We start from the raw sequence: 47071 nt of genomic DNA on the forward strand, positions 1-47071 counted from the left end.
GAAATGCAAAACGCCCGATGCGGTGCATCGGGCGTTTTGAGGGTGAAACAGGTGTAAACCTATTTCAGGACTAGACATGTTTGATTAATGCGGTGCTCTTCAGGCCCTCTTCGCGGGCAAGCCTCGCTCCTACAGGTCTTGTGTCGTTCACATAATCGGCGAATTACACAAAGCCTGTAGGAGCGAGCGGTGCGGCGATCCGACTTGCCCGCGAAGAGGCCAGCAAGCTCAACACACCTTAATGGCTGGAAACCCGATACACACGCTCCTCAAGCCGCGTGACACCGGCCTCGAGAAACTTCCAGCTCTCACCCAGGACATCCTGGTCTTCCAGGATCTTCAGCTCCCACGAAGCCCCCAGCAGCCGTTGCACTTCGTCATCAAGCACAGCAAATGGCGGTCCGGCCATTTGCGTCTGGTCGTAATCCAGCGTAATCAAAATCCCTAAAGAATCCTTCGGCAGAATCCGGATCAGATGAGCCGCGTATTGTTCACGCATCGCTGGCGGCAACGCGATCAGCGCCGCGCGGTCGTACAGTGCGCTGCAATCGGCAACATCGCCTGCCGTCAACTCGAAGAAATCGCCGCACCACAACTCGATCGACCCGGCCCGATAGACGTTGAAAGGTCCCTGCTCGCTGATTGCCGGGTCCAGTTGATGCTCATTGAAAAAGTCCTCGATGGCCTTTTCCGACAACTCGATACCCAGCACCTCATGACCGCAGTGCGCCAGCCACAACAGGTCCAGGCTCTTGCCACACAACGGCACCAGTACGCGAGAACCTTCATCAAGGCCCAGTTGCGGCCAGAACCGTTGCAGATAGGGATTTACTTCCGGCAGATGAAAGCCGATCTGATTCGACGCCCACCGTTTGTGCCAAAACTCCGGCTGCATAATTAACCCCGAAAAATTCGATCAAAAGACTCTAAAACTTATATTAGATTTAGATCAATGATCTGACTGAAGATGCTGCCATCTTACTCTCCGGAGCTCAATTATGTTCCCCAGCCTGTATATCTCTCATGGCTCCCCCATGCTGGCCCTGGAACCTGGCGCCAGTGGGCCGGCCCTTGCGAATCTGGCCGCGACAATGCCCAAGCCCAAAGCCATCGTGATCGTTTCCGCGCACTGGGAAAGCAGCGAATTGCTGGTCGGCGGCAACCCCCAACCCGAAACCTGGCACGACTTCGGCGGTTTTCCGCGGGCCTTGTTCGAGGTGCAGTACCCGGCACCCGGCAGCCCGCAACTGGCGACAGAGGTTGTCGAGCTGCTGAAGACCGATGGCCTGCCTGCGCGCATCGACGCCAAGCGCCCCTTCGACCACGGCGTTTGGGTACCCTTGTCGTTGATGTACCCGCAGGCCGATGTCCCGGTGGTGCAGGTCTCGCTGCCCACCCGTGGCGGCCCGGCGCTACAAACCCGCGTCGGACATGCCCTGGCCAGCCTGCGTGAGCGCGGCGTGCTGTTGATCGGCTCTGGCAGCATCACCCACAACCTGCGCGAACTGGACTGGCACGCCGGCCCGGAAAGCGTCGAACCCTGGGCCAAGGCGTTCCGCGACTGGATGATCGAAAAACTCGAAGCGAACGATGAAGCCGCGCTACACGACTATCGCCAGCAAGCACCGAACGCGGTGCGCAACCACCCGAGTGACGAACATCTGTTACCGCTGTACTTCGCCCGCGCGGCCGGGGGCGAGTTCAGCATTGTGCACCAAGGGTTCACCATGGGGGCGCTGGGGATGGATATCTATCGTTTCGACTAATAAGTCGACCGCCGCCCCCGCTCAAACGCCGGACACAAAACAGCAGGCAAAAAAAATCCCCGAACCAGTCGGGGATTTTTTATGTGCGATCAATCAGCCCGGGGGCAGATCAATCTTCGCGGTAGCGACGCAGCTTCAACTGCTTACCGGCAACGCGAGTGTCCTTCAGTTTGGTCAGCAGACGCTCCAGACCATCTTCCGGCAGCTCGACGAGGCTGAAGCTGTCACGCACCTGAATGCGACCGATGGCTTCACGCGCCAGACCACCTTCGTTGAGGATGGCGCCCAGCAGGTTCTTGGCAGCGATACCATCACGCGCGCCCAGCGCGGTACGGCAACGAGCACGGCCTTCAGCCAGCGGGATCGGAGCACGACGCTCGCGGTCACCACGGTCCGGACGATCACCGGAACGCTCTGGACGATCGCCACGCGGTGCATTGTTCGGCACCAGCGGACGTTCTTTCTCGATCGCGGCCAGGGTCAGCGCTTGACCGTTGGTAGCCTTGCGCAGCAGAGCTGCGGCCAGGGCACGCGGGCTGCAACCGATGTCGGCAGTCAGACGATCCAGCAGATCACCGTGAGTCGACTCGGCATCACCTACCAGCGGCGACAGGCTGTTGGTCAGTTTCTTGATGCGGGCATCGAGAACAGCTTGAGCGTCCGGCAGGCGAACTTCGGCAACTTTCTGACCGGTAACACGCTCGATCACTTGCAGCATGCGGCGCTCACGAGGAGTGACCAGCAGCAGCGCGCGACCTTCGCGACCGGCACGGCCGGTACGGCCGATACGGTGAACGTAGGATTCCGGGTCGTACGGCATATCAACGTTGAACACGTGAGTGATACGCGGAACGTCCAGGCCACGAGCGGCAACGTCGGTCGCCACAACGATGTCCAGACGGCCATCCTTGAGGGATTCGATGACGCGCTCACGCTGGTTCTGAGCAATGTCACCGTTCAGCGCAGCGGCTTTGTAGCCTTTGGCTTCCAGGGCACTGGCCAGGTCCAGGGTCGCTTGCTTGGTGCGCACGAACATGATCAGGGCGTCGAAATCTTCCACTTCCAGCAAGCTGAGAACGGCAGAAGTCTTCTGGTCAGCGTGAACCAACAGGTGAGCCTGTTCGATCGCGGTAACGGTCTGAGTCTTGCTCTGGATCTTCACATGCTTCGGATCGCGCAGGTGGCGTTCGGCGATGGCACGGATCGATTGCGGCAGGGTGGCCGAGAACAATACGGTCTGACGGGTTTCCGGCATGGCCTTGAAGATAACTTCCAGGTCGTCCATGAAGCCCAGTTTGAGCATTTCGTCCGCTTCGTCGAGAACCAGGTGGTTCACGGTAGCCAGGACTTTTTCGTCGCGACGCAGGTGGTCGCACAGACGACCCGGAGTGGCGACAACAATCTGTGCGCCATTACGGATTGCTTTCAATTGTGGGCCCATCGGCGCGCCGCCGTAGACAGCCACAACAGTTACGCCCGGCATTTGCTTGGCGTAGGTTTCGAAAGCGGTTGCAACTTGTAGCGCCAACTCACGAGTTGGGGCCAGGATCAGAGCTTGCGGCTCGCGCTTGGACGGATCAATGCGGTGCAGGATCGGCAGGGCAAAGGCAGCGGTTTTACCGGTACCGGTTTGCGCCTGGCCAATCATATCGTGACCGGCGAGAATGATCGGGATCGACTGCTGCTGAATGGCCGAAGGCTCTTCATAGCCGGTAGCGACTACTGCAGCGACAATATTAGGGTGAAGTTCAAGAGCGGCGAAGCCGCCGATTTCCTGGGTCATGGGTCTGCCTCTAAGTGCATCCGCAAAGACCCATGCTCCAAAGCTGCGCATGCCGTGTTGAGACTCAAGAGTCGCCCTGGCAGCTTTGTCGGCGGGGATTTGCGAAAACGAATGAATGAAAAGAATCGTCAAGGAAGAGTCCGCGGGGCGGACGTGCAGCCGAAGCTGGCTTCGGGGAATTGCGCTACCTAAACGCGGCCCGGTTAAAGGCCGGCGCGCACTATACCGGAATTCGGCAAAAAAGGGAGCTTTTTTTATCGGAAAAAACCGGCATACGCCGTTGTGTCACGGGCTTTGCGGATAATCGTACAACCGTCTATTTTGCAAAGGCCCGGCCCTGCTGACGATGGCGCTAAAACGGTTCACCCTTGCGACGCAGACCTTTGGTCTGACGCCCCCTTCCCGCCCGAGGAAATGCTCCATGAATCAGCCCAGCCCCAGTCGTGTCACCCGTGAAAGACACGGTCATGTCCTGATGATCGGCCTGGATCGGGTAGCCAAGCGCAATGCCTTCGACCTCGACCTGCTCAATGCGCTCAGCCTGGCCTATGGCGAATTCGAAGCCGACAGTGAGGCGCGGGTCGCGGTGGTGTTCGGCCATGGCGAGCATTTCACTGCCGGGCTCGACCTGGTGAGCGCCGGCGCAGCCCTGGCCGAAGGCTGGCAGGCACCGCCCGGCGGCTGCGATCCCTGGGGCGTGTTCGGCGGCCCCCGGGTCAACAAACCGGTGATTGTCGCGGCGCAAGGCTACTGCCTGACCGCGGGCATCGAACTGATGCTGGCCGCCGACATCAACCTGTGCGCCAGCAATACCCGTTTTGCCCAAAAGGAAGTGCAGCGCGGACTCCTCCCGTTCGGTGGCGCCACCTTGCGCCTGCATCAGGTCGCCGGTTGGGGCAACGCCATGCGCTGGCTGCTCACCGGCGATGAATTCGATGCACATGACGCCTTGCATCTGGGCCTGGTGCAGGAAGTTATGGCCAGCGAGGACTTGCTGCCACGGGCGATCGAGTTGGCTGAGAGGATTGCGAGGCAGGCACCGCTGGGGGTTCAGGCGACGTTGATGTCTGCGCGACAGGCGCGCTACGAGGGTGAAATTGCTGCGACCCAGGCATTGCCGGCACTGGTGAAGAAACTGCTCAACAGCGAGGACGCCAAGGAGGGTGTGCGGTCGATGATCGAGAAGCGGCCAGGCGTCTTCAAAGGCTGCTGACAGATCGGCTTTTGTGGCAAGGGAGCAAGCTCCCTCGCCACAGATGACCTCATCGCATTAAGTCGCCGGCCGAATATCCTTGATCAACGATTGCAACGAATACCCCAACCGCGGCGCCAGGCCTTCCGCGCGGGCGATCAGCCCTTCCATGTCCAGCTCCTGATCCAGCTCCGATGGCACGATCAGAATCACGTTGCCCTCCTTCACCGGCAGTTCCCAGTAATGCCGGTGATAGAGACCGCGCAACAACGCTGCACCCAACGGCTTGCCGTCGTCGGTGGCCCACTGGTTGATCACCAGCCAGCCCCCCGGATTCAAGCGTTTCTGACAGTTTTCCAGAAAGCTCCAGGCCAGGTGCCCGACACCCGGCCCGACATCGGTATACAGGTCGACGAAAATCAGATCGGCCGGTTCAGCCGTATCGAGCAACTCCAGCGCATCGCCGACGCGGATGTACAGCCGCGGATCGTCATCCAGCCCCAGGTATTCGATGGCCAGGCGCGGTACGTCAGGGCGTAGCTCGATGGCTTCGACATCTTCCAGTGGCAGGAACTTCAAGCAAGCCTGGGTCAGTGTCCCGGCGCCAAGGCCGAGGAACAGCGCGCTTTCCGGCTGCTCGTGGCACAGCGCACCAATCAGCATCGCGCGGGTGTAATCGTACTCGAGCCAGCTAGGGTCGGCGGTGAACACGCAGCTCTGTTCGATGGCGTCACCGAACTCCAGAAAACGGTAATCGGCCACTTCCAGCACGCGAATCACGCCGAACTCATCCTGCACCTCGGCGAGCAGATGCTCGACGCGCTCCTCAGTCATTTCGTCTCCTGATCGTTACCGGCCCCGGCAACACGATAAACCGCAACATAAAGCGGCAAAGGCGCGATTGTCGGCGAAGCGACGGGAGCAGGTCACGCACTAATTGCTGATAACATAACCGTCCGAGCGTAAAACACTAGAGACTGCGATGAGCCAACCCTGGAGCCCTGACAGCTGGCGCGCCCTGCCGATCCAGCAACAACCTCAATACCCCGACGCGGCGCATTTGCTGCACGTCGAGCAAACCCTGGCGAGCTATCCGCCACTGGTGTTTGCCGGTGAAGCGCGGGAGTTGCGCCGTCAGTTTGCCGAAGTCACCCAGGGCCGGGCATTTCTGTTGCAGGGCGGCGACTGCGCCGAAAGCTTCGCCGAATTCTCCGCCGCGAAAATTCGCGACACCTTTAAAGTGTTGCTGCAAATGGCGATCGTCATGACCTTCGCGGCCGGTTGCCCGGTGGTCAAAGTCGGACGCATGGCCGGTCAGTTCGCCAAACCCCGTTCGGCCAATGATGAAACCATCAACGGCGTGACGCTGCCGGCCTACCGTGGCGACATCGTCAACGGCATCGGTTTCGACGAAAAAAGCCGCGTACCGGACCCGGATCGCCTGCTGCAGTCCTACCACCAGTCCACTGCGACCCTGAATCTGCTGCGCGCCTTTGCCCAGGGCGGCTTTGCCGATCTGCATCAGGTACACAAATGGAACCTGGACTTCATCGCCAACTCGGCACTGGCCGAGAAATACAGCCACCTGGCCGATCGCATCGATGAAACCCTGGCCTTCATGCGCGCCTGCGGCATGGACAGCTCGCCGCAACTGCGCGAAACCAGTTTCTTCACCGCCCACGAAGCGCTGCTGCTGAACTACGAAGAAGCCTTCGTGCGTCGCGACAGCCTGACCAACGACTACTACGACTGCTCGGCCCACATGCTGTGGATCGGTGACCGTACACGTCAACTGGACGGTGCTCACGTCGAATTCCTGCGCGGGGTGCATAACCCGATCGGGGTCAAGGTCGGCCCGAGCATGAACCCTGAAGACCTGATTCGCCTGATCGATGTGCTCAACCCGGACAACGACCCGGGTCGCCTGAACCTGATTGCGCGGATGGGCGCGAACAAGGTCGGCGATCACCTGCCGCAGCTGATTCGCGCGGTGCAGCGCGAAGGCAAGCAAGTGCTTTGGAGCTCCGACCCGATGCACGGCAACACCATCAAGGCCAGCAGCGGCTACAAGACCCGCGACTTCGCGCAGATCCTTGGCGAGGTGAAGCAGTTCTTCCAGGTTCACGAAGCGGAAGGCAGTTATGCCGGCGGCATACACATCGAAATGACCGGGCAGAACGTCACCGAATGCATCGGCGGCGCGCGGCCGATTACCGAAGATGGGTTGTCGGATCGTTATCACACCCATTGCGACCCGCGGATGAATGCCGATCAGTCGCTGGAACTGGCGTTTTTGATTGCAGAGACCCTGAAGCAAGTCCGCCGTTAAATCCGGTTGAGCCCTTTGCGGGGATCCGACTTGCCCGCAAAGGCGCCATTTCAATCACTGCCACTTTGAACCAACGCCCCCCGCAACCTCGCCGCACTCGCCCGCGGACAATTCAGCTGAACCCGCTCGAGCCCCAACCAGTCCGCCATCCGCCGCAGATTGACCGCCAACGCCAGCATCCCTTCATCATCCAGCCCCGGCTCTTCCTCATGCACGGCATGCACCGCCAACTGGCCCGACGCTCGTTCGGCTCGCAAGTCGACCCGCGCAGCAATCCGCTCATTGTGCAAAAACGGCAAGACGTAATAGCCGTAGACGCGTTTATGCTGCGGCGTATAAATCTCCAGCCGATAACGGAAATCGAACAATCGCTCGGTACGGCTGCGCTCCCAAATCAGCGAATCGAATGGTGAAAGCAGCGCACTGGCCTCGACCTTACGCGGCACTTTCGGCTCAGCCAGGCAATAAGCCGGTTGCCGCCAGCCTTCAACTCCACAGACCAGCAGCTTTCCGCCCTCGACCAGTTCCGCCAGACGCGGTCGGCTGTCTGCCGGGCTCAAGCGAAAATAGTCCCGCAGGTCCTTTTCCGTGCCGACGCCCAACGCCGTTGCCGCATGCAGCAATAACCCGCGCTGGGCTTCGGCTTCACGGAGCAAGGGTTGCTGCAGAAGCGCCGAAGGAATCACCCGTTCCGGCAAATCATAAAGCCGTTCGAACCCGCGCCGGCTGGCCACGGTCACTTCACCGGCGGCGAACAACCATTCAAGCGCGTGCTTTTCAGCGCTCCAGTCCCACCACGGCCCTGCCCGTTCCTGACGGGTCGACAGGCTGCCCGCCCCCAGCGCACCGAGTTCCTGGACCGACGCTAAAACACGGCGAATCGTGTCCTGCTGCTCACGACCGAAACGCGCCAATTGCTGGTAGATATCTTCGCCACGGGAAGCGCGCTGCATGCGCCAGCGCATCAAGGGGTACATCGACAACGGTAATAACGAAGCTTCGTGGCCCCAATACTCGAACAACGTGCGCCGACGGCCCTGACTCCAGGCAGCCTGATCGAGCAAGTCGGTTGAATAATTGCCAAGACGGGAAAACACGGGAAGGTAGTGCGAACGCACCAATGCATTGACCGAATCGATCTGCAGAATGCCGAGCCGTTCGATCAGCCGGTTGAGCTGAACCGGTTTGATCGCCGCCGGCGGCTGGCGCCCGTTGAACCCTTGGGCAGCCAGCGCCAGACGCCGAGCCTGTTTGAGGGAAAAGGACAGTGTGGCGGGCATGAGCATCTCCTTGTCTGCTCGCAACCTACCTCACCCGAAAGTGGTTTGTGTAGCGATGGCATCATCATTTGTGCATCGGATCATCCCAGAACGGTCTTACTGCCTCATGCTCCACATCTGCGCGGCTCACGCCGATATCCTTCAGTGCTTCGTCGCTCAAGCTCGCCAGTAATTCACGTTCACGGTGAAGTTCGTACCAGCGACTAAACTTGTGCAGCAGATCGGATACCGCGTGGATTGAGAATTTTTGTTCCGTTACATGCTCGTTGTGACCTTTCATCGTGTAGCCCTCCTTTAGGGATGGATCCAGTCTCGCCGCAGCGCTAAGATCAATCCAGCGAATGTTTCTTATGGCATACATCTCGGAGATTGATGAATGTCCGCCTACCCCAGTATCGACACCGATGTACTGCGCACCTTCGTCGCGATCGCTGATCAGGGCGGCTTTACCCGCGCCGGGGAAATGGTCAACCGCACCCAGTCGGCGGTGAGCATGCAGATGAAACGTCTGGAAGAAGACGTGTTGCAGCGCCAGCTGTTCGAACGCGACGGGCGCCAGGTCAAGCTGACCGCCGAAGGCCAGGTGTTGCTCGGCTATGCGCGGCGCATCCTCAAACTCCACAGCGAAGTCTTCAATACCCTGCGCGAGCCGCACATGGTCGGCACGGTGCGCATCGGCACACCCGACGATTACGTGATGCGCTTTTTGCCGGGCATCCTGTCGCGCTTCGCGCAGTTCTACCCGCTGATCCAGATCGAGGTTCATTGCGAATCGACCCGGCAACTGTTGCAGCGCCAGGACCTGGACCTGTCCATCGTCACCCGCGAGCCGGGTAACGAGATCGGCCAGTTGTTGCGCAAGGAGCGCTTTGTCTGGGCCGAGGCCCAATGCTTCAACGCCCACGAGCAGACGCCGCTGCCGCTGGCGATGTTCAATAGCGATTGTTTCTGCCGTGCCTGGGCGTGTAATGCGCTGGAAGCCATGGGTCGCGATTATCGCATTGCCTACAACAGCTCCAGCCTGTCGGCGTTGATGGCCGTGGTCAGCGCGGGGCTTGCGATCACCGCGCAACTGGAAAGCCTGATCACGCCAGACATGCGCATCCTTGGCGCCGACGAAGACCTGCCGCTGTTGCCGGAAGCCAGCATCATGCTGATCCGCAACCTGAACAACCCTTCACCGATCACCGAATGCCTGGCCGAGCACATCGTCGAAGGCTTCAAACTTTAAAGGCGAGCATCACCGCGCAGCACACCAGAAACCCACAGAACAGCCCGCGCAACAGCCGCTCCGGCAGTGCGTGGGCGATTCTCACGCCCCAACTGATGCTCATCAATCCACCGACCGCCAATGGAATACCGATCGCCCAGTGCACCTGATGGTGCACCGCATAAGTCGCCAACGTGACGCCCGTGCTCGGCAATGCCAGTGCCAGCGACAAGCCCTGGGCAACCACTTGGCTGGTACCGAACAGACTGGTCAACACCGGCGTGGCCACCACCGCCCCACCCACGCCAAACAACCCGCCCATGGTCCCGGAAGCCGCGCCGAGCACACCCAGCCACGGCCATGAATAATGCATCTGTGAAGACGCCGGCGCAGTGGCGGTGAACATTCGCACCAGGTTGTAGGCCGACAGCGCGACCAGGAACGCGACAAACCCCACGCGCATGGTTTGCGCATCGATGCCCACCGCCCAGATCGAACCGATCCAGGCGAAGCAGAATCCCATCGAAGCCAATGGCAGCGCATGACGCAATTCGATGCGATTGCGCTGGTGATAACGCCATAGCGCCAGCATCACGTTCGGCACCACCATCACCAGCGCCGTGCCTTGGGCGACCTGCTGATCGAGACCGCACCACACGCCCAGCAGCGGAATCGCCACCAACCCGCCACCAATGCCGAAGAGCCCGCCGAGGGTGCCCATGGCGGCGCCAAAAACCAGGTACATCACGAACTCAATCACAGGCGGTTTCCTCTTGTCAGGCCGCTCATCCTACGCAGTCGGCTCTGGCAGGGAAACGCATAGCAACGCACAATGGCTGTGCCAAATTCGCACAAGCGTTGACGAAGCCATGAACCCCAATCAATTGACCGAACAACTCGGACTGTTTCTGGATGTGCTGGAGACCGGCAGTTTTTCCGCTGCATCCCGCCGTCATCCCCTGACGCCATCGGCGGTGGCGCGACGTATCGATAGCCTGGAAAGCGCCGTCGGCAGTCAGCTGTTCATTCGCAGCACCCACGCGGTGCGGGCTACCCCGGCAGGTTTGGCCTTTGCCGAGCGCGCGCGGAGGATCGTCGCGGAACTGCGGCTGGCGCGGGCGGAAGCGGTGTCCCTGAGCAACGCGCCGGAAGGCTTGATCCGGGTCGATGCGCCGGCAGCGTTCGGACGACGCCATCTGGCACCGGTGATTGCCGACTTCCTGACCCTTTACCCCGGCCTCGACGTGCAATTGCACCTGATCGACAGCTTTGTCGACATGCAGGGTTCGAACCTGGGCAAGGTCGACCTGGTACTGCGTGCCGGGCAAATGGCCGATACCCGGCTGGTGGCCACGCCGCTGGCGAGCATGGTGCGCATCGCCTGCGCCAGCCCCGATTACCTGCAACGCCGTGGCGTGCCGACCGAGCCGGCGCAATTGGTCGACCACGACGGTCTGGATTGGGACGGCCTAGCTCCGCCGTTCGCCTGGCGCTTCGAGCGGGATGGGCAGATGCATTTGCACCGGCCTGCGCGAATCCGCATGAGCGCCAATAACGCCGAGGCGCTGGTCTGCGGCGCACTGGCCGGGCTGGGTGTCGCGCATCTGCCGACCTGGTTGGCCAGTGAATATTTATTGCGCGGCGAACTGCTACCGCTGTTCTGCGAAAAAGGTCTGCCAAAACCGGAAAGCACCGGTATTTATGCGTTACGCCTGGAGCAGCAGCCCAGTTCGCGTAGCCGCTTGCTGCTGGAATACCTGAAGACCCGTTTCAGCCCCATCCCCCCGTGGGATCTGGCGCTGCAAACCAACCTGGACCGCCACTAGTCCATAATTATCTGGCGCATTAAAGATTCGCCCGCTAGATTCATGACGATCACTGATCAAGGCTTTGAAATGAACACCGAGCGCGACACCCCGGACAACTGCGATAACCTGCTGCTGGATAATCAGGTCTGCTTCGCCCTGCATTCCACTTCATTGCTGATGACCAAGGTTTACAAGCCGCTGTTGCAAGCGCTGGGCCTGACGTATCCGCAGTACCTGGCAATGATGGTGTTGTGGGAAAAGGACGGATTGACGGTCGGCGAAATCAGCAGCCGACTACTGACCGACCCCGGCTCCCTCACCCCGCTGCTCAAACGCCTGGAAGCCGAAGGCCTGCTGAGCCGCACCCGCAGCCGCGAAGATGAACGGGTGGTGATTGTCGAACTCACCGAGCAAGGCCATGCGCTGCGAGACAAAGCGCGCGATATTCCGCAGTGCATCCTCGGCGCCAGCGGGCAGACGCTGGAGCAGTTGAAGAAGCTGCAAGCGGATCTCCAGGAGCTGCGCAGCCACCTGCAAGACAGCCTTTAGACCGCGTTATCGTTCTTCGCGGGCAAGTCGGATCGCCCGCGAAGGCGTCCTCCCCCGTCGCAAAAAAATTCACTTCGCATAAATCCCGCACGAAAGCCTCTATCTCAAGCATCTCCCGCCTGATCGAATCTCCAGGTGATGGGCAGGGTCAGTTTTTTTCAAAAATTTATCTTGCGCGCTAAATATTAGCGAGCTACATTCACTTCGCACTTACTTAGCGCGCAAATATTTAGCGCGAAACACCCAATCCGAAACGAGGCTCACACCATGCAAACTCTCTACACCGCAATCGCAACCTCCACCGGCGGCCGTGACGGTCGTTCGATCTCCAGCGACAACGTCCTCGACGTCAAACTCGCGACCCCGAAAGAACTCGGTGGCGCCGGCGGTGCGGCAACCAACCCTGAACAACTGTTCGCCGCCGGCTATTCCGCCTGCTTCATCGGCGCGCTGAAATTCGTCGCCAGCCAGACCAAACGCAAAATCCCCGACGACGCCTCGATCACTGCCCATGTCGGCATCGGCCAGATCCCTGGTGGTTTCGGCCTGGACATCGACCTGCACATCAGCCTGCCGGGCCTTGAACAAGCCGATGCACAAAGCCTGGTCGACGCCGCCCACCAGGTCTGCCCGTACTCCAACGCCACGCGTGGCAACGTCGATGTGCGCCTGCACGTTGCCGTTTAATCACTGATCTTGATCATTCGCCCACAAAAAAGCCCGACTCAATGGTCGGGCTTTTTCATTCCTCAAGCGGTGCTTATTTAGCACGGCCTTTGTAGGAACCGCCTTCGCGGGTATCGATCTCGATCATGTCGCCGATTTCGATGAAGTCAGCAACCGACAGCTCGGTACCGTTCTTCAGTTTGGCAGGCTTCATCACCTTGCCGGAAGTATCACCGCGAGCGGAGCCTTCGGTGTAGTCAACCTGACGCACGATAGTGGTCGGCAGTTCTACGGAAACCAGACGCTCTTCGAAGAAGATCGCTTCGCAAACATCGGTCATGCCTTCTTCAACGAAAGGCAGAACGGCTTCGATGTCTTCAGCGTTCAGCTCGTACATGGTGTAGTCAGTGGTGTCCATGAACGTGTAGGAGTCGCCGCTGATGAAGGACAGGGTCGCTTCTTTGCGGTCGAGGATCACGTCGTCCAGTTTGTCGTCGGCGCTGTAAACGGTCTCGGTCTTGTAACCGGTCAACAGGTTTTTCAGCTTGGTCTTCATGATCGCGCTGTTACGACCCGACTTGGTGAATTCAGCTTTCTGAACCAGCCAAGGATCGTTGTCGATACGGATCACCATACCGGGTTTCAGTTCTTTACCAGTTTTCATTGCGAATATCCGAATTTGGATGGGATTTACAAAAATCTAGGCCGCGTATCATATCCAATTTAGGTAAAACTGTACCAGCGCTGCGGCAAGATCTGCCTGCAAGGCTTGTTCCAGACACCACGCCTCGGCATGTTTTTCCAGTTCCGGCCAATGTTTGCGGGTTGATTTCCAGTACTCGCCCATTGTCTCACCTGCATTCCATGCCCGCCATAGACCGCTGATCGCCTCGCCAGCAGGTTTGGACAGGCCTTGGGTGTACAGGGTCAGGAAGGCGTCGAGCTTGTCCAGGTGGATATCTTCGTCCTGCCGATAGATGTGCCAGAGCATTGGCCGGCCTGCCCATTGCGCGCGAACAAAGGAATCTTCGCCGCGCACGGCGTTGAAATCGCAGCTCCACAGCAGCAGGTCATATTGATCCTGCCGGACGAACGGCAGCACTTGCACGGTCAGGGCATCGCGCACATGCACCGCGCCGGCCGTCAGCCCGTCCACTGCGAGCCAGCGTTCGACGTCGCCGAGAATCCGCCCCTCGGGCACCAACAGATGAGTGGGCGTCGAGTCGGCAGCCATGGCGTCGAGCCAACTGGCCAGCCCGTTATTCTCGTAGGCGAACAGCGAGATCAGCTGTGCATTCGGGGCGCGTTCAACCCCCAGGCCTTGCAGGAACTCTCGCTGAGCCTCGGGACTTTGCTGAAACTGCCGACGTCGTTCGAGCACCCCCCTCTCACGCAGCAAGCCACCGGTGCCCTTGCGAAAACCCGGGAAGAAAAAGAACTTCTGCACGTTCTTGTACTTCACCGACGGCAAGCCGTGACAACCGACGACCCAGTCTTCGGCGCTCAGATAATCGAGGTTCATCCACAGCGGCGGCTTTTCCCGCTCGGCCATGGCCTCCATATAAGCACTCGGCAACTGGCAGGCGAACGCGGCGATAACGACATCCGCGGCTTCGGTGGGTTGCCAGTGCGCTGACCACTGCCGCACCTCGACACCCTGCTGCCACTGCTGCGTAGCGTGGATGTCGATTTCTGGACACAACCGCTCGAAGGCCCGCAGGTCATCGACCCACAAGCGCACCGTCACTGAATGTTCGGCCACCAGTTGGCGGGCCAGACGCCAGGTCACACCGATGTCGCCGAAATTGTCGACCACGGTGCAAAAAATATCCCAGCGGGTTTTCATTTCAGGCATCCCAGGTTCCCGTTGGCAAAAGCGCCGATTGTCCGCATAAATTACCCCGCGCAGAAGAGCCGACGACGATTAATCTTCGTGCGACAATCGCCACTCGCCCGCGACCACCCGCCAGGAGGCAGTCATGCCCTACCGTCCCCACCCGCGCCGCTCCATGCCGATCCAGCTCAATGCGCTGCAACTGACCGGCAGCATCGCCCTCGGTTTGTGGCTGGGATTTATCGCGATCGCACTGACTTGCTGGCTCGCCTGGCGCCTGTTGTTCAACGAGCAATTGGCACCCTTGGCCCAGGCGGTGGAGCAACTGGCCAAGCCGCCGGTGATTGAACAACCCGCTGCGCAAAACCCGATGTTCGAACAGTACGAGGAACACCTGCGCAGGAACGATCAGCAGCAAATGGTGGAACAGGCCAGAAGTAGCAAACACAATCTGGCCAATCCAAAATGTCAGTTCTGGCTGCAACAGGACCAGACCGCGCCGAGCGAAAAAAGCCGCGCCAACGTCCTGCAATTCTGCGATTGATCATGAAGCTCTCTATGCACAAGCCGACCGTCCACCAACTGATTATCGACAAGCTGCGGATCGATCTCGATATCGCCGAGCGTGCCGCGCAAACCGCTTACGAAACCGCGACCCACGAAGAAAACATAGCCGAAAACAAGTACGACACCCTGGGGCTGGAGGCGTCTTATCTGGCGGCCGGGCAGGCCAGGCGAGTGGAAGAAATCAGGCTGTCATTGACCCTTTGCCAGAACCTGACACTGCGGCCTTATGACGAGCGGCGCGGCATCGAGGTCGGCGCTCTGCTCGGCCTGGAAGACGAAAAGGGTCGCGAACAATGGCTGTTCCTGGCCCCCGACGCAGCCGGATTGAAGATTGATCTGGTGGGGCAACTGATTACCGTCATCACCCCTCGTTCGCCGCTGGGTAAAAGCCTGCTGGGCAAGTTCGAAGGGGATGAAGTGGAGATTCTGGTGGCGGGCGCTCGGCAACAGTTTGCTGTCACCGAGGTGGTCTAGCGTCTGTTGACGCTTAATGGACCGGCAGTTCGACGCCGTCGAACAGCTCTTCCAGTTCCTGTTTGTTGTGGCACTGAATGGCCTTGGCCATCACTTCGCGGGTCAGGTGCGGAGCGAATTTCTCGATGAAGTCGCACATGAAGCCACGCAGGAAAGTACCGCGACGGAAACCGATTTTGGTAATACTGGATTCGAACAACTCGCTGGCATCGAGCACCACCAGGTCGCTATCGAGCTTGGTATCGACTGCCATTTTCGCCACGATGCCCACGCCCAGCCCCAGGCGAACGTACGTCTTGATCACGTCGGCGTCAGCGGCGGTGAACACCACTTTCGGTGTCAGGCCACGGTGGCTGAAGGCTTCGTCGAGTTTCGAACGGCCGGTGAAACCGAATACGTACGTCACGATCGGGTATTCGGCCAGGGCTTCGAGGGTCAGCTTCGACAGCTTGGTCAGCGGGTGGCCCTGAGGCACGACCACGCAGCGGTTCCAGCGATAGCACGGCATCATCACCAGATCACCGAACAGCTCCAGGGCTTCGGTGGCGATGGCGAAATCGACGGTGCCGTCCGCAGCCATCTCGGCGATCTGCATCGGCGAACCCTGGTGCATGTGCAGGGCAACATCCGGGTATTGCTTGATGAAATTGCTGATCACCGGTGGCAATGCATAACGCGCCTGGGTGTGGGTGGTGGCGATCGACAGGGTGCCTTTTTTCTCGTTGGAGAATTCCTGGGCGATCTGTTTGATGCTTTCAACTTTGCGCAGGATCTCACCGGCGGTGGTGATGATGCGCTCGCCAGCCGGGGTAACGCGGGTCAGATGCTTGCCGCTGCGGGCGAAAACCTCGACCCCCAATTCGTCTTCCAGCAGACGAATCTGTTTGCTGATGCCCGGTTGCGAGGTGTAGAGGCTTTGGGCTGTAGCAGAAACGTTGAGGTCGTGGTGCGCCACTTCCCAGATGTAGCGCAATTGTTGAAGCTTCATATGAATCCCTCAAAGCAGGTAGACGCCACGGGCATCAGCGACGGTATATAACTATATTAATGGTTAGACCAATAAATCTAGAACTTTTTTGTCAAAATGCCATTATTCGTGTTCTAGCGATCCTCTTTGCGGCGACGCTCTACCAGCGGCACCAAATAGACCGGCACCCTGGCCAGTTGCAACACGCGCGCAGCGGTTCGACCCAACGGCGTTTCCGCGCCAGCACCATGGCTGTGACTCCCTACGATCAGTAAATCGACAGAGAGTTTCTGCGCCTGGTCGAGAATCACCTGCGACGGATCGCCCTGCAGCACCCGCACAGCCTGAATCCGCTGCAAATCCTGCTCTCCTTCATCCCCCAGCTCTTCGCGAAAGTTGTCGAGCACCCGTTGCTGAATATTGGCGATCACATTGTTCAGACCTTGACTGTGAAATTCGTTCAAGGCCTTCTCGTCGAGATAGCTTTGCAACACGGATTCGGCAAACAGCCCCATGGGCTCTACCGCGTGCACCACATACAAGTCGGCATTGAATATTCGAGCCAGTTCCAAGGCATGCTGCATCACCAATGGTGCGTACAGACCCAAGTCAGTGGCATACAGCATCGAACGAATCATATGACCTCCTCAAATGCCAACATGGCGGAGATTGATTCAGCTTAGCAGTGCCGTGGCGAGTGCGGCGCCCGGCGCAACGTATTGAACCGCCGGGCTTTAAACCGACGGCTCGTTACTGATGCCATGGGGCACGTGCCCGGTGGCGACCACTTCGCGGGCCAGTTCGCAATGGCCTGCCTGATCGTCGAAAAATACGTCGGCGGCAAAGGCTTCGAGAAAAGCCGATTTGGTCAGGCCGCCAAGAAACAGCGATTCGTCCAGACGAATGTCCCATTCGCGCAAGGTACGGATCACCCGTTCATGGGCCGGCGCCGATCGCGCGGTCACCAGCGCGGTACGGATCGGACAGGCATCATCGGGAAACTCGCGCTGCAACAGATTGAGCGCCGCGAGGAAACCTTTGAACGGCCCGCCACGCAAAGACTCGCGGGCCGCCTCACGCTCGCTGGCCTGAAACGCCGCCAGGCCTCCCGACTGATAGACCCGCTCCGACTCGTCGGAAAACAGCACCGCGTCACCGTCGAAGGCAATGCGCAATTCATCGCTGGCGGCGCGACTGGCACCGCCCGATAGAATAGTCGCTGCGGCGAATCCGGCCTCCAGCGCATTGCGCACATCTTCGGCATGGGTCGAGAGAAACAGGTCGCAACCAAAAGCCTTGAGGTACGGATAAGGACTGCGCCCGCCGACGAACGCCGCACGCGAGATCGACAGGCCATAGTGATGAATCGAGTTGAAAACCCGCAGGCCGGTGTCGGCGCTGTTACGCGACACAAGGATCACCTCGACCCGGGCACGGCCGAGACGGGTATTCAGGTTCAGGAGTTTTTCCACCAACGGGAATGCATCGCCAGGCTCGAGAATTTCGTCTTCGTGTTCGATCTGGTACTGCCGATAAGCCTCGACGCCGCTCGACAGATAGACCTTGTGGCTCTCGCTCAAGTCGAACAGCGCTCGCGAAGAAATCGCCAGCACCAGTTTGTCGTCTATGACATTTGCCATGCCCTTCCCCCTTCTTGACCGACTCAGTGGTTACGTCGGTCGATAAAACTCAAGCTGCGATACAAGGCCTCGATTCGCGGCAACTCACATCCCGCCGCCTTCGCCGCTGCCAGTGGCCGAGTGTAGATGGCGTCCAGTTCCAGCGGCCGCTTGTGCAGAAAATCGTGATGCATGCTCGGCCAGTAGTCGGGCATTTTCTCGGTCATCATGAACAGATAATCGGCGTAACCCGGCGGCATGTCATGACCGCAAGCCTTGGCCCCCTGAACCACTTCGGCCATCAAGGCCTGAATCAGCGCGCGGCTGTCGGCATCCGCCATCAACGGTGTGGTGCTGGCCCCGAGCAGCACCGACAGACCGTTGTAGGGAATATTCCAGACCAGTTTCTTCCAGCGCGCCTGCTGCAGATTCGGCATGGCCTGGGCGTCGATACCGGCCGTGCGGAACAATCCGGCGCCCTCCTCGACGATGTTCATGCGTACCTGTGCATCGGCGGCGGGGCCACTGTGGTAGCCGACATTCACCGCCCCCAGCGCTTGATGGGTGATGACCCCGGGGCCGGCGCGATGGACGCAGATCAGACAAAGCCCGCCCAGCAGATGCAGCGAATCGGGGAGCAACTCGCGCAGATGGTCTTCGACGTCCAGGCCATTTTGCAGCAACAGCACTTTGGCATCAGGTGCCGCGGCTTGAATAATGGCCGGTGCCAGGTCCGCGTTGCTGGTGGTCTTGGCGCCCACCAGCAGCCAGTCACAGGGCGGCATGTCGGCAGCCGACGAATAGGCCTGGACCGGGTTCAGGGTCAGCGGGCCCAACGACGCATGGTCAAGATGCAAGCCGCGTTCGGCCACCGCTGAAAACTCGCTGCGCAACAGAAAATGCACATCGAAGCCGGCACGCGCCAGCATCAGCCCGTAGAAACCACCGATCGCGCCGGTCCCGATAATGCCGATTGTCGGCTTGGCCACTGTGCCTGTCATGGCAGCTCCTCTGCTGGTCGATTCAACGCCTGGTCCACAGCCTCGTTGAGCGCTGTGCGGGTCAGGCGCGACTGTAGCGCCCCGAAATACTCACCGTCGCGCACCACAAACAGTGCCGGCAAATGAAAGACCCGATAACGCTCAACCACCCCGCCATTGCTTCCGGCATCGATCCAGCACAGCCGATCGACCGCCAGTTCGAGCCTGGGCAACTGCTCGCGGGCAAAACGGCAACTGGCACAGCCGACGCTGGTAAAAATCACCAGTGAAATGCCGCTCATTGCCAGCAACCGTTGGTCGGCGTCGAAATCGGTCAGTTCCGATTCGACCACTATACTGGGAGAAACAGTGTCAAGTGGCCGACACAGGGAGTCCGTGTTCATGAGACGTTATCTTCCTCATCCTGACGATGTGCCCGTCGAATTAACGTTGCTCAAACATGAGTGTATTTCGCGGCAAGAGCTGCACACTATCAGCCTCGGCGGCATGGCTTGCAATTACCACCGCGCGTGGCGCCACGGTACGGCGCTGGAAATACGCATGCCGACCCTGAACCCGGACTTGCGTTTCCTGGGTTATGTGGCGTGGTGCTTGCGACGCAAACGCGGCTATCTGGTGGGGATCGCCTTCGTCGACGAACAGACGCTGTTTTGCGCGCGGATGGGTGAGCAGATCTGCCAGATCGAACGTTACTGCCGTCAGCATGAACCCCAAAGCCAACAGCAGAACAATGAGACCCTGGCCCTCGAGTGGGTCCAGCAGCACGCCGACGAGTTCTCCCACGATACAGTCAGCAAGGCATTTGCGCAGCCAATGGCCGGTTAGGGTGCATTCCCCATCAGTTTCCCCGCCACGGTGGGGGAAACTGATGGGGAATGCCCATTAAACCGGTGTCTGCCCATTGTCGAGCCACGGTGTAACGCGCTAAGGTTCTGCTCCCCGACGCGCTTAATTTGCTGTGCTCCGCCGCGCGGGTTCGCTGGCGGCCGGCACCCGTGACCTGACGAGTAAACGATGGCTGATTTACCGATCAACGACCTAAACGTCGCCTCCAACGAGACCCTGATCACTCCCGATCAGCTCAAGCGTGATATCCCTCTGAGCGACGCTGCCCTGCGCACCGTCACCAAGGGCCGCGAAGTCATTCGCAACATTCTTGATGGCACCGACCACCGCCTGTTCGTCGTGATCGGGCCGTGCTCGATCCATGACATCAAGGCTGCCCACGAATACGCCGAGCGCCTGAAAGTGCTCGCGGCCGAAGTGTCCGATACCCTGTATCTGGTCATGCGCGTGTATTTCGAGAAGCCACGCACCACTGTTGGCTGGAAAGGCTTGATCAACGATCCGTACCTGGACGACTCGTTCAAGATTCAGGATGGCCTGCACATCGGTCGTCAGTTGCTGCTGGACCTGGCCGAGATGGGCCTGCCGACCGCAACCGAAGCCCTCGACCCGATCTCCCCGCAATACTTGCAGGACCTGATCAGCTGGTCGGCTATCGGCGCACGCACCACCGAATCCCAGACGCACCGTGAAATGGCTTCCGGCCTGTCTTCGGCCGTCGGCTTCAAGAACGGCACCGATGGCGGCCTGACGGTGGCCATCAACGCCCTGCAATCGGTTTCCAGCCCACACCGTTTCCTGGGCATCAACCAGGAAGGTGGCGTATCGATCGTCACCACCAAGGGCAACGCCTATGGTCACGTGGTACTGCGCGGTGGCAACGGCAAGCCGAACTACGATTCGGTCAGCGTCGCGCTCTGCGAGCAAGCGCTGAAAAAGGCCAACATCAAGCCGAACATCATGGTCGATTGCAGCCACGCCAACTCCAACAAGGATCCGGCCCTGCAACCGCTGGTGATGGAGAACGTCGCCAACCAGATCCTCGAAGGCAACCAGTCAATCATCGGCCTGATGGTCGAGAGCCACTTGAACTGGGGCTGCCAGGCAATCCCGAAAGACCTCGCCGACCTGCAATACGGCGTGTCGATCACCGATGCCTGTATCGATTGGACTGCCACTGAAAACACCTTGCGCAGCATGCATGCCAAGCTCAAGGACGTGTTGCCTAAACGCAATCGCAGCTGATCGCCGTTTCGCGCATAAAAAAACGCCAGGTTTGAACCTGGCGTTTTTTTATGCGTTGGTTTTGCTCACAGCTTGGCAGCATGCCGCTGATGACGCTCCATGTAGCGCTCCACGTAGGAGCACGATGGAATCACCGTGTAGCCCATTTCATCAGCGTATTGCAGCGCCTGCTCGGTCAAAGCCGCCGCAATGCCGCGACCACGCAACGCGTTGGGCACAAAAGTGCGATAAATATCCAGGGTCTGTTTTCCCAGATCCATATAGGTCAGGTAGGCACGATAACCGTCCACAGTGGTCTCGAACTGATGACCAGCCTGGTCATGGTGGATGGACAACGCCTCGCTCATCACTACTCCTCGCGGGTCTTTAATTCTGACCCCTACCTTACCGATGTTTTTCCGGCGAAGGAACAACTACGCCACCCCGTGCCTGAATGGACACCGAGAGAGCCGCACCAATCTCGCGCAACCGAGCACGTATCAAATAGTAGGCACCATTGGCAAAAATGCTCAAGGGACGCTCGTCATTGTGCATCGGGTGGCGGGTGTTGCCGCGGATTACGCAGGAACGGCTCGACCGAACGGGTCAAAGCCTGAACATTGCCGGATATTGAGACTTAAGACGAGCGCCCTTTGTTTAAGTCACCTCAACATGGATAAAGATATGCGAGCGGCTGCGCAAAATTCGAACACAAGTGTAGACAAACCCATCTAGACGGACTTTGGGCAAGACCAAAAAACAGCCGCCGGGCCAGGGAACTTTTTCCCAACGGCTCGCTCAGTTCGGGCCTCGTAGCTGGATATTTTTTATACAACGCAGTTAAAAGTTGCTCGAAAAAGAATCAACGCCTACAATTTTTTTTGCTTCTTGCGCTACGTCAGTTTACTTACTACAAGTAATGGGTAGTATGTACGCCGGCTATTTCCTCACTCTGAGGAGACAGCTACTTAATAGAAAGTCCTTGAAGGGGAACACGATGAACAACGTTCTGAAATTCTCTGCTCTGGCTCTGGCCGCAGTTCTGGCTACCGGTTGCAGCAGCGTATCGAAAGAAACTGAAGCACGTCTGACTGCTACTGAAGACGCAGCAGCTCGCTCCCAAGCTCGTGCAGACGAAGCTTACCGTAAAGCTGATGAAGCTCTGGCTGCTGCTCAAAAAGCACAACAGACTGCTGACGAAGCTAACGAGCGTGCTCTGCGCATGCTGGAAAAAGCTAGCCGCAAGTAATAATCCTTCGGGATTGTTATCAAGCCGATCCATTTTTTGGGTCGGCTTTTTTATTGCCTGAGGTTTCTGCAGGCCATAAAAAACCCGCCGATGCGGCCTGCATCGGCGGGTTGCTTTAACGCGTTACTGCTGCAGGTCGATCGGCGCACTCGAGACCATCGGTGCCGACGTATTCGGCACGGCGATTTCCACCGGCAGGCCATCCTCAGCGGCGACCACGTCGCGCACTACATCCCAGTTCATGCGCAAGTTGTTGGTGATGTCCTCACGCTTGAGCATCGCATTGATCACGGCGGTGTGCTTGTCGACCACCGAAGGGTTGCCCTTGTCATCCAGCGGCGTGTGCGCTTCCAGATAAACCTTGCCGCCACTGAGGCCGAACTTGTACGGATCGTTGAGGATGCGAACCGACGTCCCTACCGGCACCATGCTGGCCATTTCCAGCACGTTGTTGTTGAACATGCGGAAGCAACCGTGGCTGGTACGCATGCCAATGCCGAACTTCTTGTTCGAACCGTGGATAAGGTACCCCGGAGTGCCCAGGGTGAATTTGAATGGCCCCAGCGGGTTATCCGGGCCGGCCGGCACTACGTTCGGCAGTGGGTCGCCATCGGCGGCGTGCTCAGCCTTGATCGACGCTGGAGGGGTCCAGGTCGGGTTCGGCGTCTTGGCGACGATGCTGGTGTGGGCAATCGGCGAACCCCAGCCTTCACGGCCGATACCCAGCGGGAAGGTGTACACCACGTTCCGGCCTTTCGGGTAGTAGTAGAGGCGGTATTCAGCCAGATTGATGACGATGCCTTCACGCGGGCCAGGTGGCAGGATGAAGCGCGTCGGCAGGACGATTTCGGTACCGGCGCCCGGCAGCCATGGATCGACGCCAGGGTTGGCCGCGACCATTTCCAAATAGCCCAGGTCGTAGGTGGTGCCAAGGTCGGCGAAGGTGTCTTCGTATTTGGCCTTGATCACTTGCACCTGGCCGACAATGTCTTCACCGGGTGGTGGCAGGGGCAACTCCAATGCTGCAACGGGACCCGCCACGCAGAGCGCAGCAAGAGACAGGCAGCGGGTGACGGCGGGAAAGCGCGGCAACATCCGGAAAATCCTTCGCATGATCGACAAGGGTATAAAAACCCGATTGTACACCGCCGCCCGTTATTTCGGGGAGATGCAAGACCTGCGGCGAGGGGGATTACCTGTGGTGGAAGCTTTCCTGTGGCAAGGGAGCTACAGCTCGAACCGCAACTCAGGCCAGATCGGCGAAGTGCCGCGTTTTTGCGATTCCAGAATGGCCCGGCACAGCGAGCACAGGCGCTGGTCCTGGAAGACCGTGCGATCGACGCTCGACCAGCGTGGTTGCGCCGGCAACAGGCTGCCGCACAGGGTTCGGTCCGCCGAACCACCCAGCTCCAGCTGACGGGTCACCAGATGCACCCGCACTTCCTGGCAGGCGAACAGATCCAGCTGTTCGTCAGGCTCGATCAGTTGATAGGCAAAAAGGGACCAGGCGGGACGCGGCATCGGGGCCTCCAAATCGGGGGCGCCACCTTAGCCGAAACGCCGCCGCTAGAAAAGCGTCAAAGCAGCGGTTTCAGTGTCGGCCAGACATTTTCCAGCAACTTGCCCTGAGCCCCCGCCGCCGGGTGCAGGCCGTCGGATTGCATCAGGTCTGGATGACCGCCCACGCCGTCGAGAAAAAACGGCACCAGCGGGATTTTTTTCTCGTCGGCCACCTTGGTGAAAGCCTCGGCAAATGCCTGGGTGTAACGCGCACCGTAGTTGGGCGGCAACTGCATGCCCAGCAGCAGTACCTTGGCACCACTGGCGCGGGAGCTGTCGATCATCGATGCAAGATTTTGTTGCAATTGTGTTGGCAGCATTCCGCGCAGTCCGTCATTGCCCCCCAACTCGAGGATAACCAGCTCAGGCTTATGCTCTGCAAGCAGCGCCGGCAGGCGTGCCCGGCCTCCGGCACTGGTGTCGCCACTGATGGATGCATTGACCACCTTATCGTCGAAACCTTCGTGCTTGAGCCGTTGCTCGAGCAATGACACCCACCCCAACCGGGTATCCAGGCCGAAACCGGCGCTGATACTATCGCCAACGATCAGGACTGTACCCGCCGCTGCGTTCTGGGCCATGCACATCAAGGCCAGGCCAGCACTCAAAAACCACACACGCATCGGATTCTCCATGGGCGCAAGCATTCTCACCGCGAAGAACCTCAGCAAAGTGGTTCCCAGCGCGGAAGGTGAACTGACTATCCTGCACGAACTCAGCCTGGAACTGAACAAGGGCGATAGCCTGGCCATTGTCGGCGCCTCCGGTTCCGGCAAATCCACCCTCCTCGGTCTGCTTGCCGGCCTCGACCTGCCGAGCAGCGGCGAAGTCACTCTCGCCGGCCAAGGCCTGAGCAATCTCGACGAAGACCAGCGCGCGCGCATTCGCGCCGAGCACGTGGGGTTTGTCTTCCAATCCTTTCAACTGCTCGACAGCCTCAACGCCCTGGAAAACGTCATGCTGCCGCTGGAACTCGATGGCCGCAAAGACGCCCGTGAGCGCGCCACCGAGCTGTTGCAACGGGTCGGCCTGGGTCAACGCCTGACCCACTCGCCGCGCCAGCTCTCCGGTGGCGAACAGCAGCGTGTGGCGATTGCCCGTGCCTTCGCCGCCGAGCCCGATGTGTTGTTCGCCGATGAGCCCACCGGCAACCTCGACAGCCACACTGGCGAGCGCATCAGCGATCTGCTATTCGAACTCAACAAGGAACGCGGCACCACCCTGGTGCTGGTAACTCATGACGAACGCCTGGCACATCGCTGCCGGCGCCTGATCCGCCTTGAAGCCGGCCTGCTGGTCGCCCCTCTGGAGCCTTGATGGCACGCCTGCCGCTGTTGCGCCTGTTCAGTCTCGCCATTCGCCAACTGCTGCGCGATGCCCGCGCCGGTGAGTTGCGCGTGTTGTTCTTCGCCTTGCTGGTGGCCGTGGCGGCGAGTACCGCCATCGGTTACTTCGGCGCCCGCCTGAACGGCGCCATGATGCTGCGCGCCACCGAGTTTCTCGGCGCCGACCTGTTGCTGGAAGGCAGTTCGCCGGCGCGGCCGGAACAGATCAATAGTGGCATCGAGCTGGGCCTTGAACATGCTCAGGTGGTGGAATTTTCCAGTGTCATTGCCACCGACAACGGTATTCAGCTGTCCAGCATCAAAGCCGCCGATGACGTCTACCCGTTGCGCGGCGAACTGAAAAGCGCCCCCGCGCCGTTCGCGCAGGAAGCGCCCGGGGGCGGTCCGAAACCCGGCGAAGCCTGGGTTGAAGCGCGACTGCTGAGTGCGCTGGACTTGAAGATCGGCGACAGCATCGATGTCGGCATGAAAACCCTGAAACTGGCGCGGGTGCTGACCTACGAACCGGATCGCGCCGGCAACTTCTACAGCCTGACGCCACGGGTGCTGATCAATCTCAGCGACCTCGAGGCGACCGGCGTGGTGCAACCCGGCAGCCGGGTCAGTTACCGCGAACTCTGGCGCGGCAACGCCCAGGCGCTGGAAACCTATCGTCAATTGATCAAGCCAGGCCTGGCCGCCAACCAGCGCATCCAGGATGCCCGCGATGGCAATCGGCAGATCGGCGGTGCCTTGGGCAAGGCCGAACGTTACTTGAACATGGCCAGCCTGGTAGCGGTGCTGCTGTCCGGCGTGGCGGTGGCGTTGTCGGCGACACGCTTCGCCACCCGCCGATTCGATGCCAGTGCATTGCTGCGCTGTCTGGGCCTGTCCCGCCGGGAAACCATGGTGCTGTTCAGTCTGCAACTGACAGTTCTCGGACTGCTCGCCAGCATCAGCGGCGCCCTGCTTGGGTGGCTGGCGCAGCTCGGGCTGTTTGCGCTGCTGCATGATTTACTGCCGACTGACGTTCCACCGGGAGGCCTGTTGCCGGCCATTGCGGGGATCGGCACCGGGCTGGTCGCGCTGGCCGGTTTCGCCCTGCCGCCGTTGGCCGCTTTGGGGCGAGTCCCACCGCTGCGGGTATTGCGCCGGGACTTGCTACCGATTCCCTCCAGCACCTGGATGGTCTATGGCGCGGCGTTGGGCGCCCTCGGCCTGATCATGTGGCGTTTGAGCCTGGACCTGGTGCTGACTTTCGCCCTGCTCGGCGGCGGCGTGATCGCGGCACTGGTGCTTGGCGGTTTGCTCTTGCTGCTGCTCAAGAGCCTGCGCCGGATGCTGGCCCTCGCCTCATTGCCATGGCGTCTGGGGTTGGGCCAACTGTTGCGCCATCCACTGGCGGCGGCGGGTCAATCCCTGGCCTTCGGCTTGATTCTGCTGTCGATGGCGTTGATCGCTTTGCTGCGTGGCGAGCTGCTCGACACCTGGCAAAACCAGTTGCCGAAAAATGCCCCGAACTATTTCGCCCTGAACATTCTGCCGGCGGACAAACAAGCCTTCAGCGATCGGTTGATGGAGCTGTCAGCACAATCGGCACCGCTGTACCCGGTGGTGCCGGGACGGCTGATCAGCATCAATGGCAAACCGGTGCAGGAGATCGTCAGCAAGGACTCGGCCGGTGACCGGGCCATTCAACGCGACCTGAGCCTGACCTGGGCGGCGGACCTGCCGGCGGGCAACAAGCTCACCGCCGGCAACTGGTGGGATCAGCAACCGGCGGATGAACTACCCGGTGTTTCGGTGGAAGGCAAAGTTGCCGAAAGCCTCAAGCTCAAGCTCGGCGATCACATGGTGTTTAGCGTTGGCGGGGTCAATCGGGAGGCGAAAGTCACCAGCCTGCGGGAGATCAACTGGGACAACTTCCAGCCGAACTTTTTCATGATCTTCCAACCCGGCACCTTGAAGGATTTGCCGGCGACCTACCTGACCAGTTTCTATCTGGCACCCGGTCACGACCAGCAGATCGTCGACCTGTCCCGCAGTTTTCCAGCGGTGACCATCCTGCAAGTCGAAGCGTTGCTGGAGCAATTGCGCAGCATTCTCGCGCAAGTGACCCTGGCAGTGGAGTACGTGCTGTTGTTCGTGTTGGCGGCGGGGATGGCGGTATTGTTCTCCGGCTTGCAGGCCACCCTCGATGAACGTATTCGCCAAGGCGCGTTGCTGCGAGCGCTGGGCGCCGAACGGCAGTTGCTGGTCAGGGCCCGGCGAATCGAGTTCGGTTTGCTCGGCGCGGTCAGCGGGCTGTTGGCGGCATTGGGCTCGGAACTGGTGAGCCTGGTGCTCTACCGCTACGCCTTCGATCTGCCCTGGCATCCGCATCCATGGCTGCTGGTCATGCCGCTGATCGGCGCGGCGCTGATCGGCGGTGCCGGTGTATTCGGCACGCGCCGCGCCTTGAACGCCAGCCCGCTGACAGTCTTGCGCGAGGGTTGATAAACTCAAGTACGCTTGTTTAAAAACCCGATTCAAGAACTCAACCACAAGAAGTCGCCATGAGCCGTTATCGCCCTCCCCGCACCGCCGGCACCGCGCTGATCACCCCCGAAGGTGAAGCGCGGATGCGCGCCGAGTTTCATGAGCTCTGGCATGTGCGCCGACCGCAAGTGACGCAATCGGTCAGCGAGGCGGCGGCCCAGGGCGATCGCTCGGAAAACGCCGAATATACCTACGGCAAAAAGATGCTGCGCGAGATCGATAGCCGTGTGCGCTTTCTCACCAAACGGTTGGAAGCGCTCAAGGTGATCAGTGAAAAGCCCAGCGATCCGAACAAGGTCTACTTTGGCGCCTGGGTCACGATCGAAGACGAGGACGGCAAAGAGTCGCGCTATCGCATCGTCGGCCCGGATGAGCTGGACCTGAAGCTAGGCCTGATCAGCATCGACTCACCGCTGGCCCGCGCCTTGATCGGCAAGGCACTGGACGCCGAAGTGCGAGTGCAGACACCAACCGGTGAGCAGTGCGTGTATATCGTGGCAATCGACTATTTTTGAGCCACGGTGCTAGCCTCAGCAGCGGGCAATCAGCCCTTGGCGCGCGACGCGGGTCAGTTGCCTGATCACTTCAGGCGCGTCCTCGGCGCTGGGTGCCTGAATCACCGCCAGATCGAAACTGTCTGTCGCGAAGCGCTCCAGCGACTCGCCATCTTCGACAAACTGGATCAGGAATGCTGCCGGACCGCCGGTGCGACGTGGCCAGCCATCGAGGTAACGCAACAGCGTCGGCTGATGTTTACCGCCAAGCAGGATTTTTGGATTGCGCTGGGTGAGATGTGCCGTAATCGGCGCGGGGCGTACAACGGGGTTCAATGCATTCATTGTGTCGTGTCTCTGCCTCAAAAGTCTGCATGGCAGGTGAGAGGCAACACCGAACCAGCGCTTTAGCGGTATTTCGAAGCCTGTTTCAAGCTTCTATCGGCAACTGAATGAGTCACCTGGCGCCCCGCAAGTAGCTGTTTAAATCGGCGCATGAGCAGCATCCTAGAGAAGCTGACCGGACAGTGTCAAGAATCGCCAGCAACAAAAAAAGGCCCGCACAGTGCATCACACTGCGCGGGCCTTTTTGTTGAGTCAGAGCGGTCAGTCGGAGATGGCGCGGTCGACCGAGAGCTTGCCTGCGCCTTCGATCAGCACTGCGAGGCTGCCACCGAGCAAGGCCAGGGCGAATTCATAACCGTTGTTGGCCATGAACAGACCGTTGCTGATGTGCACCGAGAAAATCGCAACCAGCGAGAGGAAGGTCAGCCCCAACGCCGCCGGACGTGCCAGCAGGCCGATGATCAGCGCCAGACCGCCGAAGAATTCAGTACCACCAGCCAGGATTGCCATCAGGTGACCGGGCGCCAATCCAATGCTTTCCATGTACTGCGCGGTGCCGGCAATGCCGTAGCCGCCGAATGCCCCGAAGAGTTTCTGTGAGCCGTGGGCCGCGAAGATGATGCCGACGAAAATCCGCAGAATCGTCAGGCCGTAGCCAGCGCGGGTAGACAGTACCTTGTTGATCAGTGTGCTCATGCTGTGTCATCCATTGTGAGAGTGTGTTGGTTGGTCGCCATATTAATCGGTTTATCTCATGTTAAAAGCGCAAAAAACGCACCATAACAATCAGATTAGTCGATCATTTACGTAAGGCAACTTTCTGCCCCTGAGGCTCCAACGATTCCCGCTCCCGATCGAACGCCAGGTAATACTTGTTCACGCTATTAACATAGCTGACAGCCCCCATTCCCACCTGCTCCATGGCGATGCGCTCAACCTGGAAAAACCACTGATTAGGATTCAGGCCGCGCCGCCGAGCCTCGGCCCGCATGCCCTGGACCCGCTCCGGTCCCATGTTGTAGGCCGCCAGCACGAACGCCATCCGTTCGCGCTCGTTGAGTTTGGGGCTGGCAAAGAATTTGCGGCGGATCATCGCCAGGTACTTGGCGCTGGCCTGCACATTGGCATCGAGATTCTGAATGTCACTGACGCCAACCCGTTGGGCGGCCGAAGGTGTTATTTGCATAAGGCCGGTGGGGCCACCGCCATTTCTGGCGGAGGGTTGCAACGCCGATTCCTTGAAGGCCAGCGCTGCCAGGTTCAGCCAGTCCATGTCCTGGGCTTGAGCGTGTTTTTGCAGCACCGGTCGAAGTTTTTCCAGGCGCTGACGATCGGCCTTGGCCAAGGGATAGTGCACTTGATACAGGCGCCGGTAGATCCGCAGGAACGCCGCATCCTGGTCCGACGGTTGTTTGTAGGTGGTCAAGAAACGGTCGATGCTCGCCCGCAGCATCGAGGCGTCGCGGCGTACGAACCAGTATTCCTCGCCCGGCTCACGGATGAGGACCTGTCGATCGAAGCGCAACTTGGGCAGGATCTTGCCCCAGCGCTCGGCGATCGGTTGCTCGACGATGGTCAGATGGAAGATCCCGCCCTGGACCATTTCCAGTACGTCCTCGACGGCCAGGCTTGGGTCGACCCACTCGATCTTCACCGGGGGCAGTTTGTGCAGCGCGAGCTTCTGATTGATCTGGCTGACCGCATCCCCGGCAGCACTACCGGTGGGCAGCGCGAGGGTTTTACCCGAGAGTTGTTCAAGGTGGGTGTAACGCCGTTCGCCTTTGATCCCCACCAGCAGTAACGGCACGTCGCTGGCAATCGGCTCACTGGTGCTGACCGCGTGCCCCGATTGCGGATCAAGCAATTCCCCCGGCGCGACCAGATCGCCCTCCCCGCGCTGCAACGCGCCGAGCAGTTGATCCTTGGCTTTGGGAATGATCTTGAGGGTGATTTCCTGGCCGTCACGGGCGTGGCCATTAAGGTATTGCTCGAAAGCCCGCAGGCGGTGGTATTCGACGCCGATGGCCTGGCCCTGAACTTCGCCGGAGCTGTTGCGGCTCTGGTTGACCAGCACCCGCAGCACACGGCTACTGCGAATCTCCGCCAGGTCGCGGACCTTGGCTGCCGGTACGGCTTGCAACGGCCCGGCCAGACGCGCAACCGCCGGCATCGGCAGCAGCAACGAACAACACAGCAGTAACAAAACCGAGGGACGTGTCATCCACTCTCCGGAAAGAATACTGGCCAACCTCATGAGAGATTTCATGACATCGGGCAACAGAAACAGAGCGCTTGAAGCGCTGATAAAGTGCGAGAGAGTGGCACAGTGATGGCAAATCTACCAACCCCGACCTGCCTCGCGGCCTCAACAGACAGCTTTAACTCGTTGTAGTTCTTGGTTTTTCTTATAAATCTACAGCTCTGATATGCTTTCCGGCCTTTGGTCCGAGGTAGCACCATGCAACTCATCGATATCGGCGTCAACCTGACCAACCCCAGTTTTGCCGACAAACACCAGGCTGTACTCGACCGAGCCTACGCTGCCGGGGTCTGCCAACTGGTGCTTACCGGGACCAGCGTCGAGGGCAGCGAACAGGCGCTGGAACTGTGCCGGCAACTGGACGAAAGCGCTCAACGACTGTTCGCTACCGCCGGCATTCACCCGCATTCAGCCAGCGACTGGAACGCCGACAGCGCCCAGCGTCTGCGCAGTTTGCTCAAGGAGCCGAACGTAGTGGCCGTGGGTGAATGCGGCCTCGATTTCAATCGTGATTTCTCGCCCCGCCCGCAACAGGAAAAAGTCCTAGAAGAACATCTGGCAATGGCGGTCGAACTGCAACTGCCGGTGTTCCTGCATGAGCGCGACGCCAGTCAACGACTGCTGGAGATCCTGCACGATTACCGCGACCGGTTGCCGGCCGCCGTGGTGCACTGCTTCACCGGAGAAAAGAAGGCGCTGTTCAGCTATCTCGATCTGGATTTGCACATCGGCATCACTGGCTGGATCTGCGACGAACGCCGGGGCACGCACCTGCATCCGTTGGTCAAGGAGATTAAACGCGGGCGCCTGATGCTGGAGAGCGACGCGCCGTATCTGCTGCCCCGCAGCTTGCGCCCCAAGCCGAAGAACGGTCGCAACGAGCCAGCGTATCTGACTGAAGTGTTGCGTGAAGTGGCGTTGCATCGCAGGGAAAGCATGGAAGATCTCGCCGCCCACAGCACCGCCAGCGCCCGGGCGTTTTTCGGGTTGCCCTCGATCCCCCAGTAACCACTTGAGAACCGTGGCGGTCATTGACCCATATCAAGATTCGACGCACTGAGTAGCGGCACAATAATGGCACCTTGCCAAAACTGTTTCCGCTATCAGAGAAGACCTCCATGGGTGCCTGGCTTAGCAATATCTCGCTGAAATACAAATTCTGGGCAGTCAACGCCGTCGCCTTTGTCACCACCCTGTTGCTGGTGCTGTACGCCGTGCAGCTCGAACAACAGGCCCGCAGTCACGCCGCGCAAGTATCGGCCCAGGCCCAGGCACGATTGCTCAATGCCTGGCCTGCCGGGCAGCCGCTGCCCAAGGCCGACAACCTGCTGACCTTCAATCGTGGGCAGGCGCCTTTACTGAACGGGCAACCACTTCTGGAACTGACCGATACCCTCGGTTGGGTCCAAATCAATGCCATGCCGCTGTTCGGGGAAAATCCGTTGATGGGTGCCGAGGTGTTCGCTCGTCCCGACGGTCAACAGGTCGCGGTCGTTGCCTACAGCCCGAGCCTGAGCCAGGTGTTCGGCGAGCGCTTCACTCACTACGCGGTAGCGGTGTTCATCCTGATGCTGGCGATGCTCGGCGCGTCGCAACTGTTGATCCGCTTCCTGCTCAGCCAGCTCAACACCTTGAAAGAGGTGATGCTCCACGTCGAGAAAACCGGTGACCTGTCGGCCCGTGTGCCCCTGGCCTGCAAGGACGAAGTCGGGCAGATGGCCAACGCCTTCAATGCCATGCAGGCCGGCTACCAGCGGGTGGTCAACACTGTCGCCAGCACCGCCCGGCAACTGGACGTCGGCGCCGCGCGACTGGCCGCGAGCATGAATGAAGTGCGTCACGGCATGCTCGGCCAGCAAAGCGAAACCGATCAGGCCGCCACGGCGATCAACGAAATGACCGCCACGGTCCATCACATTGCCCAACATGCCGGCGCCACCCGCGACCTCTCGCAAACCGCCGACACCCTGGCTGGCAGCGGTCAGGAAGTGGTGACTCGGGTGCAAAAATCGATTGGCGGATTGTCCACCGGCGTGCAGCAAACCGCCGAGATGATTCAGCGCCTGGCCGAGGACAGCCAGAAGATCAACGGCGTGGTCAACGTGATTCACAGCATCGCTGAACAAACCAACCTGCTGGCCCTGAACGCGGCCATCGAAGCGGCCCGGGCCGGTGAAATGGGCCGAGGGTTTGCGGTAGTCGCCGATGAGGTGCGCAACCTGGCCAAACGGGTCCAGACGTCCACCGACGAGATCACCACCATGGTTTCAGCGCTGCAGGCCGGGACTCGGGATGCGGTGGATTTCATGCAGGAAAGTTCGTACAAGGCGGACGACTGCATGCAACAGGCCCAGGAAGCCAGTGTGGCCCTGGCTGAAATCACCGGTGCGGTGGCGCAAATGCGTGAAAGCAATACGCAGATCGCAGTGGCGGCCGAGCAGCAGAGTCATGTGGCGGAGGAGATGAATCGGGCCGTGGTGAGCATTCGCGACGTGACCGAGAATACCGTGAAGCAGACCGTGAACTCGGCGATTACCAGCAATGAATTGGCGATGTTGGCCGGGGAATTGAGCAAGGCCATCGGGCAGCTCAAGCTTTAAGGGCCCGCGAAGGCAGTCAACATGAATATCGACCATGACCCCTATCGCGCCGATAGCCAGCCTTGATTCGCCGACGGCTTTCGCCCGACCTATTCTTTGTACATGAGCCTCAACGAACCAAGGATAAGCATCATGGGCAAACGTCACCCCAACCTTCCCGCCTGGCAATGGCGCCTGTACCCGCACAATCACCAGCACCCGACCAATCTGGTGTTGCACCTGATTGCCGTGCCGCTGTTCATCGTGGCGTTTTTGCTGATGGTCTCGGGGGTGTTCAGCCTGGATCTGGCGAGCTTCGCGATTGGCATTATCGGCCTGATTGCCGCCCTGGGCCTGCAGCGTCACGGTCATAGCCTGGAGGCGCAAGCCTCCGAGCCGTTCAGTGATCGCAAAGACGCGGTATCACGCTTGCTGGTCGAGCAGTTCCTGACCTTCCCCCGGTTTTTCTTCAGTGGCGGCTGGTGGCGCGCCTGGCGCGAACGCCACCGTCGCCATCGCTGATCAGGCGAAAATCGTGACGGTCTGCCGACTCATGGCGATCAACTGACCGTCTTCGCTCCAGAGATTGGCGGCGGCGTGCCCATAGCCGTCAGCGGCATGTTCGATGTCCACCAGGTACTTGCACCAGTCCAGCGTACTCAACACCAGCAACGGCTGGACGAATTCGATGGTCCAGGTGAGCGTGCTGCCTGCCGCCGGTTTCTTCAGATGCGACAACAAGGACGGCGGCCAGGCGTCGACCAGCGCCAGGATATGGGCTTCGCTGACCAACTCGCCCTCCCCATCCCCGCGCAAGCGTACCCAACCACCCATGTCCCGCGATTTGTTACCGGTGAACGGCATGCCACCGACACTCCAGCGCATGGCCAGGTAGCGCATGAATTCCGGGGTCACGCCTTTGATGTACGGCAGTTCCTGACAGTCGTCCCAATGCTTCATCTCAGGAGCCGGGTTGGCCGCGACCACCACTTCGGAGGTTCGCGAAGCGCCGAAGCTGCCCTGGACCAGCGTCACCACCTGCCCCTTCTGCATCGCCCGGCCCAGCACCTGGCTGACGGCTTTGCCTTCGCGCAATACGTCGACTTCAAAACTGACCGGTACATCGGGCTCGACCGGGCCGACAAAGGTGATTGCCAGCGAGCGCACCGGACGATCCGCCGGGACTTTTGCGCGCATGGCTTCGTATTGCAAGGCGGCGATCAGACCACCAAAACTCGCCCGCCCCTGGCCCCACTCAGGTGGAATAGACACTTCCTGCGGCTGGCTGCGAACAGCGTCGAGCAGATCGGAAAAGCGCATGGGAACCTCAGAGACTGGAAAATGGATGGAGCGATCTTAACCAGCCCGCAAGGCCGGCACAGCGCTTATTCCGGCCAAAATTACTGACAGATGGGCCGTGCTCGGCTGGAACCCACATTGGATTCGTGATGGTTTCAGGATTTGAAGCAGGCTCGGCTGAGTTTGTCGAGAACACGGTCGGCGCGCTCTTCGGCCTGGGCCATGGTGGTTTTCCAGACTTCGACACATGGCTGCAAATCAGGCTCTTCCTTGGCGCGGGCCAGCCATTGCCAGCTGTCGTGCCAATCCCCCAAGGCAGCCTGAGCCGACTTCAGCCTGGGCATGGCCGCTTCCGGCAAACGATCCAGTTCGGGATAAGCTTCGATGCCATAACGCGCACGCTTGATCAGCAGGCGCAGACGATGGCGGTCATGGGCGGGATCGTGCAGGGCCTGGTCGAGTTTCTTCCATTGTTTGGCCAGGCGTTTTTCGATGCGCTGGCGCAAGCCCTTGAGCAAACCCTGGCGTTGGGAGGCCCGCAGGAACCGCGGAAAGGCGTCGAGGATCATCAACAACTGGGTCAGCTCCGGGCTCATCGCCACGGCGGGATAAGCCTCAGCCATCCGCGCCATGCGCCGGTGCGCGGCCTCGGGTTGATTGTGCTGGAGCAAGTACGCTGCAAGCACTTCACGATCACGCAACGGTGTGGTCAGTTGGCCGACCCGGGACGACGCTGCTTCCAGTTGTTCTACCCCGGGCAAACCGCGCAAGGGTCGCAGCAGGCTGCGCAATCTGCGCACGGTGGTGCGCAGATCGTGCAGCGCTTCGGGATCGGTGCGGGCACTCAAGCGAGCCTGACAGGCCAGCAAACGGACTTCCAGGCCCAATACTTGAGCCACCAACCGATCAACCACGGCAGACATCGCGTACTCCCTGAATCGAATTACCCTGAGTACGCTCCATCATGCCTCAACGGCCGGCGCGGGACTCACGAATGTAGAAGCGGGCCTTCTCGGCCTTCCTGGTACAACCTTCGTAAGCTTCGAATTGTTGCTGGGTCTTGGCACCGGTCAGCAACGACAGCGCCTTGGAGTAGCTGACAGTCCCGGCGAAACCCTCGGCCTTGGCCAGATCCAGTTCGTGCCAGGCAGCGTCGATCTGGCTACCGCAGCTGTCACGGTAAGCGGTTTTACCGGCACAACCGGCAAGCGCCAACGCAATCAAAGGCACACAAATCCAGGCTTTCATCACTCACACCTCAAAGATAGTAGACAGTCGTGCAGGTAAGACCGCTCTGGCGCGCGAAAAGTGCCTTGGACCCGCAGTGGAAACTATAGCGCTCGCGAGGATACCGACTCGCCTTCGTTGAGTGTCAAAAAACGACGCCAGCTCCCGTCGAACGACCATAGCGATTGAAGCGTGCCCCTCGTTGGGTGCATTGTTGAACCTTGTCAAAGAGGTCGATTCATGAAAAAGCGTGTCGCACTGGTGTTGGGCTCGGGCGGTGCCCGGGGCTACGCCCATATCGGCGTCATTGAAGAGATCGAACGGCGTGGCTACGACATTGCCTGCATCGCCGGTTGCTCCATGGGCGCGGTGGTCGGCGGGATCTATGCCGCCGGCAAACTCGATGATTATCGCGACTGGATCGAGAGCCTGGATTACCTCGACGTGTTGCGTCTGGTGGATGTCAGCTTCCGCCTGGGCGCGATTCGCGGGGAGAAGGTCTTCGGGCAGATCCGCAAGATCGTCGGCGAGATCAATATCGAAGACCTGCGCATCCCCTACACAGCCGTGGCCACGGACCTCACAAACCAGCAGGAAATCTGGTTCCAGGAAGGTTGCCTGCACCAGGCCATGCGTGCGTCGGCGGCGATCCCCAGCCTGTTCACCCCCGTGATGCAGGGCAACCGCATGCTGGTGGACGGCGGCATCCTCAACCCGTTGCCGATCGTGCCGGTGGTGTCGAGCCATTGCGACCTGATCATCGCGGTCAACCTCAACTCCACCAACCAGCGTCATTATCAACTGCCAGTGATCCAGCGCCCGGCGGCATTCAAGACCCGCTTCGACAGCCTGATCAGCTCGCTGGGCTCGAAACTGCCTTTCCGCCGCAAACAGGCGGAGCAATTACTGCTTCTCGAAAAGGAAGCGCTGATGGCAGAAGCGGCCGAGATCAACCCGTGGATCGAATCCGCCCAGCCCGAAGCCCAGCAACCGGCGGCGGCCCCGGAAAGCGACGGCGCACCGAAATCCGCCACCGGGTCGTTCATCATCGACAACGTCGGGCCGGCATCTTTGCTGGACCTGATCAACCAGAGTTTCGAGGTAATGCAGACCTCATTGGCGCAGTACAAGATTGCCGGGTATCCACCGGATATCCTGATCAACGTGCCCAAGCGGGTGTGCCGTTTTTTCGAGTTCTACAAGGCGCCGGAGTTGATCGCGCTGGGGCGGGAGATTGCCCGGGATACACTGGATCGGTATGAGAGTGAGCGCAATGAAGATTGGCGGTAAAGCGTACTGACGATCGTTCCCACGCAGATCGTGGGAGCGATAAACAGAACTAAAGGCTGACTTCACTCAACAACCGATACCCCACCCCCGCCTCGGTGACGATGAACCGCGGCTGAGTCGGATCATCCGCCAGTTTCTGCCGCAAATGCCCGACTACGATCCGCAGATAGTGGCTGTCCTCGGTGTGGGTCGGGCCCCAGATGTCCTTGAGCAATTGCTGCTGGGTGATCACCCGCCCCGGATGCCGCGCCAGTTGCGCCAGCACCGCATATTCCTTGCGCGTTAGCGCCACTTCGGCGCCGTCCAATAGCACCCGGCGATAAGCCAGGTCGACAGTGAGCGGACCGAAATTGAGCGCCGCTTCCTGGGCCTCACCCGTTGGCGCCTGACGCAGCAAGGCGCGCACCCTGGCGAGAAACTCCTGGATGCCGAACGGCTTGGTCACGTAGTCGTTGGCGCCGCCATCCAGCGCCTGGACTTTCTGCCCTTCACTCGCGCGCACCGAGAGCACCAGTACCGGCACCGTCGACCACTCGCGAAACTCGCGCAATACCTGCTGGCCGTCCATGTCCGGCAGGCCGAGGTCGAGCACCAGCAGGTCGGGTTTGTTCAATGCGGCCTGGGCCAGGCCTTCCGAGCCGGTGCCGGCCTCCAGCACTTTGTAGCCTTGGGAGGCGAGGCTGATGCGCAGGAATTTACGGATCTGCGGTTCGTCGTCAATGACCAAAATGGTCGCGGTCTGGCTCATGAATTCACATCAACACAAAGAGGTGGCAAGAGAGTAGCGCAGGCGGGATCAGGCTTCACTGTCCAATCCCGGCTGAGTCTGCAACGGCAAGTGCAGCGTGATGCAGGTGCCGCGCCCTTCGATGCCGTCGGCGACGCTGATCCGCCCGCCATGGGCACCGACCATACCCTGACAGATTGCCAGCCCCAACCCCGTACCCTGCCCGCCACGATCGCCACGAGCAGCGGTGTAGAACATGTCGAAAACCTTCGCCCGTTCCTCTTCCGGAATCCCCGGCCCCTCATCGCTCACCGAAAAAAACAGCTCGCTGTCAGTGGCGCCGGCGCGCAATTCAAGACGTCCGTGGGGCGGTGAGAAACGCGCGGCGTTTTCCAGCACATTGACCAGTGCTTGCTCGATCAACGCGGCATGCACATAGAGCAGCGGCAGTTCGGCCGGCACTTCGGTCACGACGTGCAACGACGCCAGCACCGCGCGCAGACGATTGAGTGCACTGCCGACGATGTCTGCTGGCGATACCCAGTCCCGCGCCAGCTTCAGGGCGCCGTGACCGAGGCGAGTCATGTCCAGCAGGTTTTGGATGTAGCGATCCAGCCGTTCGGCTTCATCGCGGGTGCCTTCGAGCAGTTCGCGACGGTCCGCAAGCGGAATCGCCTCGCCCAGTGCCAACAGGCTGTCGATGCTGCCGCGCATGGAGGTCAACGGCGTGCGCAAATCGTGGGACACCGACGCCAGCAGCGCGCTGCGCAACTGTTCGGTTTCGCCATGCAAGCGCGCGGCCTCAAGGTCATCGGCCAGTTGCGCCCGGGCCAACGCCTGGGCCAACGGTTGGCTCAGCGCGGTCAGCAAGCGCCGACGCTGGCCACTCAGGGTCTGGCCTTCTTTGGCACACACGCCGAGCAATGCCAGCGGCCCGTCGTCCACCGACAATGGCCACCACCACCAACGTCCGAACGGTAAGGTGCCGGTGCCCGCGCCTGCCGGTTGATCGTGTTGCCAGGCCCAATCGGCGGCGGCGCGCTCGGCCTCGGAAAACTCCAGCGGCCCACCGGTTTCGACTTTCCAGCCGCTCTGGCCATCGCGATTAAGCAGGCACAGTTTCAGGTCGCTCCAGCCGTTGAGATGCTGGGCCGCGGCGCTGACCACGGCCTGACGGTCGGTGGCGGCGGTGAGTTTGCGCGACAGGTCGAGCAGTTCGCTGGTCTCTTCCTGAGTGTCGCGCAAGGCTTCCAGTTGCCGCCGTTGCCGCGCGGCAAGGTTACCGGTCAGGGCCGCCATCAGCAGGAAGAACAGCAAGGTCAGCACGTCTTCTTCGCGCTGGATGGCAAATGAGAATTTCGGTGGAATGAACAGAAAGTCATAAGTCAGAAACGACAGCGCCGCACAGGCCAGCGCTGGGCCAAGACTGCTGCGCACCGCCACCAGCAACACCGCCGCAAGGAACACCAACGAAATGTTGGGCAGCGGCAAGACGCTCGACACCGCCCAGGCCAGGGCACTGGCGAGCACCGTCGCCACCAGCGCCAAGGCGTAGTCGAACCACACCAGCGACTGCACCGAACGCTGACGTGGCTGATGCTGTTCGTGATCGCTGTCGAGCACGTTGATTTCCAGCCCGCGAGCATCGCGCAGCAAGCGCGACGCCAGACCGCCGCCGAACAACCGTCGACGCAAACGCTGGCGTGACTGGCCCACCAGCACCAGGCTGGCGCGACGTTCGGCGGCGTGCTGGATCAGGGTTTTCGCCACCTCACCGGCGCGCAGCAACACCACTTCGCCACCGAGGCGTTCGGCCAGTTGCTGGGCACTTTGCAGGCGCAGGCGCGACTGTTCGTCACGCACCCGGCCGTTGTCCACATGCACCAGGCTCCATGGCAGATGCCGCCGCTGGGCGACGCGACTGGCGTGACGCACCAGACGCTCGGCCTGCGCATCGCCATCGACGCCCACCAGCAAGCGACCACGCACCGCTGGCGCCGCTTGCCCCAACTGGCGATACCCCTGCGCCAGATCGTTATCGACCTGAGCGGCAGCGGTTTGCATCGCCAGTTCGCGCAGGGCGGTGAGGTTGGTCTGGGTGAAGAACGCATCGATGGCCGCCCGCGCCTGCTCCGGCACGTAGACTTTGCCGTCGCGCAGACGCTCCAGCAACTCGCGCGGCGGCAGGTCGATCAGCAGCAGTTCGTAGGCTTCTTGCAACACCCAGTCCGGCAGGGTTTCACGCACCTGTACGCCGGTGATACCGCGCACCTGATCGTTGAGGCTTTCCAGATGCTGGACGTTGACCGTGGTGAACACGTCGATGCCGGCAGCCAGCAATTCCTGGATGTCTTGCCAGCGTTTGGTGTGACGGCTGCCGGGGGCATTGGTGTGGGCCAGTTCGTCGACCAGCACCAGTTTCGGTTTGGCGGCGAGCAAGCCATCGAGGTCCATTTCTTCGAGCATCACGCCACGGTATTCCGAGCGCACCAACGGCTGCTGCGGTAAACCGGCGAGGAGTGCTTCGGTTTCGGCGCGGCCATGGGTTTCGACCACCCCGGCCAGGACTTTCACGCCCTGGCGCAGTTGAGTGTGGGCGGCCTGGAGCATGGCGTAGGTCTTGCCGACCCCCGGAGCGGCGCCCAGGAACACCTTGAGCCGGCCGCGGCCATCGCGGGGCAGGTCTGCTAACAGCGCGTCGGCGCGGCCGGAGTCACTCATCTGTCATTGCCTTGTTCACTTTGTTGATCGTTCCCACGCTCTGCGTGGGAATGCAGCCAGGGACGCTCCGCGTCCCAGTCGAAGCGGACGCAGAGCGTCCATAGATGCATTCCCACGCAGAGCGAGGGAACGATCCTTCCAACCTTCCAACCTTTACAACTTTTCCAGCGCCGCATTCAACTCAAACACATTCACCACCGGCGGCCCCACCAACGGCCGCTCGATGTGCGCATCCAGCAGTTGTTCAAGCGTAGACACCGGCAGATTGCGCGCTGCCGCGACACGCGCCAGTTGATAGGTAATCGACTCTGGTGGCAAGTGCGGATCGAGGCCGCTGCCGGAGGTGGTCAGCATGGCCAACGGCACCGGTCCCTGCCCGGCCACCTGCAGCTTATTGGCCTCCTCGATCACCCGAGTGGCCAGCGCCGGATTACTCGGCGAAAGGTTGCTGGCGCTGCTCGACACAGTGGCAAAGGCACCGGCCGATGGCCGTGGGTGGAACCAGGCGTCGCCGACAAAATCCTGGGCAATCAGCGACGAGCCACGGACCTTGCCGTCGGCGTCGCGCACCAGGCTGCCATTGGCCTGGTCCGGGAAGGCAACCTGGGCAACGCCGGTCACCACCAAGGGGTAAGCGACGCCGGTGATCAGGGTCATCAGCACCAGCAGGCTCAGGGCCGGACGTATCAGTGTGGACATTTCAAAATCCTCGATTCGAAGAATACTCATCACTTAGAAGGCACACACATCACCTGTGGCGAGGGAGCTTGCTCCCGCTCGGCTGCGCAGCAGTCGTAAACCCGGTGAACGCGGTGCCCTGAATAAACATTGGGCCTGAGGTGGGGCCGCTTCGCAGCCCAGCGGGAGCAAGCTCCCTCGCCACAAAAAGCCCCTGCCTCAAACAACAACCGCTAAACCAGATGCAACGCCGTCAACAGCATGTCGATCGCCTTGATGCCCACGAACGGCACCAGAATCCCGCCCAGTCCATAGATCAGCAGATTGCGTCGCAACAACGCCGCCGCACTCGCCGCCTGCACCCGCACACCGCGCAGCGCCAGTGGAATCAGCACCACAATGATCAGGGCGTTGAACACGATCGCCGACAGAATCGCGCTCTGCGGACTGCTCAGGTGCATGACGTTGAGCACACCCAATTGCGGGTAGATCGAGGCGAACAGCGCCGGCAGGATCGCGAAGTATTTGGCCACGTCGTTGGCGATGGAAAAGGTGGTCAGCGCACCACGGGTCACCAGCAATTCCTTGCCGATCTGCACCACGTCCAACAGCTTGGTCGGGTCGCTGTCGAGGTCGACCATGTTCGCCGCTTCCCGCGCAGCTTGCGTGCCGTCGTTCATCGCCATGCCCACGTCCGCCTGGGCCAGGGCCGGGGCGTCGTTGGCACCGTCGCCGCACATGGCAACCAGCCGACCGTCGTTCTGCTCATGGCGAATGCGCGCCAGTTTCTTCTCCGGCGTGGCTTCGGCCAGCACGTCATCCACACCGGCTTCGGCAGCAATCGCGGCGGCGGTCAGCGGGTTGTCGCCGGTAACCATGACCGTGCGAATCCCCAGCTTGCGCAGTTCGGCGAAACGCTCGCGGATGCCGGGTTTGACCACGTCCTTCAGATGAATCACACCGAGCAATTTGCCGTCGGCGCACACCAGCAGAGGCGTACCACCGCTCTGGGCGATCTTGTCGATTTCCCGGGACAGGGCGGGAGCCAGATCAGCGCGTTTCAGGCCGACGAAATTCAGCAGCGAATCCACCGCGCCCTTGCGATAGACCCGGCCCTGATAGTCGACACCGGACAGGCGGGTTTCAGCGCTGAACGGCACGGCGGTCAGTACTTCGGGGGACGGTTCGGGGTGCGAGTGAAGACCACGCAGGTACTCGACGATGGATTTGCCTTCAGCGGTGTCATCGGCCAGAGAGGCGAACAACGCGCCTTCGGCCAGTTCCTTGGCGCTGACGCCTGGTGCGGCATAAACCGCGCTGCAGCGACGGTTACCGAAGGTGATGGTGCCGGTCTTGTCCAGCAGCAGGACGTGCACGTCCCCCGCCGCTTCCACGGCACGACCGGATTTGGCGATCACGTTCAGGCGCACCAGACGGTCCATCCCGGCGATACCGATGGCCGACAGCAAGCCACCAATGGTGGTCGGAATCAGCGTGACCAACAACGCCACCAAGAACACCAGCGGAAGGTTACCGTTGGCGAAGTGGGCGAACGGTTGCAGGGTCACCACCACCAACAGGAAGATCAGGGTCAGGCCGATCAGCAGGATATCCAGCGCGACTTCGTTCGGGGTTTTCTGGCGTTTGGCACCTTCGACCAGGGCGATCATGCGGTCGAGGGTCGACTCGCCGGGGTTGGCGGTGATGCGCACCAGCAGCCAGTCCGACACCAGTCGAGTGTTGCCGGTGACGGCCGAACGGTCGCCGCCGGACTCGCGAATAACGGGCGCCGACTCACCGGTAATCGCCGCTTCGTTGACCGCCGCGATGCCTTCGATCACCTCGCCGTCGCCGGGAATCATCTCCCCCGCTTCGACGCGCACCACGTCGCCCTTACGCAGGCTACTGGCGGGCACTACCTGAAAGCTGCCATTGGCGCTTTTGCGCCGGGCGCTCAAGCCAACGCTGCCGGCCTTGAGACTGTCGGCGCGGGCCTTGCCGCGACCTTCGGCCAACGCTTCGGCGAAGTTGGCGAACAGTACGGTGAACCACAGCCACAACGCGATTTGCGCGGCAACGAAGGTCGGCACGGCGCTGTCGGGAATGAAACACAGCACGGTGGTGAGGACGGCGGTCAGTTCCACCACCAGCATCACCGGCGCACGCTGCAATTGCCGTGGGTCGAGCTTGACGAACGCTTGCACCAGCGCCGGACGCCAGAGGGCCGAGATCGCAGTTTTCGGTTGTTCCGGCGCTTTGGCGGCGACGGTTTTGGTAACGGGCATATTCATCATTAGATCCTCAGAAGCCCATGCTCAAGTGTTCAGCAATCGGACCCAGCGCCAGTGTCGGCAAGAAGGTCAAACCACCCACCAGCAAAATGGTCACGGTCAGCAAGGTCACGAACAGCGGGCCATGGGTGGGGAAGCTGTTCTGGCCAATCGGCGCGGTTTTCTTCATCGCCAGGCTGCCGGCAAGGGCCAGCACCGGAAGGATGTAACCGAAGCGCCCGATCAACATGCCCAGCCCCAGCATCAGGTTGTGGAACGCAGTGTTGGCACCGAAGCCGCCGAAGGCAGAGCCGTTGTTGGCACTGGCCGAGGTGTAGGCGTAAAGCAACTGACTGAAACCATGAGCACCGGGGTTGCTCACCGCCGCCACCGGGCCTGGCAGGCTGGCGGCAATCGCGCCGAGCACCAGCACGCCCACCGGCATCACCAGCAAGGTCACCACCAGCAGCTGAACTTCCCGGGCTTGCAGTTTCTTGCCGAGGTATTCCGGCGTACGGCCGATCATCAGGCCGGCGAGGAACACCGCGATCAATACGTTGAGCAACATGCCGTAGAGCCCGGCACCGACGCCGCCGAAGATCACTTCGCCGACCATCATGTTGACCATCGCGACCATGCCACTCAGCGGGTTGAGGCTGTCGTGCATGCCGTTGACCGAACCGTTGGACGCTGCGGTAGTGGTCACCGACCACAGCACGGTGGCGGTGGTGCCGAAACGCGCTTCCTTGCCTTCCAGCGGCGCGGTCTGTTCGACGGCGACGTTGGCCAGGGTCGGATTGGGTTGGTATTCAGCCCACAGCGAAGTCGCGCCGCCGATCAAAAATAGCGCCAGCATGCAGGCGATAATCGCGCGGCTCTGACGCAGGTCTTTCACGTAATGGCCGAAGGTGAACACCAGCGCCACCGGGATCAAAATGATCGAGGCGACTTCGAACAGGTTGCTCCAGGCCGTCGGGTTCTCGAACGGATGCGCCGAGTTGACGCCGAAGAAGCCGCCGCCGTTGGTGCCCAGTTGCTTGATCGCAATCTGGCTGGCGGCCGGGCCGAGCGGGATCACCTGATCGACGCCCTGCATCGTTACGGCATTCACATATTGCGCGAAGGTTTGTGGCACGCCCTGCCACACCAGGTACAGCGCCAGCAGCAAGCACAGAGGCAGCAGGCCGTAGAGGGTGGCGCGAGTCATGTCGACCCAGAAGTTACCGAGGGTTTTGGTCGACTTGCGACCAATGCCGCGACACAGTGCAACCAGAACCGCCAGACCGGTGGCGGCGCTGACGAAGTTCTGCACGGTGAGACCAACCATCTGGCTCAAGTAGCTCAGGGATGCTTCGCCACTGTAGGACTGCCAATTGGTATTGGTCATGAAGCTGACAGCGGTATTGAACGCCAGCGTCCACTCCTGGCCGGGCAGGTTTTGCGGGTTCAGTGGCAAGTGATCCTGGAACATCAGGATCGCGAACAACAGCAAAAAGCCCGCGAGGTTGAAGGCGAGCAAGGCCAGGGTGTATTTCTGCCAACTCTGTTCGGCCTGCGGATCGACACCGGCCACCCGATAGCAGCCACGCTCCACCGGGCCGAGAATCGGCGAAAGCCAGGTACGCTGCCCTTCCATCACCTTGTAGTAGAAGCGCCCCAGAAACGGTGCCGGAATCAGCACCACGGCGAAGAAGGCGAGGATCAGCCAATAGTCATAACTGTGCATAGCCGCTCCTAGTTCCGGTCCGCGCGCAACAGCGCAACCAACAGATAAATGAACAGCCCCACTGCCAATAGCAGTGACACTCCGTCCAGAACGCTCATGGAAGTTCTCCGTGTTACGGCGTATTGCCGCGTGTGGAGTGATTGTCGGCAGGGAGGCTGTAAAGGCGCGAGATCGAGGGGTGCGGCGGGGCATAAAGAATGTGTAAAGAGTAACGCTGTTCACTTAAGCGCGATTCTTCAGTCATGCCTACCTTTGTGGCGAGCGAGCTTGCTCGCGTTGGGCTGCGCAGCGGCCCCAAAAACCTGATAACAATCGCCGATTTTTGTGAGCGCTACGCATTCAAGCGGGAGCAAGCTCCCTCGCCACGGGTTACTCACTGACTCAAGACTCTTAGGTGAATAGCATTCATCTTCAGTTTCACCGAGCTGACCACCGCGATTCCCCATGCCGGCGGTCCCTTTGCCTACAGCCGCCGTGCCTTTGGCGAGAAAGGTGGGTTGATTGCCGGGTTGGCGACGCTGATCGAATTAGTCTTCGCGCCACCGACGATTGCCTTGGCGATCGGCGCCTATCTGAACGTGCAGTTTCCCGCCCTGGACCCGAAACACGCAGCGGTCGGGGCGTACATCGTGTTCATGGGCGTGGTCGCCCCGGCGTTCAGTTTCAGCAACTTCGCCCTCAACGGCTGGGCCGGCTCTGATGTGTTCGGTGCGCCGGCGATTGCCGGGATGTTCGCGGCGATCCCGTTCGCCATCTGGTTCTTCCTGGCCATCGAAGGCGCGGCCATGGCCGCCGAAGAAGCCAAGGATCCGAAACGCACGATTCCAAAGGCCTACATCAGCGGCATCCTGACCCTGGTGCTGCTGGCGATGGGCGTGATGTTCTTTGCCGGGGGTGTCGGCGACTGGCGCACCCTGTCGAACATCAACGATCCGCTGCCGCAAGCGATGAAAGCCGTGGTTGGCGAAAGCTCCAGCTGGTTGCACATGCTGGTGAGGATCGGCCTGTTCGGCCTGGTGGCGAGTTTCCACGGGATCATCCTCGGCTACTCGCGGCAGTTCTTCGCCCTCGCCCGGGCCGGTTACTTGCCGGCATCGCTGGCCAAACTGTCGCGTTTCCAGACCCCGCACCGGGCAATCATCGCCGGTGGCGTGATCGGCATCGCGGCGATCTACAGTGACGGCTTGATCTTCCTCGGCTTCATGGCAGTGGGTTTCGTGTACTTCATGCTGACCGCGCAACTGCGTGCCGATGCGCCGGCGGATGCGATGTTGACCGGGCTCTAAACAGCCGCAGTGCTGCTGTCGGATCAGGCATAGAATGGAACCACTGCGAAATTCCATCGCTCAAAAGTGGTATGCAGGATCGGTTGGCAAAACCCTTGTCCACCGGTCTGCCCTTAAGGAGAACTCCTATGCCCTGGTATGCCTGGTTGATTCTGATCGTTGCCATCGGCTCGATCGTTGGCGGTTTGATGATGCTGCGTGACACCGCCAACAAGGTCGAATTGACTGAAGAGCAACGTAAGCGCGTCGCCGAACGCAACGCGGAAGCGGATGCCAAGGATGCGCAGGACCGCTGACCGCGCAGCACCTGTAGGAGCGGGGGGGGGGGGGGGGGGGGGGGGGGGGGGGGGGGGGGGGGGGGGGGGGGGGGGGGGGGGGGGGG

General features: G+C 60.5%; 49 protein-coding genes and 1 pseudogene. 21 read left to right on the plus strand and 29 right to left on the minus strand.

The window, feature by feature from the left end; translation table 11 throughout:
• Positions 1-238: 238 nt before the first annotated feature.
• Positions 239-895 (minus strand): thiopurine S-methyltransferase, encoded by a 657-nt coding sequence (locus AC07V0_RS28535; RefSeq protein ID WP_086944666.1) that lies wholly within the window; start codon positions 893-895, stop codon positions 239-241.
• Positions 896-998: 103 nt separating this feature from the next.
• On the opposite strand from AC07V0_RS28535, the gene AC07V0_RS28540 reads away from it, so the two are divergent.
• Positions 999-1766, plus strand: a complete 768-nt coding sequence (locus tag AC07V0_RS28540; protein WP_018930019.1) for a DODA-type extradiol aromatic ring-opening family dioxygenase — start codon at positions 999-1001, stop codon at positions 1764-1766.
• A gap of 109 nt (positions 1767-1875) precedes the next feature.
• Here the strand turns inward: AC07V0_RS28540 and AC07V0_RS28545 are convergent, their stop codons facing one another.
• A complete protein-coding gene (locus tag AC07V0_RS28545) occupies positions 1876-3549 on the minus strand; it encodes a DEAD/DEAH box helicase (RefSeq protein ID WP_018930020.1) in 1674 nt (557 codons plus the stop codon).
• A 421-nt stretch (positions 3550-3970) separates the two neighbouring features.
• Here AC07V0_RS28545 and AC07V0_RS28550 point away from each other — a divergent pair, with 421 nt between their 5' ends.
• Positions 3971-4762 carry a crotonase/enoyl-CoA hydratase family protein gene (locus AC07V0_RS28550; protein WP_086944665.1) on the plus strand — a complete coding sequence of 264 codons (792 nt, stop codon included), beginning with the start codon at positions 3971-3973 and terminating at the stop codon, positions 4760-4762.
• A gap of 57 nt (positions 4763-4819) precedes the next feature.
• Here the strand turns inward: AC07V0_RS28550 and AC07V0_RS28555 are convergent, their stop codons facing one another.
• Positions 4820-5575, minus strand: a complete 756-nt coding sequence (locus AC07V0_RS28555; RefSeq protein ID WP_007940010.1) for a spermidine synthase — start codon at positions 5573-5575, stop codon at positions 4820-4822.
• 148 nt (positions 5576-5723) lie between these two features.
• Between AC07V0_RS28555 and AC07V0_RS28560 the strand changes: the two genes are divergently transcribed.
• Positions 5724-7070 carry a class II 3-deoxy-7-phosphoheptulonate synthase gene (locus AC07V0_RS28560; RefSeq protein ID WP_007899909.1) on the plus strand — a complete coding sequence of 449 codons (1347 nt, stop codon included), beginning with the start codon at positions 5724-5726 and terminating at the stop codon, positions 7068-7070.
• A gap of 50 nt (positions 7071-7120) precedes the next feature.
• On the opposite strand, the gene AC07V0_RS28565 is transcribed toward AC07V0_RS28560, so the two are convergent.
• A complete protein-coding gene (locus AC07V0_RS28565; RefSeq protein WP_495020124.1) occupies positions 7121-8350 on the minus strand; it encodes a winged helix-turn-helix domain-containing protein in 1230 nt (409 codons plus the stop codon).
• A gap of 64 nt (positions 8351-8414) precedes the next feature.
• Positions 8415-8630, minus strand: coding sequence for a DUF1127 domain-containing protein (locus tag AC07V0_RS28570; protein ID WP_018930023.1), 216 nt, complete (start codon positions 8628-8630; stop codon positions 8415-8417).
• A 96-nt stretch (positions 8631-8726) separates the two neighbouring features.
• Between AC07V0_RS28570 and AC07V0_RS28575 the strand changes: the two genes are divergently transcribed.
• Positions 8727-9581: a LysR substrate-binding domain-containing protein gene (locus tag AC07V0_RS28575; RefSeq protein WP_018930024.1), complete on the plus strand. Its 855-nt coding sequence runs from the start codon at positions 8727-8729 to the stop codon at positions 9579-9581.
• Here AC07V0_RS28575 and AC07V0_RS28580 read toward each other — a convergent pair.
• Positions 9571-10320 carry a sulfite exporter TauE/SafE family protein gene (locus AC07V0_RS28580; protein ID WP_457327319.1) on the minus strand — a complete coding sequence of 250 codons (750 nt, stop codon included), beginning with the start codon at positions 10318-10320 and terminating at the stop codon, positions 9571-9573. The two genes, AC07V0_RS28575 and AC07V0_RS28580, sit on opposite strands and share 11 nt — an antisense overlap.
• A gap of 109 nt (positions 10321-10429) precedes the next feature.
• Between AC07V0_RS28580 and AC07V0_RS28585 the strand changes: the two genes are divergently transcribed.
• From AC07V0_RS28585 to AC07V0_RS28595, 3 genes are all read left to right on the plus strand, one after another.
• Positions 10430-11386, plus strand: coding sequence for a LysR family transcriptional regulator (locus AC07V0_RS28585; RefSeq protein WP_007940004.1), 957 nt, complete (start codon positions 10430-10432; stop codon positions 11384-11386).
• A gap of 69 nt (positions 11387-11455) precedes the next feature.
• The gene (locus AC07V0_RS28590; protein WP_026286713.1) at positions 11456-11917 is read left to right on the plus strand and encodes a MarR family winged helix-turn-helix transcriptional regulator; all 462 of its coding nucleotides are present in this window, start codon (positions 11456-11458) and stop codon (positions 11915-11917) included.
• A 267-nt stretch (positions 11918-12184) separates the two neighbouring features.
• Positions 12185-12604: an organic hydroperoxide resistance protein gene (locus tag AC07V0_RS28595; RefSeq protein WP_018930027.1), complete on the plus strand. Its 420-nt coding sequence runs from the start codon at positions 12185-12187 to the stop codon at positions 12602-12604.
• Between the two features lie 73 nt (positions 12605-12677).
• Here AC07V0_RS28595 and AC07V0_RS28600 read toward each other — a convergent pair whose 3' ends face one another.
• Both AC07V0_RS28600 and earP read right to left on the minus strand, forming a co-directional pair.
• Entirely contained in the window at positions 12678-13247 is a 570-nt protein-coding gene (locus tag AC07V0_RS28600; RefSeq protein ID WP_007940000.1) for an elongation factor P, read from the minus strand.
• 48 nt (positions 13248-13295) lie between these two features.
• The gene (gene earP, locus AC07V0_RS28605) at positions 13296-14438 is read right to left on the minus strand and encodes an elongation factor P maturation arginine rhamnosyltransferase EarP (protein WP_457327320.1); all 1143 of its coding nucleotides are present in this window, start codon (positions 14436-14438) and stop codon (positions 13296-13298) included.
• Between the two features lie 124 nt (positions 14439-14562).
• On the opposite strand from earP, the gene AC07V0_RS28610 reads away from it, so the two are divergent.
• A complete protein-coding gene (locus AC07V0_RS28610) occupies positions 14563-14961 on the plus strand; it encodes a hypothetical protein (RefSeq protein WP_007939998.1) in 399 nt (132 codons plus the stop codon).
• A 14-nt stretch (positions 14962-14975) separates the two neighbouring features.
• Positions 14976-15458: a GreA/GreB family elongation factor gene (locus AC07V0_RS28615; RefSeq protein WP_018929794.1), complete on the plus strand. Its 483-nt coding sequence runs from the start codon at positions 14976-14978 to the stop codon at positions 15456-15458.
• A gap of 13 nt (positions 15459-15471) precedes the next feature.
• Here AC07V0_RS28615 and cysB read toward each other — a convergent pair whose 3' ends face one another.
• The 5 genes from cysB to AC07V0_RS28640 form a co-directional block, all read right to left on the minus strand.
• The gene (gene cysB / locus AC07V0_RS28620; protein ID WP_007899921.1) at positions 15472-16446 is read right to left on the minus strand and encodes an HTH-type transcriptional regulator CysB; all 975 of its coding nucleotides are present in this window, start codon (positions 16444-16446) and stop codon (positions 15472-15474) included.
• A 113-nt stretch (positions 16447-16559) separates the two neighbouring features.
• On the minus strand, positions 16560-17063 hold the full coding sequence (locus AC07V0_RS28625) for a universal stress protein (RefSeq protein ID WP_457327321.1): 504 nt from the start codon (positions 17061-17063) through the stop codon (positions 16560-16562).
• Positions 17064-17159: 96 nt separating this feature from the next.
• Entirely contained in the window at positions 17160-18065 is a 906-nt protein-coding gene (locus AC07V0_RS28630) for a 5'-nucleotidase (RefSeq protein WP_457327322.1), read from the minus strand.
• 23 nt (positions 18066-18088) lie between these two features.
• Entirely contained in the window at positions 18089-19045 is a 957-nt protein-coding gene (locus tag AC07V0_RS28635) for a putative 2-dehydropantoate 2-reductase (protein WP_457327323.1), read from the minus strand.
• Positions 19042-19428, minus strand: coding sequence for a thioredoxin family protein (locus tag AC07V0_RS28640; protein ID WP_007939991.1), 387 nt, complete (start codon positions 19426-19428; stop codon positions 19042-19044). The genes AC07V0_RS28635 and AC07V0_RS28640 overlap by 4 nt, the downstream gene beginning before the upstream one ends.
• On the opposite strand from AC07V0_RS28640, the gene AC07V0_RS28645 reads away from it, so the two are divergent.
• Together AC07V0_RS28645 and AC07V0_RS28650 are read left to right on the plus strand one after the other, a co-directional pair.
• A complete protein-coding gene (locus AC07V0_RS28645; protein WP_081625788.1) occupies positions 19427-19870 on the plus strand; it encodes a PilZ domain-containing protein in 444 nt (147 codons plus the stop codon). The two genes, AC07V0_RS28640 and AC07V0_RS28645, sit on opposite strands and share 2 nt — an antisense overlap.
• A 189-nt stretch (positions 19871-20059) precedes the next feature.
• On the plus strand, positions 20060-21136 hold the full coding sequence (locus tag AC07V0_RS28650; RefSeq protein WP_018929799.1) for a 3-deoxy-7-phosphoheptulonate synthase: 1077 nt from the start codon (positions 20060-20062) through the stop codon (positions 21134-21136).
• Positions 21137-21201: 65 nt separating this feature from the next.
• Here AC07V0_RS28650 and AC07V0_RS28655 read toward each other — a convergent pair whose 3' ends face one another.
• Positions 21202-21483 (minus strand): GNAT family N-acetyltransferase, encoded by a 282-nt coding sequence (locus tag AC07V0_RS28655; protein WP_007939987.1) that lies wholly within the window; start codon positions 21481-21483, stop codon positions 21202-21204.
• Positions 21484-22112: 629 nt separating this feature from the next.
• Between AC07V0_RS28655 and oprI the strand changes: the two genes are divergently transcribed.
• Positions 22113-22364 carry an outer membrane lipoprotei OprI gene (gene oprI / locus AC07V0_RS28660; protein WP_003172710.1) on the plus strand — a complete coding sequence of 84 codons (252 nt, stop codon included), beginning with the start codon at positions 22113-22115 and terminating at the stop codon, positions 22362-22364.
• A 123-nt stretch (positions 22365-22487) separates the two neighbouring features.
• Here oprI and AC07V0_RS28665 read toward each other — a convergent pair whose 3' ends face one another.
• The 3 genes from AC07V0_RS28665 to AC07V0_RS28675 form a co-directional block, all read right to left on the minus strand.
• Positions 22488-23459, minus strand: coding sequence for a L,D-transpeptidase family protein (locus tag AC07V0_RS28665; protein WP_018929800.1), 972 nt, complete (start codon positions 23457-23459; stop codon positions 22488-22490).
• A 132-nt stretch (positions 23460-23591) separates the two neighbouring features.
• On the minus strand, positions 23592-23885 hold the full coding sequence (locus AC07V0_RS28670) for a hypothetical protein (protein WP_007899882.1): 294 nt from the start codon (positions 23883-23885) through the stop codon (positions 23592-23594).
• A 56-nt stretch (positions 23886-23941) separates the two neighbouring features.
• Positions 23942-24547 carry an arylesterase gene (locus AC07V0_RS28675; protein WP_018929801.1) on the minus strand — a complete coding sequence of 202 codons (606 nt, stop codon included), beginning with the start codon at positions 24545-24547 and terminating at the stop codon, positions 23942-23944.
• Positions 24548-24557: 10 nt separating this feature from the next.
• Here AC07V0_RS28675 and AC07V0_RS28680 point away from each other — a divergent pair, with 10 nt between their 5' ends.
• The 3 genes from AC07V0_RS28680 to greB are packed head-to-tail and all read left to right on the plus strand — an operon-like array spanning position 24558 to position 28302.
• Entirely contained in the window at positions 24558-25241 is a 684-nt protein-coding gene (locus AC07V0_RS28680; RefSeq protein ID WP_007939984.1) for an ABC transporter ATP-binding protein, read from the plus strand.
• Positions 25241-27745 (plus strand): ABC transporter permease, encoded by a 2505-nt coding sequence (locus AC07V0_RS28685; RefSeq protein WP_495020125.1) that lies wholly within the window; start codon positions 25241-25243, stop codon positions 27743-27745. The genes AC07V0_RS28680 and AC07V0_RS28685 overlap by 1 nt, the downstream gene beginning before the upstream one ends.
• Positions 27746-27804: 59 nt before the next feature.
• Entirely contained in the window at positions 27805-28302 is a 498-nt protein-coding gene (greB, locus tag AC07V0_RS28690) for a transcription elongation factor GreB (RefSeq protein WP_457327325.1), read from the plus strand.
• Positions 28303-28317: 15 nt separating this feature from the next.
• Here the strand turns inward: greB and AC07V0_RS28695 are convergent, their stop codons facing one another.
• From AC07V0_RS28695 to AC07V0_RS28705, 3 genes are all read right to left on the minus strand, one after another.
• Positions 28318-28626 (minus strand): hypothetical protein, encoded by a 309-nt coding sequence (locus tag AC07V0_RS28695; protein WP_007939981.1) that lies wholly within the window; start codon positions 28624-28626, stop codon positions 28318-28320.
• Positions 28627-28887: 261 nt separating this feature from the next.
• Positions 28888-29322, minus strand: coding sequence for a DoxX family protein (locus AC07V0_RS28700; protein ID WP_086944660.1), 435 nt, complete (start codon positions 29320-29322; stop codon positions 28888-28890).
• A gap of 103 nt (positions 29323-29425) precedes the next feature.
• Positions 29426-30847, minus strand: a complete 1422-nt coding sequence (locus AC07V0_RS28705; protein ID WP_018929805.1) for an MltF family protein — start codon at positions 30845-30847, stop codon at positions 29426-29428.
• A 237-nt stretch (positions 30848-31084) separates the two neighbouring features.
• Here AC07V0_RS28705 and AC07V0_RS28710 point away from each other — a divergent pair, with 237 nt between their 5' ends.
• From AC07V0_RS28710 to AC07V0_RS28720, 3 genes are all read left to right on the plus strand, one after another.
• Positions 31085-31894 carry a TatD family hydrolase gene (locus AC07V0_RS28710; protein ID WP_457327326.1) on the plus strand — a complete coding sequence of 270 codons (810 nt, stop codon included), beginning with the start codon at positions 31085-31087 and terminating at the stop codon, positions 31892-31894.
• A 110-nt stretch (positions 31895-32004) separates the two neighbouring features.
• Positions 32005-33486 (plus strand): methyl-accepting chemotaxis protein, encoded by a 1482-nt coding sequence (locus tag AC07V0_RS28715; RefSeq protein WP_495020126.1) that lies wholly within the window; start codon positions 32005-32007, stop codon positions 33484-33486.
• Positions 33487-33618: 132 nt separating this feature from the next.
• Complete coding sequence (locus tag AC07V0_RS28720; protein ID WP_018929808.1) at positions 33619-33987, plus strand: Mpo1-like protein; 369 nt, start codon at positions 33619-33621, stop codon at positions 33985-33987.
• On the opposite strand, the gene AC07V0_RS28725 is transcribed toward AC07V0_RS28720, so the two are convergent.
• The 3 genes from AC07V0_RS28725 to AC07V0_RS28735 all read right to left on the minus strand — a co-directional run bounded on the left by AC07V0_RS28725 (position 33988) and on the right by AC07V0_RS28735 (position 36012).
• Positions 33988-34785, minus strand: coding sequence for an acyl-CoA thioesterase (locus tag AC07V0_RS28725; protein WP_192350965.1), 798 nt, complete (start codon positions 34783-34785; stop codon positions 33988-33990). It abuts the gene before it with no gap.
• A 134-nt stretch (positions 34786-34919) separates the two neighbouring features.
• A complete protein-coding gene (locus AC07V0_RS28730) occupies positions 34920-35687 on the minus strand; it encodes a CHAD domain-containing protein (protein ID WP_064616708.1) in 768 nt (255 codons plus the stop codon).
• Positions 35688-35733: 46 nt separating this feature from the next.
• Positions 35734-36012 carry a hypothetical protein gene (locus AC07V0_RS28735; RefSeq protein ID WP_111454876.1) on the minus strand — a complete coding sequence of 93 codons (279 nt, stop codon included), beginning with the start codon at positions 36010-36012 and terminating at the stop codon, positions 35734-35736.
• Between the two features lie 219 nt (positions 36013-36231).
• On the opposite strand from AC07V0_RS28735, the gene AC07V0_RS28740 reads away from it, so the two are divergent.
• Entirely contained in the window at positions 36232-37281 is a 1050-nt protein-coding gene (locus AC07V0_RS28740) for a patatin-like phospholipase family protein (protein ID WP_018929812.1), read from the plus strand.
• 49 nt (positions 37282-37330) lie between these two features.
• On the opposite strand, the gene AC07V0_RS28745 is transcribed toward AC07V0_RS28740, so the two are convergent.
• The 6 genes from AC07V0_RS28745 to kdpF form a co-directional block, all read right to left on the minus strand.
• Positions 37331-38029: a response regulator gene (locus tag AC07V0_RS28745; protein ID WP_086944657.1), complete on the minus strand. Its 699-nt coding sequence runs from the start codon at positions 38027-38029 to the stop codon at positions 37331-37333.
• Positions 38030-38077: 48 nt separating this feature from the next.
• Positions 38078-40729 carry a DUF4118 domain-containing protein gene (locus AC07V0_RS28750; RefSeq protein WP_064616702.1) on the minus strand — a complete coding sequence of 884 codons (2652 nt, stop codon included), beginning with the start codon at positions 40727-40729 and terminating at the stop codon, positions 38078-38080.
• 153 nt (positions 40730-40882) lie between these two features.
• Positions 40883-41428 carry a potassium-transporting ATPase subunit KdpC gene (kdpC, locus tag AC07V0_RS28755; RefSeq protein ID WP_064616700.1) on the minus strand — a complete coding sequence of 182 codons (546 nt, stop codon included), beginning with the start codon at positions 41426-41428 and terminating at the stop codon, positions 40883-40885.
• A 212-nt stretch (positions 41429-41640) separates the two neighbouring features.
• A complete protein-coding gene (kdpB, locus tag AC07V0_RS28760) occupies positions 41641-43698 on the minus strand; it encodes a potassium-transporting ATPase subunit KdpB (protein WP_495020127.1) in 2058 nt (685 codons plus the stop codon).
• A 10-nt stretch (positions 43699-43708) separates the two neighbouring features.
• Positions 43709-45403, minus strand: coding sequence for a potassium-transporting ATPase subunit KdpA (kdpA, locus tag AC07V0_RS28765; RefSeq protein WP_018929817.1), 1695 nt, complete (start codon positions 45401-45403; stop codon positions 43709-43711).
• A gap of 8 nt (positions 45404-45411) precedes the next feature.
• Positions 45412-45501, minus strand: coding sequence for a K(+)-transporting ATPase subunit F (gene kdpF, locus AC07V0_RS28770; protein ID WP_007899818.1), 90 nt, complete (start codon positions 45499-45501; stop codon positions 45412-45414).
• 306 nt (positions 45502-45807) lie between these two features.
• Here kdpF and AC07V0_RS28775 point away from each other — a divergent pair.
• Positions 45808-46689 (plus strand): annotated as a pseudogene (locus AC07V0_RS28775) (amino acid permease); the annotation flags it as partial.
• 128 nt (positions 46690-46817) lie between these two features.
• Positions 46818-46985 carry a DUF2897 family protein gene (locus AC07V0_RS28780; RefSeq protein WP_008006000.1) on the plus strand — a complete coding sequence of 56 codons (168 nt, stop codon included), beginning with the start codon at positions 46818-46820 and terminating at the stop codon, positions 46983-46985.
• Positions 46986-47071: the final 86 nt, after the last annotated feature.

This window comes from Pseudomonas sp. GW821-FHT01E10 (assembly GCF_059422365.1).

Bases quoted from the DNA above. Each gene is read 5' to 3' on its own strand.
- AC07V0_RS28575 (WP_018930024.1), top strand. From the start codon at position 8,727: ATGTCCGCCTACCCCAGTATCGACACCGATGTACTGCGCACCTTCGTC.
- AC07V0_RS28560 (WP_007899909.1), top strand. From the start codon at position 5,724: ATGAGCCAACCCTGGAGCCCTGACAGCTGGCGCGCCCTGCCGATCCAG.
- oprI (WP_003172710.1), top strand. From the start codon at position 22,113: ATGAACAACGTTCTGAAATTCTCTGCTCTGGCTCTGGCCGCAGTTCTG.
- AC07V0_RS28715 (WP_495020126.1), top strand. From the start codon at position 32,005: ATGGGTGCCTGGCTTAGCAATATCTCGCTGAAATACAAATTCTGGGCA.
- AC07V0_RS28545 (WP_018930020.1), bottom strand. From the start codon at position 3,549: ATGACCCAGGAAATCGGCGGCTTCGCCGCTCTTGAACTTCACCCTAAT.
- kdpC (WP_064616700.1), bottom strand. From the start codon at position 41,428: ATGTCCACACTGATACGTCCGGCCCTGAGCCTGCTGGTGCTGATGACC.
- AC07V0_RS28685 (WP_495020125.1), top strand. From the start codon at position 25,241: ATGGCACGCCTGCCGCTGTTGCGCCTGTTCAGTCTCGCCATTCGCCAA.
- cysB (WP_007899921.1), bottom strand. From the start codon at position 16,446: ATGAAGCTTCAACAATTGCGCTACATCTGGGAAGTGGCGCACCACGAC.
- AC07V0_RS28720 (WP_018929808.1), top strand. From the start codon at position 33,619: ATGGGCAAACGTCACCCCAACCTTCCCGCCTGGCAATGGCGCCTGTAC.
- AC07V0_RS28645 (WP_081625788.1), top strand. From the start codon at position 19,427: ATGAGACGTTATCTTCCTCATCCTGACGATGTGCCCGTCGAATTAACG.
- AC07V0_RS28570 (WP_018930023.1), bottom strand. From the start codon at position 8,630: ATGAAAGGTCACAACGAGCATGTAACGGAACAAAAATTCTCAATCCAC.
- greB (WP_457327325.1), top strand. From the start codon at position 27,805: ATGAGCCGTTATCGCCCTCCCCGCACCGCCGGCACCGCGCTGATCACC.
- AC07V0_RS28610 (WP_007939998.1), top strand. From the start codon at position 14,563: ATGCCCTACCGTCCCCACCCGCGCCGCTCCATGCCGATCCAGCTCAAT.
- AC07V0_RS28730 (WP_064616708.1), bottom strand. From the start codon at position 35,687: ATGTCTGCCGTGGTTGATCGGTTGGTGGCTCAAGTATTGGGCCTGGAA.
- kdpB (WP_495020127.1), bottom strand. From the start codon at position 43,698: ATGAATATGCCCGTTACCAAAACCGTCGCCGCCAAAGCGCCGGAACAA.
- AC07V0_RS28745 (WP_086944657.1), bottom strand. From the start codon at position 38,029: ATGAGCCAGACCGCGACCATTTTGGTCATTGACGACGAACCGCAGATC.
- AC07V0_RS28565 (WP_495020124.1), bottom strand. From the start codon at position 8,350: ATGCCCGCCACACTGTCCTTTTCCCTCAAACAGGCTCGGCGTCTGGCG.
- AC07V0_RS28555 (WP_007940010.1), bottom strand. From the start codon at position 5,575: ATGACTGAGGAGCGCGTCGAGCATCTGCTCGCCGAGGTGCAGGATGAG.
- AC07V0_RS28710 (WP_457327326.1), top strand. From the start codon at position 31,085: ATGCAACTCATCGATATCGGCGTCAACCTGACCAACCCCAGTTTTGCC.
- AC07V0_RS28535 (WP_086944666.1), bottom strand. From the start codon at position 895: ATGCAGCCGGAGTTTTGGCACAAACGGTGGGCGTCGAATCAGATCGGC.
- AC07V0_RS28615 (WP_018929794.1), top strand. From the start codon at position 14,976: ATGCACAAGCCGACCGTCCACCAACTGATTATCGACAAGCTGCGGATC.
- AC07V0_RS28640 (WP_007939991.1), bottom strand. From the start codon at position 19,428: ATGAACACGGACTCCCTGTGTCGGCCACTTGACACTGTTTCTCCCAGT.
- AC07V0_RS28670 (WP_007899882.1), bottom strand. From the start codon at position 23,885: ATGCCGCGTCCCGCCTGGTCCCTTTTTGCCTATCAACTGATCGAGCCT.
- AC07V0_RS28585 (WP_007940004.1), top strand. From the start codon at position 10,430: ATGAACCCCAATCAATTGACCGAACAACTCGGACTGTTTCTGGATGTG.
- kdpF (WP_007899818.1), bottom strand. From the start codon at position 45,501: ATGAGCGTTCTGGACGGAGTGTCACTGCTATTGGCAGTGGGGCTGTTC.
- AC07V0_RS28740 (WP_018929812.1), top strand. From the start codon at position 36,232: ATGAAAAAGCGTGTCGCACTGGTGTTGGGCTCGGGCGGTGCCCGGGGC.
- AC07V0_RS28735 (WP_111454876.1), bottom strand. From the start codon at position 36,012: ATGAAAGCCTGGATTTGTGTGCCTTTGATTGCGTTGGCGCTTGCCGGT.
- AC07V0_RS28780 (WP_008006000.1), top strand. From the start codon at position 46,818: ATGCCCTGGTATGCCTGGTTGATTCTGATCGTTGCCATCGGCTCGATC.
- AC07V0_RS28700 (WP_086944660.1), bottom strand. From the start codon at position 29,322: ATGAGCACACTGATCAACAAGGTACTGTCTACCCGCGCTGGCTACGGC.
- AC07V0_RS28595 (WP_018930027.1), top strand. From the start codon at position 12,185: ATGCAAACTCTCTACACCGCAATCGCAACCTCCACCGGCGGCCGTGAC.
- AC07V0_RS28675 (WP_018929801.1), bottom strand. From the start codon at position 24,547: ATGCGTGTGTGGTTTTTGAGTGCTGGCCTGGCCTTGATGTGCATGGCC.
- AC07V0_RS28650 (WP_018929799.1), top strand. From the start codon at position 20,060: ATGGCTGATTTACCGATCAACGACCTAAACGTCGCCTCCAACGAGACC.
- AC07V0_RS28695 (WP_007939981.1), bottom strand. From the start codon at position 28,626: ATGAATGCATTGAACCCCGTTGTACGCCCCGCGCCGATTACGGCACAT.
- AC07V0_RS28600 (WP_007940000.1), bottom strand. From the start codon at position 13,247: ATGAAAACTGGTAAAGAACTGAAACCCGGTATGGTGATCCGTATCGAC.
- AC07V0_RS28630 (WP_457327322.1), bottom strand. From the start codon at position 18,065: ATGGCAAATGTCATAGACGACAAACTGGTGCTGGCGATTTCTTCGCGA.
- earP (WP_457327320.1), bottom strand. From the start codon at position 14,438: ATGCCTGAAATGAAAACCCGCTGGGATATTTTTTGCACCGTGGTCGAC.
- AC07V0_RS28655 (WP_007939987.1), bottom strand. From the start codon at position 21,483: ATGAGCGAGGCGTTGTCCATCCACCATGACCAGGCTGGTCATCAGTTC.
- AC07V0_RS28665 (WP_018929800.1), bottom strand. From the start codon at position 23,459: ATGTTGCCGCGCTTTCCCGCCGTCACCCGCTGCCTGTCTCTTGCTGCG.
- AC07V0_RS28705 (WP_018929805.1), bottom strand. From the start codon at position 30,847: ATGACACGTCCCTCGGTTTTGTTACTGCTGTGTTGTTCGTTGCTGCTG.
- AC07V0_RS28540 (WP_018930019.1), top strand. From the start codon at position 999: ATGTTCCCCAGCCTGTATATCTCTCATGGCTCCCCCATGCTGGCCCTG.
- AC07V0_RS28680 (WP_007939984.1), top strand. From the start codon at position 24,558: ATGGGCGCAAGCATTCTCACCGCGAAGAACCTCAGCAAAGTGGTTCCC.
- AC07V0_RS28625 (WP_457327321.1), bottom strand. From the start codon at position 17,063: ATGATTCGTTCGATGCTGTATGCCACTGACTTGGGTCTGTACGCACCA.
- AC07V0_RS28750 (WP_064616702.1), bottom strand. From the start codon at position 40,729: ATGAGTGACTCCGGCCGCGCCGACGCGCTGTTAGCAGACCTGCCCCGC.
- AC07V0_RS28635 (WP_457327323.1), bottom strand. From the start codon at position 19,045: ATGACAGGCACAGTGGCCAAGCCGACAATCGGCATTATCGGGACCGGC.
- kdpA (WP_018929817.1), bottom strand. From the start codon at position 45,403: ATGCACAGTTATGACTATTGGCTGATCCTCGCCTTCTTCGCCGTGGTG.
- AC07V0_RS28725 (WP_192350965.1), bottom strand. From the start codon at position 34,785: ATGCGCTTTTCCGATCTGCTCGACGCTGTTCGCAGCCAGCCGCAGGAA.
- AC07V0_RS28590 (WP_026286713.1), top strand. From the start codon at position 11,456: ATGAACACCGAGCGCGACACCCCGGACAACTGCGATAACCTGCTGCTG.
- AC07V0_RS28550 (WP_086944665.1), top strand. From the start codon at position 3,971: ATGAATCAGCCCAGCCCCAGTCGTGTCACCCGTGAAAGACACGGTCAT.